At 50.0% G+C, this 57,671-nt stretch carries 53 protein-coding genes and 2 tRNA genes (1 of these 55 only partly in view); 24 read left to right on the top strand and 31 right to left on the bottom strand.

What is annotated here, in order from left to right; all coding sequences use genetic code 11:
* Nucleotides 1–6: 6 nt before the first annotated feature.
* Nucleotides 7–345, bottom strand: coding sequence for a winged helix-turn-helix transcriptional regulator (locus tag BUB30_RS26475; RefSeq protein WP_073140612.1), 339 nt, complete (start codon nt 343–345; stop codon nt 7–9).
* 120 nt (nt 346–465) lie between these two features.
* Between BUB30_RS26475 and BUB30_RS26470 the strand changes: the two genes are divergently transcribed.
* The 11 genes from BUB30_RS26470 to BUB30_RS26420 all read left to right on the top strand — a co-directional run bounded on the left by BUB30_RS26470 (nt 466) and on the right by BUB30_RS26420 (nt 8,258).
* Nucleotides 466–873, top strand: a complete 408-nt coding sequence (locus BUB30_RS26470; protein WP_073140609.1) for a DoxX family protein — start codon at nt 466–468, stop codon at nt 871–873.
* A gap of 140 nt (nt 874–1,013) precedes the next feature.
* Nucleotides 1,014–2,030, top strand: a complete 1,017-nt coding sequence (locus BUB30_RS26465) for an SDR family NAD(P)-dependent oxidoreductase (RefSeq protein WP_073140606.1) — start codon at nt 1,014–1,016, stop codon at nt 2,028–2,030.
* A gap of 82 nt (nt 2,031–2,112) precedes the next feature.
* Entirely contained in the window at nt 2,113–2,922 is an 810-nt protein-coding gene (locus BUB30_RS26460) for an AraC family transcriptional regulator (RefSeq protein ID WP_073140603.1), read from the top strand.
* An 88-nt stretch (nt 2,923–3,010) separates the two neighbouring features.
* Nucleotides 3,011–3,601, top strand: a complete 591-nt coding sequence (locus BUB30_RS26455) for a Crp/Fnr family transcriptional regulator (RefSeq protein WP_245804179.1) — start codon at nt 3,011–3,013, stop codon at nt 3,599–3,601.
* A gap of 133 nt (nt 3,602–3,734) precedes the next feature.
* Nucleotides 3,735–4,271, top strand: coding sequence for a YceI family protein (locus tag BUB30_RS26450; protein ID WP_073140597.1), 537 nt, complete (start codon nt 3,735–3,737; stop codon nt 4,269–4,271).
* Between the two features lie 12 nt (nt 4,272–4,283).
* Entirely contained in the window at nt 4,284–4,502 is a 219-nt protein-coding gene (locus BUB30_RS26445) for a tautomerase family protein (protein ID WP_073140593.1), read from the top strand.
* 4 nt (nt 4,503–4,506) lie between these two features.
* Nucleotides 4,507–5,241 (top strand): SDR family NAD(P)-dependent oxidoreductase, encoded by a 735-nt coding sequence (locus BUB30_RS26440; RefSeq protein ID WP_073140590.1) that lies wholly within the window; start codon nt 4,507–4,509, stop codon nt 5,239–5,241.
* A 4-nt stretch (nt 5,242–5,245) separates the two neighbouring features.
* Nucleotides 5,246–5,698, top strand: coding sequence for a nuclear transport factor 2 family protein (locus BUB30_RS26435; RefSeq protein WP_073140587.1), 453 nt, complete (start codon nt 5,246–5,248; stop codon nt 5,696–5,698).
* An 11-nt stretch (nt 5,699–5,709) separates the two neighbouring features.
* Nucleotides 5,710–6,795: an NAD(P)H-dependent flavin oxidoreductase gene (locus BUB30_RS26430; RefSeq protein ID WP_073140585.1), complete on the top strand. Its 1,086-nt coding sequence runs from the start codon at nt 5,710–5,712 to the stop codon at nt 6,793–6,795.
* Nucleotides 6,796–6,803: 8 nt separating this feature from the next.
* The gene (locus BUB30_RS26425; protein WP_073140582.1) at nt 6,804–7,226 is read left to right on the top strand and encodes an OsmC family protein; all 423 of its coding nucleotides are present in this window, start codon (nt 6,804–6,806) and stop codon (nt 7,224–7,226) included.
* A gap of 192 nt (nt 7,227–7,418) precedes the next feature.
* Nucleotides 7,419–8,258 carry an SDR family NAD(P)-dependent oxidoreductase gene (locus BUB30_RS26420; protein WP_073140580.1) on the top strand — a complete coding sequence of 280 codons (840 nt, stop codon included), beginning with the start codon at nt 7,419–7,421 and terminating at the stop codon, nt 8,256–8,258.
* Nucleotides 8,259–8,321: 63 nt separating this feature from the next.
* Here the strand turns inward: BUB30_RS26420 and BUB30_RS26415 are convergent, their stop codons facing one another.
* The 7 genes from BUB30_RS26415 to BUB30_RS26385 all read right to left on the bottom strand — a co-directional run bounded on the left by BUB30_RS26415 (nt 8,322) and on the right by BUB30_RS26385 (nt 16,935).
* On the bottom strand, nt 8,322–8,762 hold the full coding sequence (locus BUB30_RS26415; protein WP_143165093.1) for a hypothetical protein: 441 nt from the start codon (nt 8,760–8,762) through the stop codon (nt 8,322–8,324).
* Between the two features lie 220 nt (nt 8,763–8,982).
* The gene (locus tag BUB30_RS35310; RefSeq protein WP_245804178.1) at nt 8,983–12,726 is read right to left on the bottom strand and encodes a glycosyltransferase; all 3,744 of its coding nucleotides are present in this window, start codon (nt 12,724–12,726) and stop codon (nt 8,983–8,985) included.
* A 44-nt stretch (nt 12,727–12,770) separates the two neighbouring features.
* Complete coding sequence (locus BUB30_RS26405; RefSeq protein ID WP_084138414.1) at nt 12,771–14,078, bottom strand: glycoside hydrolase family 2 TIM barrel-domain containing protein; 1,308 nt, start codon at nt 14,076–14,078, stop codon at nt 12,771–12,773.
* A gap of 339 nt (nt 14,079–14,417) precedes the next feature.
* Nucleotides 14,418–15,413 (bottom strand): ornithine cyclodeaminase family protein, encoded by a 996-nt coding sequence (locus tag BUB30_RS26400; RefSeq protein WP_073140572.1) that lies wholly within the window; start codon nt 15,411–15,413, stop codon nt 14,418–14,420.
* Nucleotides 15,414–15,523: 110 nt separating this feature from the next.
* On the bottom strand, nt 15,524–15,904 hold the full coding sequence (locus BUB30_RS26395) for a RidA family protein (RefSeq protein WP_073140569.1): 381 nt from the start codon (nt 15,902–15,904) through the stop codon (nt 15,524–15,526).
* 32 nt (nt 15,905–15,936) lie between these two features.
* Complete coding sequence (locus tag BUB30_RS26390; RefSeq protein ID WP_073140567.1) at nt 15,937–16,491, bottom strand: dihydrofolate reductase family protein; 555 nt, start codon at nt 16,489–16,491, stop codon at nt 15,937–15,939.
* A 27-nt stretch (nt 16,492–16,518) separates the two neighbouring features.
* Entirely contained in the window at nt 16,519–16,935 is a 417-nt protein-coding gene (locus BUB30_RS26385; protein WP_073141198.1) for a winged helix-turn-helix transcriptional regulator, read from the bottom strand.
* Between the two features lie 157 nt (nt 16,936–17,092).
* Between BUB30_RS26385 and BUB30_RS26380 the strand changes: the two genes are divergently transcribed.
* The 3 genes from BUB30_RS26380 (at nt 17,093) to BUB30_RS26370 (ending at nt 19,597) form a co-directional block, all read left to right on the top strand.
* Nucleotides 17,093–17,842 carry an SDR family oxidoreductase gene (locus BUB30_RS26380; protein ID WP_221408804.1) on the top strand — a complete coding sequence of 250 codons (750 nt, stop codon included), beginning with the start codon at nt 17,093–17,095 and terminating at the stop codon, nt 17,840–17,842.
* An 11-nt stretch (nt 17,843–17,853) separates the two neighbouring features.
* On the top strand, nt 17,854–18,864 hold the full coding sequence (locus BUB30_RS26375; RefSeq protein ID WP_073140561.1) for an NADP-dependent oxidoreductase: 1,011 nt from the start codon (nt 17,854–17,856) through the stop codon (nt 18,862–18,864).
* 223 nt (nt 18,865–19,087) lie between these two features.
* Nucleotides 19,088–19,597, top strand: a complete 510-nt coding sequence (locus BUB30_RS26370; protein ID WP_073140559.1) for a VOC family protein — start codon at nt 19,088–19,090, stop codon at nt 19,595–19,597.
* A 60-nt stretch (nt 19,598–19,657) separates the two neighbouring features.
* Here the strand turns inward: BUB30_RS26370 and BUB30_RS26365 are convergent, their stop codons facing one another.
* The 3 genes from BUB30_RS26365 to BUB30_RS26355 all read right to left on the bottom strand — a co-directional run bounded on the left by BUB30_RS26365 (nt 19,658) and on the right by BUB30_RS26355 (nt 21,169).
* On the bottom strand, nt 19,658–20,155 hold the full coding sequence (locus BUB30_RS26365; protein ID WP_084138412.1) for an ester cyclase: 498 nt from the start codon (nt 20,153–20,155) through the stop codon (nt 19,658–19,660).
* Between the two features lie 7 nt (nt 20,156–20,162).
* Entirely contained in the window at nt 20,163–20,609 is a 447-nt protein-coding gene (locus BUB30_RS26360; protein WP_073140556.1) for a DoxX family protein, read from the bottom strand.
* Between the two features lie 74 nt (nt 20,610–20,683).
* Nucleotides 20,684–21,169, bottom strand: a complete 486-nt coding sequence (locus BUB30_RS26355) for a Crp/Fnr family transcriptional regulator (RefSeq protein WP_245804177.1) — start codon at nt 21,167–21,169, stop codon at nt 20,684–20,686.
* A gap of 224 nt (nt 21,170–21,393) precedes the next feature.
* On the opposite strand from BUB30_RS26355, the gene map reads away from it, so the two are divergent.
* Nucleotides 21,394–22,158 carry a type I methionyl aminopeptidase gene (map, locus tag BUB30_RS26350; RefSeq protein WP_073140551.1) on the top strand — a complete coding sequence of 255 codons (765 nt, stop codon included), beginning with the start codon at nt 21,394–21,396 and terminating at the stop codon, nt 22,156–22,158.
* A gap of 75 nt (nt 22,159–22,233) precedes the next feature.
* Here map and BUB30_RS26345 read toward each other — a convergent pair whose 3' ends face one another.
* The 3 genes from BUB30_RS26345 to BUB30_RS26335 all read right to left on the bottom strand — a co-directional run bounded on the left by BUB30_RS26345 (nt 22,234) and on the right by BUB30_RS26335 (nt 24,657).
* Nucleotides 22,234–23,130 carry a hypothetical protein gene (locus tag BUB30_RS26345; protein ID WP_073140548.1) on the bottom strand — a complete coding sequence of 299 codons (897 nt, stop codon included), beginning with the start codon at nt 23,128–23,130 and terminating at the stop codon, nt 22,234–22,236.
* A 303-nt stretch (nt 23,131–23,433) separates the two neighbouring features.
* The gene (locus tag BUB30_RS26340; RefSeq protein ID WP_073140546.1) at nt 23,434–23,832 is read right to left on the bottom strand and encodes a hypothetical protein; all 399 of its coding nucleotides are present in this window, start codon (nt 23,830–23,832) and stop codon (nt 23,434–23,436) included.
* Nucleotides 23,833–24,138: 306 nt separating this feature from the next.
* Nucleotides 24,139–24,657: a helix-turn-helix domain-containing protein gene (locus tag BUB30_RS26335; RefSeq protein ID WP_394334007.1), complete on the bottom strand. Its 519-nt coding sequence runs from the start codon at nt 24,655–24,657 to the stop codon at nt 24,139–24,141.
* A 296-nt stretch (nt 24,658–24,953) separates the two neighbouring features.
* Between BUB30_RS26335 and BUB30_RS26330 the strand changes: the two genes are divergently transcribed.
* The 3 genes from BUB30_RS26330 to BUB30_RS26320 all read left to right on the top strand — a co-directional run bounded on the left by BUB30_RS26330 (nt 24,954) and on the right by BUB30_RS26320 (nt 27,526).
* Nucleotides 24,954–25,181 (top strand): BON domain-containing protein, encoded by a 228-nt coding sequence (locus BUB30_RS26330; RefSeq protein ID WP_073140542.1) that lies wholly within the window; start codon nt 24,954–24,956, stop codon nt 25,179–25,181.
* A 112-nt stretch (nt 25,182–25,293) separates the two neighbouring features.
* Nucleotides 25,294–26,754 (top strand): OmpA family protein, encoded by a 1,461-nt coding sequence (locus BUB30_RS26325; protein WP_178377208.1) that lies wholly within the window; start codon nt 25,294–25,296, stop codon nt 26,752–26,754.
* 442 nt (nt 26,755–27,196) lie between these two features.
* Nucleotides 27,197–27,526 (top strand): DUF456 domain-containing protein, encoded by a 330-nt coding sequence (locus tag BUB30_RS26320; protein ID WP_073140538.1) that lies wholly within the window; start codon nt 27,197–27,199, stop codon nt 27,524–27,526.
* A 231-nt stretch (nt 27,527–27,757) separates the two neighbouring features.
* Here the strand turns inward: BUB30_RS26320 and BUB30_RS26315 are convergent, their stop codons facing one another.
* Nucleotides 27,758–27,952 (bottom strand): cold-shock protein, encoded by a 195-nt coding sequence (locus BUB30_RS26315; protein WP_073141194.1) that lies wholly within the window; start codon nt 27,950–27,952, stop codon nt 27,758–27,760.
* A gap of 71 nt (nt 27,953–28,023) precedes the next feature.
* A complete protein-coding gene (locus BUB30_RS26310; protein WP_073140536.1) occupies nt 28,024–28,890 on the bottom strand; it encodes a sigma-70 family RNA polymerase sigma factor in 867 nt (288 codons plus the stop codon).
* An 827-nt stretch (nt 28,891–29,717) separates the two neighbouring features.
* On the opposite strand from BUB30_RS26310, the gene BUB30_RS26305 reads away from it, so the two are divergent.
* Nucleotides 29,718–30,809, top strand: coding sequence for a PAS domain-containing sensor histidine kinase (locus tag BUB30_RS26305; protein ID WP_073140534.1), 1,092 nt, complete (start codon nt 29,718–29,720; stop codon nt 30,807–30,809).
* A gap of 533 nt (nt 30,810–31,342) precedes the next feature.
* Here BUB30_RS26305 and BUB30_RS26300 read toward each other — a convergent pair.
* From BUB30_RS26300 to BUB30_RS26290, 3 genes are read right to left on the bottom strand one after another with little or no spacing between them, the layout of a single operon-like run.
* Nucleotides 31,343–32,788, bottom strand: a complete 1,446-nt coding sequence (locus BUB30_RS26300) for a RagB/SusD family nutrient uptake outer membrane protein (RefSeq protein ID WP_073140532.1) — start codon at nt 32,786–32,788, stop codon at nt 31,343–31,345.
* 25 nt (nt 32,789–32,813) lie between these two features.
* Nucleotides 32,814–36,368, bottom strand: coding sequence for a SusC/RagA family TonB-linked outer membrane protein (locus BUB30_RS26295; RefSeq protein WP_073140529.1), 3,555 nt, complete (start codon nt 36,366–36,368; stop codon nt 32,814–32,816).
* Nucleotides 36,369–36,409: 41 nt separating this feature from the next.
* The gene (locus BUB30_RS26290) at nt 36,410–37,459 is read right to left on the bottom strand and encodes a FecR family protein (RefSeq protein ID WP_073140526.1); all 1,050 of its coding nucleotides are present in this window, start codon (nt 37,457–37,459) and stop codon (nt 36,410–36,412) included.
* Between the two features lie 204 nt (nt 37,460–37,663).
* On the opposite strand from BUB30_RS26290, the gene BUB30_RS26285 reads away from it, so the two are divergent.
* A complete protein-coding gene (locus BUB30_RS26285) occupies nt 37,664–38,275 on the top strand; it encodes an RNA polymerase sigma factor (protein WP_084138410.1) in 612 nt (203 codons plus the stop codon).
* 24 nt (nt 38,276–38,299) lie between these two features.
* Here the strand turns inward: BUB30_RS26285 and BUB30_RS26280 are convergent, their stop codons facing one another.
* The 7 genes from BUB30_RS26280 to BUB30_RS26250 all read right to left on the bottom strand — a co-directional run bounded on the left by BUB30_RS26280 (nt 38,300) and on the right by BUB30_RS26250 (nt 43,551).
* Nucleotides 38,300–41,818 (bottom strand): VCBS repeat-containing protein, encoded by a 3,519-nt coding sequence (locus BUB30_RS26280; RefSeq protein WP_073140523.1) that lies wholly within the window; start codon nt 41,816–41,818, stop codon nt 38,300–38,302.
* 232 nt (nt 41,819–42,050) lie between these two features.
* A complete protein-coding gene (locus tag BUB30_RS36010) occupies nt 42,051–42,233 on the bottom strand; it encodes a phage integrase SAM-like domain-containing protein (protein WP_073140521.1) in 183 nt (60 codons plus the stop codon).
* Nucleotides 42,230–42,544 (bottom strand): hypothetical protein, encoded by a 315-nt coding sequence (locus BUB30_RS26270; protein WP_073140517.1) that lies wholly within the window; start codon nt 42,542–42,544, stop codon nt 42,230–42,232. The genes BUB30_RS36010 and BUB30_RS26270 overlap by 4 nt, the downstream gene beginning before the upstream one ends.
* An 8-nt stretch (nt 42,545–42,552) precedes the next feature.
* Nucleotides 42,553–42,738, bottom strand: a complete 186-nt coding sequence (locus BUB30_RS26265; protein ID WP_073140514.1) for a hypothetical protein — start codon at nt 42,736–42,738, stop codon at nt 42,553–42,555.
* Between the two features lie 247 nt (nt 42,739–42,985).
* Nucleotides 42,986–43,059 (bottom strand) — tRNA-Arg (locus BUB30_RS26260).
* A gap of 7 nt (nt 43,060–43,066) precedes the next feature.
* On the bottom strand, nt 43,067–43,414 hold the full coding sequence (locus BUB30_RS26255) for a four helix bundle protein (RefSeq protein ID WP_073140511.1): 348 nt from the start codon (nt 43,412–43,414) through the stop codon (nt 43,067–43,069).
* 48 nt (nt 43,415–43,462) lie between these two features.
* Nucleotides 43,463–43,551: transfer RNA gene (locus BUB30_RS26250), tRNA-Ser, on the bottom strand.
* Between the two features lie 309 nt (nt 43,552–43,860).
* Here BUB30_RS26250 and BUB30_RS26245 point away from each other — a divergent pair.
* Nucleotides 43,861–44,196: a response regulator gene (locus tag BUB30_RS26245; RefSeq protein WP_073140508.1), complete on the top strand. Its 336-nt coding sequence runs from the start codon at nt 43,861–43,863 to the stop codon at nt 44,194–44,196.
* Between the two features lie 83 nt (nt 44,197–44,279).
* Nucleotides 44,280–53,003: a glycoside hydrolase family 94 protein gene (locus BUB30_RS26240; protein ID WP_073140504.1), complete on the top strand. Its 8,724-nt coding sequence runs from the start codon at nt 44,280–44,282 to the stop codon at nt 53,001–53,003.
* 64 nt (nt 53,004–53,067) lie between these two features.
* On the opposite strand, the gene BUB30_RS26235 is transcribed toward BUB30_RS26240, so the two are convergent.
* Together BUB30_RS26235 and BUB30_RS26230 are read right to left on the bottom strand one after the other, a co-directional pair.
* Nucleotides 53,068–53,919 carry a pirin family protein gene (locus BUB30_RS26235; protein WP_073140501.1) on the bottom strand — a complete coding sequence of 284 codons (852 nt, stop codon included), beginning with the start codon at nt 53,917–53,919 and terminating at the stop codon, nt 53,068–53,070.
* Nucleotides 53,920–53,935: 16 nt separating this feature from the next.
* Nucleotides 53,936–54,193, bottom strand: coding sequence for a hypothetical protein (locus BUB30_RS26230; protein WP_073140498.1), 258 nt, complete (start codon nt 54,191–54,193; stop codon nt 53,936–53,938).
* 81 nt (nt 54,194–54,274) lie between these two features.
* Between BUB30_RS26230 and BUB30_RS26225 the strand changes: the two genes are divergently transcribed.
* Both BUB30_RS26225 and BUB30_RS26220 read left to right on the top strand, forming a co-directional pair.
* Complete coding sequence (locus BUB30_RS26225) at nt 54,275–54,715, top strand: peptidylprolyl isomerase (protein WP_073140495.1); 441 nt, start codon at nt 54,275–54,277, stop codon at nt 54,713–54,715.
* A gap of 200 nt (nt 54,716–54,915) precedes the next feature.
* Entirely contained in the window at nt 54,916–55,512 is a 597-nt protein-coding gene (locus BUB30_RS26220) for a porin family protein (RefSeq protein WP_143165092.1), read from the top strand.
* Between the two features lie 86 nt (nt 55,513–55,598).
* Here BUB30_RS26220 and BUB30_RS26215 read toward each other — a convergent pair whose 3' ends face one another.
* The 3 genes from BUB30_RS26215 to BUB30_RS26205 all read right to left on the bottom strand — a co-directional run.
* Nucleotides 55,599–56,027, bottom strand: a complete 429-nt coding sequence (locus BUB30_RS26215; RefSeq protein ID WP_073140490.1) for a CBS domain-containing protein — start codon at nt 56,025–56,027, stop codon at nt 55,599–55,601.
* Nucleotides 56,028–56,171: 144 nt separating this feature from the next.
* Nucleotides 56,172–57,545 (bottom strand): NADH-quinone oxidoreductase subunit N, encoded by a 1,374-nt coding sequence (locus BUB30_RS26210; protein ID WP_073140487.1) that lies wholly within the window; start codon nt 57,543–57,545, stop codon nt 56,172–56,174.
* A gap of 1 nt (nt 57,546) precedes the next feature.
* Nucleotides 57,547–57,671, bottom strand: the end of a protein-coding gene (locus BUB30_RS26205) for a complex I subunit 4 family protein (protein WP_073140485.1). 1,342 nt of this gene lie beyond the right edge of the window; only the last 125 of its 1,467 coding nucleotides appear in the window; its start codon lies off the right edge, out of view; the stop codon is at nt 57,547–57,549.

Below are 57,671 nucleotides of genomic sequence, written 5' to 3'. Positions count from 1 at the left end.
GACAGCTCATTTTCCCATGATCTCCCTGCGATGTGCCAGGCCCCAATAATGTAATTCTTCCATTACCTTTTCGAGCGATTTTCCGTGCGCCGTGATGGTGTATTCCACTGTTGGAGGGAACGTGTCATAGACCTCCCTTTTCACCAGTTGGTTCATCTCTAAAATTTTCAACTCTTTGGACAGCGTCTTGTCGGTGATGCCGGTCACTTCTTTGGATATTTCTTTAAATCGCTTGGCGCCCGGCTGTAGTGAAAACAGGATCAGTAACTTCCATCTTCCTTCCAGGGCTTCTAAGGCATCCCGGATGGAGAGCATATTCTTCGGACATCCACCTTTGGTCAGCATGGCTTGTTTTTCGTTTTGTGTGCTTCACTATCCCATTGGCAAGATACTATCCAACGGGATAGCGCTTTCCAACGGAAAGCAAATGTACCTACTTTGGCCCATCCTAAAACGGACCACAGTATGACAACAACAAAAAACTCAAAAGCCCTTCACCTTGCCCTTTGGGCAGTCCAACTTCTTCTGGCGGCCACCCTGGTGTGGGCCGGTGCCCTAAAATTGTTTCAGCCTATAAAACAACTGTCTGCGATGTGGCCGTGGACGGGTGAGATCCCTTTGGCATTCGTAAAACTAACCGGCGTGGTGGATGTGCTGGGTGCCGCAGGGTTGACCCTGCCGTCCGCGCTTCGCGTGCAACCTAAACTCACACCTCTGGCTGCCCTTGGGCTTATTGCCCTGATGGTGTGCGCAAGCGTTTTTCATATTGTGAGAGGAGAAGCCTCTGTGATCGGGGTAAATATTGTCTTTGCGGGAATGGCCGCTTTCGTAGCATGGGGCAGGTTTAGGAGGGTGCCGATAGCGTCAAAATAAAACAACCCTGGTCATCCGCTCACCATTAAACCTCCCTAGGTCCTGATATCCAAATTGACGTTTTAAACAAAGCAACATGACGTTCTAAACAAAATGCCTCCGTTATATGGCCTCTACTTTTGTTTAAAATTAATAACAATATGAAAGACCACACTAACGGAACGCTTCAGAAACCGATTCATTCAGGGTTCGATGCAAAATCAACAGTTCACGATGTCATCCAGGGGATCGACCTCAGCGGCAAGACCGCGATCGTTACAGGAGGATATGCCGGCATAGGCCTGGAGACCGTAAAAACTTTTGCCCGGGCAGGCGCAACGATCATCGTACCCGCCCGCGACATCCAAAAGGCCGAGAACAATCTGAAAGGCATCAAAAATGTCACCGTCGAGGCAATAGATTTGATGACGCCCGCTTCGATCGATGCTTTTGCGAAGAAATTTCTTGCATTGGGTAGGGCACTTGACATTCTGGTCAACAATGCCGGCATCATGTGGGTGCCTCTGCAGCGTGACAAACGAGGCTACGAATCTCAGCTTGCCACAAATCACCTGGGCCATTTTCAACTGACGGCACGGCTTTGGCCTGCATTAAAAAAAGCCAAGGGTGCGCGGGTCATTACGGTGTCTTCCTATGGCCACCAGATGGCGCCCTTTAACTTTGATGATCCCAATTTTCTAACCCGGGAATATGAAACCCTGCAAGGCTATGGGCAATCCAAGACCGCCAATAATCTTTTTAGCGTAGCGTTGGATCGTCGCGCGAAGGCGTTTGGCGTAAGGGCTTTTTCGATACACCCCGGCTCCGTCTATGGCACCGACCTCGGACGGGTTGCTCCCATGGCGCTGTTTCAGCAAATGGGCACGCACGATGAGAATGGAAATTTGAAACCGGAAGTGGCCGCCAAACTCAAAACCGTCGAGCAGGGAGCTGCCACGTCGGTGTGGTGCGCGACCAGTCCGCAACTAAACGACATAGGTGGTGTTTATTGCGAAAATACAGACGTTGCCGAGCTCGACCTTGGAAATATCGAACACCACTATGATGACCCCATGTCGTTGCGCGGTGTGCAACCCTATTCGGTGGATGCGGGCAACGCCGAAAAATTATGGGCGTTGACCGAGGAATTAACAGGCGTTTCGTTCGCGGTGGATTGAGCGCTACACCATTCAAAATCGTTATCAAAAGCCGAATGCTTATATTCGGCTTATTTTATTTTGTAGACCGATTGCCGAAGACATGGACTTTGAAACAAAATACATTACGCCGGATATAAAGCTGTCGGAATACACCGGCAAGACCTTCAAAACAGAAGTGATGTTCGAGCACCATATGCTGGTTTGGTTTATCTCGGGGGAGACAAAAATCATACTGGCCGATGCAACGTACACGTTCAATGCACACGATACGTTTCTGATACCCCGTCATCAATTGGCCACGGTGATGAACTACCCGAAAGACGGACTGCCTCACAAAACCGTGGCCATGCATTTGACTACCGAACGATTGAAGGACTTTTATGCCCGGCACAAAGCCGTTGGCAAAAAGGTATCCCATTCAAAAGTATATCGCTTCATCAAACACCCTTTGCTCGAAAGCTGTCTCGCCTCGCTCATCCCCTATTTTGATCTCGGTGCCGACCTGCCCACGGACATCGCGGCCATCAAAATTGAAGAAGCCATCAGCATATTAAGGTCCATCGACAAAAGCGTGGACGGCCTGCTGGCCGACTTTGAAGAGCCGGGCAAAATAAATCTCGCCGACTTTATGGAGCGCCATTTTATGTTCAACATGACCATGGACAAGTTTGGCTATCTCACGGGCCGCAGCCTGGCCACCTTCCGGAGGGACTTTAAAAAGACCTACCACACCACGCCCCAAAAATGGCTGACCGAAAAACGGCTGCAACTGGCGCATTACCAGATCGCGCAGCAAAAGCGAAAACCCATCGACGTCTATTTCGAAGTGGGCTTTGAGAACCTCTCTCATTTTTCGCATGCCTTCAAAAATCACTTTGGGTATCCGCCCAACACGTTGCTCGATCGGTAGCACGCCAGGCAACGCCGTGTATGGACGATTCCCTCCCCCCACATAAGGCGGTCGTTATGAGGTGCAGAGCTTTAAAAATTGTTTACTTTTGTCAGCGACAAGCCTCATGGACGCCAAAGAAATCCTAAAAACACACATTGCCAAAACGGCTCTCCTGACGGATGAGCAGTTTGACTATTTCTTTTCGCATTTCAAAAGGCAGAGTTTTCATAAAGGGCAGGTCATCATTAGCAAAGGCGACATGGTAGACCATGAATACTTCGTGGTCTCGGGTTGTTTAAAGTCCTTTTTTATCAACGATGAACAAAAGATGTTCATCCTGCAGTTTGCCATGTCCACTTGGTGGACCACCGACTTCAACGCACTCTATAATCAAACCAAGGCCACCATCAACCTGGACTGCATTACCGACGCCGAAGTGCTTTCCCTTTCTAACGCCGACAGGGAAAAGGTGTGCAAAGAACTGCATAATGTCGAACACTTCTTTCGCTGGCGAACGAACAGGGGATTTCTCGCTACGCAAAAAAGGTTGCTCTCGGTGATGAACAACAACGTGAAGGAACGGTACGAAGAGCTTTTAAAACAGTATCCCGAACTTTACAATATCGTCCCCAAAAACCTTATTGCCGCATACCTGGGTGTCTCCAGAGAAACCCTGAGCCGTCTTTACCACCCCTGAAATGTGATGTAGATCACACCGGTGATGTGATCTACATCACATACGTGCACGCTTCTTTTGAAAGTGATCTAGGTCACGCGACCCCCGGCGACATCCTACGTTATTTTGAGTGTCACATTTAAGACACCAAAAAATGAAAAATGAAAAATTTGAAATCGTAGGCACTCAAAGCAACATTGATTGGGTGGGCAGAAAAGTAACGGGCACGCACAACGGCACCATCGCCATTAAAAAAGGCGAACTCCTTTTGAACGACGGCAAGCTTGCCGGCGGCAAGATCATCGTCGATACCTCCGCCATTAAAATCCTGGACATCACCGACCCCGCAACCAACGCACAGTTCGCCGGCCACCTGGCTTCGGATGACTTCTTCTCGTCCGAAAAATATCCGGAAGCTGTGTTGGACATCGCCTCTGTTTCGGGAAGCCACGTGAATGGCAACCTCACCATCAAAGGCATTACGCATCCCGTTGGTTTTGATGCCGTGGTGAAGACGAATGGCAATCTGTTGACGGCCACCGGCAAGCTGGCGATCGACCGCACCAAATATGAAATGAAATTCCGCTCCGGCAATTTCTTTCAGAACCTGGGCGACACCCTGATCTATGATCATTTCGAACTGGACGTAACGGTAACCGCGAAAACTGCTAACCAAGCTGTTTTAGCATAAACGAAACAAGCCATGCCCTACATCAAAATAGAAGTAACCCGCGAAGGCGTCAGCAGAGAACAAAAACAAAAGCTGATCAAAGGCGTGACCGATCTGGTCACGAATGTCCTCAACAAAGACCCGCAACTCACCCACGTGGTCATCCAGGAAGTTGAGCTGGACGACTGGGGCTTTGCCGGAGAGCAAGTGTCGGTGCTGAGAGAAAAAGGCATAACGGCGGACAAAAAATAACACCATGAAAAAGCAAACCGTGATCATTACCGGTGCCTCATCAGGCATCGGTAAAGAAGTAGCCCGCCACTTTCTGAAACATGGCGACAATGTGGTGATCAATTCTGCAACAGCCGAAAAGCTGGAGCTGGCTTATAAGGAACTGGGCGGAGGTGAAAACCTCGCCCGGATAGCCGGCAGCGTCGGGGATAAACGCACCGGCGAAAAACTGTTGGCCATCGCCCTTGAAAAATTCGGCTCGGCCGATGTGTTGGTGAACAACGCCGGCATCTATGAAACAAGACCGTTCCTCGAAGTGGACGAGGCTTACCTGGACCGGTTTCTGAACACAAACCTAAAAGGCACTTTTTTCACGACGCAAGCGATCCTTCCTCAAATGCTGAAACAGCATGGCGGCGTGGTGATCAATGTCGGCACGCCGCTTGTAAACCACGCGTTGGGTGGCGCTCCTTCCACGGCACCGGTGGCTTCGAAGGGAGCGATCCATGCCCTCACCTTGCAACTGGCTGCTGAATTCGGCAAACAAAACATCCGGGTCAACACCATTGCACCGGGCGTGATCCGCACCCCCATGCACGGCGAAGGAGCCGATCAAAGCGCAGGGTTGCACCTGCTGAACCGGATCGGTGAAGTGGAAGACATCGCCCAAATGGTCTTTGCCGTGGCCAGAAACAACTTCCTCAACGGAGCCATCATCAACGTCGACGGTGGCATGGGAGCGGGACACCATCTGCATTGAAAATATGAAAACCTTTTTCCTGACCGCTTTTTTGACGGGCGCTTTGCTGGTCTCAAAAGCACAACATTCAAAGAACATGGAAACCACAAAACAAGATTCAGCAGCCATCACCCAGGCCCTGGAAACGTATTACTTCAAAGGCCTCTACGAAGGTGATGTCAATGCCTTGAAAAACATCTTTAACCCCGGCACCTTGTTGTTCGGGGACGTGAAAGGACAACCCTACGCCAAGACACTCGACGTATACCTGGACGGTGTGAAGAACCGCCAAAGCCCGAAAGATTCAGGCAAACCTTTTAAGGGAACGATCTATTCGGTGGAGGTGATCAACTCCATCGCGATGGTCAAGGCAAACGTAAAAATGTATGACTTTAGCTATGATCAGTTCCTCTCCTTTCATAAAATTGACAACCGCTGGATGATCGTCAACAAAATGATCACCGACGTAGCCAAATAAACTGTAACGCCATGTGGTATCAAACAAAAGCATCGAAATTACTGGGCATTCAATATCCCATTCTCCAGGGGCCGTTTGGCGGCAACCTGTCGTCGGTCGAGCTGGTGACCAAGGTGTCAAACGCCGGGGGACTTGGCGGATACGGGGCCTACACGCTCAGTCCGCAAGAGATCCTGGAAGTGGACCGACAGATCAAAGCGGCCACGAACAAACCCTACAACATAAATCTATGGGTCTCGGACACCGACGCCGGGGATGGCAGTGTTTCGGACGAGCAGTTTGGGAAAGCCCGCGACTTGTTCAAGCCTTATTTTGACGAGTTGGGAATAGGCCTGCCCGCCAAGCCCGCGCCGTTCAAGAGCCGCTTTGAGAACCAGGTCGAGGTGATCCTTCACCAGCGGCCACCGGTGTTCAGCTTTATGTTTGGCATCCCTTCGGCCGACATCCTCGAACAATGCCGCAGGCTGGGTATTGTCACTGTTGGGGCGGCCACCACGTTGGATGAAGCGATCGCCCTGGAGGCGGCCGGTGTCGACCTCATCATCGCTTCCGGCTTTGAGGCCGGTGGCCATCGTCCGTCGTTTCTTGCTTCTGCCGAAGCATCGACTACCGGGACGTTTGTATTGCTGCAACTCATAAAGGAAAAAGTAAAGACACCCATCATCGCTGCCGGCGGCATTGCCAACGGAAAAGGTGTCGCTGCTGCCCTGGCGCTTGGCGCAGATGCCGCACAGATCGGCACGGCGTTCCTGGCCACCGACGAGTCCAATGCCACGCCCATGCACAAACAAATGCTGTTTTCGGATGCTGCAAAGTACACGACCCTATCCAGGGCCTTCACCGGCCGATTGGGCAGAGGGCTGACCAGCCGCATCGCCAAAGACCTGTACCAAAAAGAAAAAGGCTTTCTCCCCTTCCCGCTGCAAACCCAGTTCATGTCGCACATCCGGACCGCGGCGACGGAACAAGAGAAATGGGATATGATCTTGTTCTGGGGCGGTCAGATTGCGCCGGTGCTTCAACACACCAAAGCAGAAACCCTGATGAAATCCATATTGGACGAAACCACGGCTTACTTTGATCACCTAAAAATCTGAAACAAAAAATGAAACGTACAGCAAAAGCTCATTGGAATGGCAACCTTAAACAAGGCAAAGGGGAAATTTCTTCACAGAGCACCGTCTTAAACCAAACACCCTATTCGTTCAAGACACGATTCGAGTCTGGTGTTGGTACCAATCCCGAAGAATTGATCGCCGCGGCACACGCGGGTTGCTTTACCATGGCGTTAAGCGCAACACTGGAGCGCGCAGGATTTCTGGCGAACGACTTGAACACCGAAGCCATTCTCGATGTGGACATGGCTAGCCTTAAAATCACCGGCATACATTTGGATTTGAAAGCATCATTGATCGACGGTGTATCCGCCGAGGCTTTTCGCGAAATCGCAGAAAGCGCTAAAGCCAATTGCCTTGTATCCAGGGCGCTGAGTGTGCCCATTACGTTAAGTGTGTCCTACCCGTCATGACGCGGGTTTAATGGCTGCTCATTTTATTTCTTATGAGCGTGTCTCACGCGGAGCATGATGGATGGTGATGTTTGAGATGATGCGCTCATAAGAAATAAACTACCCGGCAGTTTCATTGCCATTAGCCGGTAATGATTGTTAAGAATAGAAATCAGATAACGTCTGAATAAAAAACTAAAAAGTCACTTGATCATGAATACCTCAAAAGTATGGTACGTCACAGGAGCCTCTCAAGGACTGGGACTGACCCTCGTAAAAAAATTGCTGACAAATGGTTACAGGGTAGCCGCAACCTCCCGCGATGCCCATACGCTGAGCCAGGCGGTTGGCGTGATAGACACGGGCCGCTTTTTCCCGTTGGCGGTCGATTTGAACAACCAGGATTGCATTGATGATTCCATACAGCAAACGCTGGCGGCGTTCGGTCGCATCGATGTGGTGGTGAACAATGCGGGCTATGGAATGGCCGGAACCTTAGAAGACGCCACTGAACAAGCCATCCGAAACATTATTAACGTGAATGTCGTGGCCACCATCAATGTCGTAAAAAGTGTTTTGCCCATCCTGCGAAGTCAACGATCGGGCTATATCTTCAACATCGGTTCGGTGGCGGGTTTTGTTGGCGCACCCGGCTGGTCTGTCTATTCCGCAACCAAAGCGGCCGTCGCGGCCTTTTCCGAAGTGCTGGCCCTGGATGTTAAAGAGTTTGGAATCAAGGTCACCGTTGTCGAACCGTCGGGTTTCCGTACCGGCTTTTTGACAAAGAATTCGCTGGAGTTCACCCCCACCAAGATCGATGGCTACGAAGCCGTGAAAAAAACGCAGGAACGCTACCTTGCTATGAATGGCCAGCAACCCGGAGATCCGGAACGCGCCGCGGAAATCTTTATGGAGCTAGCCGAAAGTCCGGAGCCGCCCCTTCACTTGTTTCTTGGGAAAGATGCTTACAACCGGGCTTCGGAAAAATTGGTAGCCATGACCGCTGAGTTAGCGCAATGGAAATCGACAACTATTGGGGCGGATTTTAAATAGATAGCATGGAGGGAAGTGCCAAACTTGCAATAGCAGCGGAATTCATGGCCGAAGGTGGTGATTTTACGCCTCTTTGGTGTCGCTTGCGTAGAGAACTCTTAACCTTGCATCTTTCCGGATTTCGTCAAGTTGGTTGAGGCGGGCCAGTAGGGAAAGGTCGCCCTTCATTTCGTCTACATCTTTCCGCATCAAAACAAAGCCCGTCTTCAATTCGTCAATATCTTTCCGCATCAAAACAAAGCCCGTCTTTAATTCGTCAATATCCTTCCGCATCAAAACAAAGCCCGCCTTCAATTCGTCAATGTCTTTCCGCATCGAAACAAAGCCCGTCTTCAATCCGTCAATGTCTTCCCGCATCGAAACAAAGCCCGTCTTCAATCCGTCCATGTCTTCCTGCATCGAAACAATGTCCGTTTCTATTTTGCCAATGTTTTTCCGGATCGGCTCAAGATGTGATTTCAGAAGCCGATCGATTGAATCCAGGTCTCTCTGTTCTAGTGCCATTTGCATATTCGTTACAGTTATCGGGTATATAAATGTCAGAAAAATTCAACACATAACACAAATTTGAAAACAAAAAAATTGCATGTTTATCCTACACCAGGCAATTATGCGTCTGGACATATCGTTGTGATGCCAACCCGAATTTTGTGTCATGCCCCATTCGCGATCGATCCCTAAATTTTGACGCCAAAAATGACGTTAGCAGGTCGCCTTCCTGGTTTTATAGCGGCATTTTTTTTGACCGGCTGATCAGCGGGGTATTCAATGGGGTGATTGCAGTATGAATATTGCCGTCCTTTTCACCGATCAGGTATAGACGGAAGGTTAGTGGATCCTCCGGGATCTCCAGTGTAATGCTTGCGCCCGTCCCCAGTTTTCTGAGATACGCGTTGTTGCCGAATTCATCCGTTTTGATAAGATACCACTCAAAATTAAGCGGCGTACCTAACGCATCCGCGGTTTTCCACGTCTCGCCCTCTTTGATGATTGCATAGTAGGTAAGCTGATGAGTCGGAATTGTCGCGATCGAAGGCCGAAGAATTCTAATTTGAAACGTATCCGGCGCGTATCCGTCCGTCGCATGCGCCCAAAGCCGGCCCAACTGAAAGTATTCAGGCTTAGGTCGTCCCCAATGATCCTCCAAGCCGTTTAGGGTGACAATGTTCCTCTCCTGCAAATCTTGCCACTCCGTAACATATCCGCCATCGAACCGGTTTTCCAATTGACGCAAGACCGACACCGGTGCCGCACTCAGAAACAACGGACCTTCGACACCCTTCAAGATGTCTATCTGGTCATCCTCTTCACCAAGGGTTACACCAAACGCATCCACGCCGTTGACATTCGCCTGGAGGAGCATGAGATCGTGTTTGATCGTTTCGGAAAATGGCAGATCAAGCGTTACGGGATGATGGGGATCGACTTTCAGGATGGATTGAACGACGTCATTCAGCCAATGCATGTAGCGTGCCTGATGGAAAAAGAGTTCCGGCTTGGGATAGCGCTCTTTTAAGCGCTTCCACAAAAGATTGTCCAGGTTCCATGCGATGATGGCGGGATCATTTTTATACCGGTCAACGGTTTCGATAATTTCCGTTTTGAGGGCATCCAACTTCGCCGTGTCGGCCAATATGTTCAGCCGGTCATCAATCCAGAAATTGTAATGGACTTTCATCCCGGTCTCCGCGGCCATGTGGAGTATATTTTTGTCGTAAACTCCCGGCCCAAACCGTTTGATCGTTGTGATGCCAAGGGATCTCATCCTCTCCATGTCGGCATTCAATTCATTCCGGGTGAGCGCATGGAAATTCTTGAACCAGTTTTTCCCTTTCGAAAAATTCACTCCACGCAGCGCACCCAGAAATGACCTATCGGGTTGACGCGTTTGTTTTGGTTCCCACTGCATCCGCAGTATCCTGTTCACGTCACGTTGGTTCGCTGCCGTTGGCGTTTTTGCCAGCGCATGATGCACGGTCCAATCGAGCTTCTTCAGATCGGCGGTTACACCAGGGACCACATTGTCGTCAAATGCTGAATTGAAAAGGACACATCCTTTGATCTCATTAAAAGCAGTGTCGATCGACATCCGTGCATCCGCGAACCATTTCTTCTGCTCGGGACCATTCAATGTGCCCATCTCCGAAACCATCACTGGCACGCCGGAACGAAATAATTCCAATGCATGGAAGGAAGCATAGAGTGAAGCAAATGGAACAGGGGATTTTCCAGGCAACGAATAGTCAAGACCCGTTATCGAAAGCCAATCAACATATGCTGCACCCGGAAAGAAGGCCATGGCATTCTCGGCCTTCCACGGACTCCACACCCAGATCACATTAGTAGCTCCCGCCGATTGAAACAGGTTGAACACATGGATCCAGGCTTGCCTGAATTCCGCTGCTGTGTTCTGTCCGGTCGCCGACCACGGATAAGCGGGGTTATCAAACTCATGCGCAAACCTGAGAAACACCGGCTGATGAAACGATTTGAGCTGTGACGCGAATTTCAGGACATAATCATCAAACAACCCCATGCTGATATTCGCGAACGCTTTTTGCTCCATTCGCAACTCGTTATGATTTTCCGACACCGGAAAATGACTTACCCAAGGCTCCCACGTGATATACGGTATTGACTGACGATCGTACACGGCCTGCATTGCTACGGCGTCGGGAAAAGAACTTGAATCCACGCCCCATGGGATATAAAAGGAAAGCAAATCAAAATGGACGCTGGCAAACTTTTCAAATGCTGCAACGTCCTTTAAGGAGGTGAGTCCATCATCCTTTGCCGGCTGAAAAATCCCATTGTAAAAAACTTTCGCCGGGGCGGCGTACACAAAAGATACATTGGGCATCTGCTGTCCGCGATACACCACGTACCCGGTAAGCGCCACGGCCAATAGTATTGCCGGCAATGCCACTGCACGCATAAAGAAATAGAGCTCATGCCGGAGAAGCCAGAACAGTCTCTTACCCGCATGAAAATATCCAGCCATGATCCGGACCACCCCTGAAGACGGACGCCGGTGTGCAACCGGTCGCTGCCGCGATGCGGCCACCGTAAACGCCATGAACAAGACGTTAAGACTGGTTACGCCCGCCATAAAAATTGAATACGGATTCCAGTCGTTGTAAAGTCCATACACGATCGCGAACAACGACAACAGTCCCACCACCATGTTGGGAATGCATATCGACCAGCTGTCGCGCGTGGTGGACTCCTTGGGTGTGGGAATATAAGGAACCTTTTTCCTCACGATGGTATAGACCAGGCCCACCAAATGAACCCACCAGGTACCGATCAGCAGAATGCCTCCCACTACGTGAAAGCCTCGCTCCTCTTCCTCCATCACCCAGCGCTGCACGTATTGCCTGATCATCATGACCGAAACCGTAAAGGGAAAACCCATCATGGCAAAGGTGACCAAGTCCACCTTCAATGGAATGATTCCCAGCACGAGCGACACCACCGGCACCACAAAATTGATCAGAAAGATAACACCCGAAAAATAGTGAAAGGGCAATGTGCCATAATGCAGACGCTGTCGCCAGGTAAATTTCCCGAATAACCTGGGATAGGTAACAAACAGCAATTCCAACGTTCCTCGCGCCCACTTCAGTTGCTGTTTGTAGTAGGCCGACAATGTCGCGGGAACCAATCCCCGGGTCAGTACTTCCGGCACATAGACCGACCGCCAACCTTTGGCATGCAATTGCATCGCCGTGTGCATGTCTTCGGCAAGTCCCGCTGCATGACCGCCAATAGAATCGAGGGCACTTCTCCGAAAGGTGCAGTTGGCTCCAATGGCCATCACGGTCCCATACTGGTTCATGGTCATCATCATGGGGCCATAAAACTGAAACGTTTGCTGCGCCGCGCCCTTGGCCACCAGTGACTCATCGCGATTGCTGTAGGCTTGCACGACCTGCACATAGCCGATCTGCCCGTCGCTGAAATAAGGAACGACGCTATCCAAAAATTCCGGAACAGGCACATGATCCGGGTCGAGCACCACGCAGAGGTCGCCCGTCGCCTGTTTCAGGATATTGTTGATATTTCCCGCTTTCGCATTTTCCCGCGTGGCACGGGTCACATGTATTACGCCAAGGGAGGCACACAGCTCCCTGATATACGGATCATTGCCCTCATCTCCCAGATATGTCGTGTGCGAATAACGGATCGCCTGGATGGCGCGAAGCGTTTCCTCGATCATTTCATAGGGCTCGCCGGGGCAGAAAGTGGTGAGGATATCGACCGTAAAATTTTGTTGCGTATCGGGTTTTTCCGGCACGCGAATAAAAAAATAATGATACCACTCGTGCAAAACTTTCAGACAGCCGAACGCGATGGCCAAAATCAACAGCCAGTAAAAAACAACGTGTCCGACATACTCCGGCCGCAAGAGATTGTAAACAAAAAAGAGCATGCTCAACACGCCCATGACAATCATCAGCTGCAGCATTATTCTTTCTATTCGCGAAGGAGCTTTTACGGGCGTATGGTTCTTCATTTCACAACATAAAAAGGTGTATTGGCCGAAGCAAAATTTCCATAGGCGTCATAGATCCAGCAATAGACCCGGTAGGGGCCTTCGGTTTCGGGGGCGCGAAAAGTCGCGGAGAGCCCATCCACGTCCGAAAACAAAGAATCCAATGCAGGTGGTGTTATCTTGTTCTTGTTTGAATCATCCCGTTGTTCTTTATACCAATCTTCCGGAAGAACCTCCCATCGCAGGCGCAGGCCCCCGGCAGGTTGCTTTAATATGATCTCCGCTTTGTGAACCGTGTTCGGCTGATAGAGGAGATTGTCGCGCGCGCCTTTTTGATCGACGAGCATATACTCCAAGGGCGGTCCGGGATGAACAGATGACGGACCATTCCATATTTCAGTGAGCGACCCAATCGAAGCAGACTTCGCCCCGTCATCCGAAAACATACTAAACCACGTCGGTGTTTTCTCGTGCTGAAATCCCCAGTAGAATACCATCGAGCCCAGGTAGCGCGGATTGTCATAGGGCATTTGCGTGGCATAGACCGATTTGTACTGCTCGGCCTTTTTGGTGCTGGTGTCTTCGATCGGCGCACCCCAGGCCGTACTGTCACATTCCCAGTATCCATTGATCCCCCATTCACCCACCACGAAGGGACCATCCCAATACCAGCTGAAGCCTTCAATATCCTCCTTCAAAGAGGAAATTCTTCCATAGGTATTGATGGAAATGAGGTCCAGGTCGGGAACTTTACTTTGAACGTGGTAAATATTTTTTCTGCCGAAGTTCAGCAGTGCCGTGGTCACCGGGTGATCAGGGTCCTTCCGGTGGATCATTTTCAAGAGGGTATTATAGGCGGTGAAAAAGTCCTCCTCTGGCTCATAGAAATAGTGCAACTCATTCCCCAGGCACCACATCAACAAGGCCGGATGATTTTTGTAACGATCCACCACCGCTTCCATTTTTTGTTGCAGGTTCTTCATGGCCAACGGATCGTTGTAGTATTCACTCACGTGATTTGAATTGTACAGCGGAAGACCGGCCATGACGGCGATGTGATAGCGCTCGGCACTGTCGAGGATGTTTTGAAGGTTGGTGGTGTCCCACGTTCGGATGGTGTTGCCGCCGGCGTCGTGGAGTTCTTTCAGGTGGGTAAAGCCAGCAACACCCTTGATGACAAACGGCTTCTGGTCGCGGATCAGTGTAAATCGATCGCCGTCACGCACCACATGGACTCTACCTGTGGCATTGTATTCCTTCCGGTCCGAACAGGCCAGCACAATCAGACCAATAGAAGCAAAAACAAGAAGGGTCTTCAATGGCATAGGGCATTCAAAAAAACTCAAAAACCTAAGTTAAATGAATTTGGTGTAACGCGCTGACCTCACATCAAAAAATGATCCGAAAATCTAGGGATTGGGATTACCCATGGGCTAGCCTAACCGATCCTAGGGTAGGTAACGAAAGCAGTAAAGCCACATGGGGTGGACAGGCCTGATGGTGTGTGGAGACATTTTGGAAATTGGGGGACAATGGGGCGCGTTTTCTACAGGTAGTTTAACTTCTGGAAATGAAATCGGGTTATGATCGTATAGTAGGACAGGCTTTATTCAAGATGTTTAATGCCATGTTTCGGTTTAGCTGTCCTCAAAATCTCTTCATCGTCAGCTCGCTAAGTTCAGGTTCAGCCCAATGCCAGATCGCATCGCTTTTTCATAAACAATAGCCGCAGCCGCTACATCCTGTAAGGCTGTCCCGGTGCTATCAAAGACAATAACCTCATCATCTGACGTTCGCCCTGCTTTGTGATGGGCAATGATCTCACCCAATTCAGCATGAACATGGTCACGCGTCATAATTCCGCATTCAACCGCATGATGAAGTTCGCCGATAGTTGCACTTTGCTCCAGCAGATCAACCACCAATTTACTGGCTGCCACCAAAGTAGGATGCAACTCCTGCTTGTTCTCACTATCGGCCCCCACAGCCGCAATGAATGTTCCCGGTTTAATATCTTCTTTGTACAAGAAAGGCTCTTTAGAGGTAGTGCAGGTCACACAGATGTCGCTCTGCCTTACGGCGGCACGGAGATCATCGACAGGTATGACCGGAACGCTTAATTGTTTAGTCATCGTGTTGGCAAATTTAACTTTCTGTGTTGGGTCGATGTCGTATGCATAAACCCTCTCGACGGAACGCACGGCCACCATGGCCTTCAATGATATCTTACCTTGATTTCCGCATCCACAGATCGTTACAACCCGGGCGTCTTCTCTCGCCAGATATTTTGCGGCTACACCTGTCGCAGCCCCTGTTCTAATGACGGTTATGGCAATCGAATCCATCAAGGCAAGCACCTTTCCATTGGCAGCGTCACAAACGACAATAACACCTTGTATTGTGGGAAGGCCATTGCTTTTCAGGTTGTCCGGGAAGTTTGCATTTGTTTTTGCTACAAAGTAAGACCGCCCAAGATCCAGTACACCAGCTTTGATATGAAAGCCGCCCAGCGGTACATGAAGACCGAGTATTTTGGGCGGCGAAGCTTTTCCTTCCGCCTGTAACTGAAAGGCGCGGGCTACGGCATCCATGCATTCCTGGATGTGTAAAAGCCCCTCCACTTCCCCCTTGGTGATGATCAATGTCGCTTGGCTTTCCATAGCGTCGAAATTCGTTCAGACAAGCTATACAACTCAGATTACCAAGTATAGAAGGAAATTTACTTTTGGGATTTTGTTTACGTATTGTGTGGCTTTTTTTGCGAGACGCACTACAAAAGTGCGATGCACTCCACCGACACTAAAATGCCTCCGGGAAATGGCATTACCTGGGGAGCGCTGCGAGCCGGGGCATTGGCGGGAAAGGTCTCACTATAAACTTTGTTCAGCAAAGCAAAGTCATTCCCGGAAACCATAAAGACCGTCGTCTTCACAATTTTTTCAAGTCCGCTTCCGGCTTCTTCCAGAATGGTTTTTATGTTTAAGAACGCTTGTCTGGTTTGTTCTTCAAAACTTTCGCTAAGTTTTCCCGTCGACGGATTGAGGCCGGGAGTTCCGGATAGAAAGACAAATTTGTCGGCAATGACCGCCTGGGGAAATAGTTCCGACATCCGCGGCACTTTGGGTGTGTTATGATTTTTTCTGTTTTCCATAGGGTAAGCTTTTATCGCATGCGTCGCCGCTATTATTTTTTTATTTCGTACCACAGTTCTACCATCCCATTTTTGTAGGCAGTCACGTCTTTCAGGTGCAAGGCTTGCTCCTGTCCGATGTGATCGAAGAACAGCAGGCCGTCACCCAGAATGATGGGCAGAACCGACAACCTTATGTCATCCGCCAATTTTGCGCGAATGAAATCTTTGGCGAGCATGGCTCCGCCTACGAGCCAGACATTCTTGTACTTTGGTTTTAGTCGTTCATTCACAAGTTTGTTCAGGTCGCCGGAATACGTTTCAATGCTCGATCTGTCGACGGGTAGGTTTCTGTGCGTTACCACAAGGGTCGGTACATCTCCATAAGCCCATCCATAGGACTTTGAAAGTTCCAGGGCGTGTTCGTAGGTGCGGGAGCCCATTACATAGCAATCTATTGTTTTGAGAAATGCTGCTACGTCTGGTTCACCGGCTCCTTTCTCGTAGTGGTCAGGGGTGTCAAACCACGAAACGCTGTTGTCCTTTTTGGCAATGAGCCCGTCGAGGCTGGAGACCATGTGGATGGTTAGTTTAAATGGGGTTGTCATTTAGCACTATCTTTGTTTAGCCGTTGTCTAATCACCTTGTCTTTCCAGTTCCTTGGTCTTGGATTTAATAAATGCAGTCTTATCTTTTTTCACCTCTTTCAACATTTCTTTTCTGTCGGCCGGTATAGGGAAATACTTTTCCGCCCATAAGTTTATCTCGATCATGATGGGCAATAAGTCTATTCCTTTTTTGGTTAGTCTATAGAGTACTTTCGCCCTGCTATCCGGGTGATCTAATTTTTCGATCATCCGGTTTTCCTCCAATACTTCTAATCTCGAGGCCAAAATATTCGTCGCTATGCCTTCCGGGGCTTTTAGAAAATCGCCATAGGTGCATTCTTTTGCAAACATAAGGTCCCTGATGATCAACAGCGACCACTTATCTCCCCAGATATCGAGCGAGGTACTCACCGGGCAGTCTGATCTCTTTTTTGCCTTCTTCATAAAAATAGCATAAATCACTTGCATTTTGCAAGTTAATTTCAATATTTGCACTTGCAATTTGCAAGTAAAATTACAGCATGATGCGAAAAGAAACAACCCCGGCACATTAAATAACATTATATAAATCAAAAACATGGAAATACAAGGAAAAACAATATTGATCACCGGCGGCACGGCAGGCATTGGCCTCGAAGCTGCAAAGCAATTTCTAGCCAAGGGTGCCAAAGTGATCATCACCGGGAGGGATCAGGCAAAATTGGACCAGGCGAAAAAATTATATCCCGCCTTAATTGCTATAAAAAGTGACGTCGCCAACGCCGGCGACGCACAAGGGCTTTTCAATCGGGTCAAGGAACTCGGTGGAATCGATATTCTATACAACAACGCGGGTGTTTTAAGCCTTTCCACCAATTTGGGAGTAGCCAACGAAAGGCATTCAAATGAGGCCGAGCATGAAATGAACGTCAATTATTTCGGGGTTATCCGCCTGAACAATCTCTTTATGGAAATGCTGAAATCCAGAAAGGAAGGTGCCATTATCAACACCACTTCCATTCTTAGTTATGTACCTTCAGCGATTGAAGCCACCTATTCCGCCTCCAAAGTAGCGCTGCGTTTTTATACCGAGTCGCTCAGAAAACATTTAGAGGTTCTAAAGAGCAATGTGAAAGTGTTTGAGCTTTTACCCCCGGTGGTGGCGACAGACATGACAGCCAGCAGAACCGACAAGAAATTAACCCCGGAAGAATTAGTGAGAAAGCTTATTGTAGGACTTCAAAAAAATCAATTTACCATCCGGGTTGGCGACACGAAGTTGCTCTATGTGGTCAACAGGCTTTTTCCTAAAATGGCCTTCGGCCTGGTCAACCCGGAGAAGAATATAAAGCAATTGCTGCCTCAACATTAGAAATTAAGAAAATGAAAGCATTTATTGTTCAACGCTACGGCAAGAAAGAAAAATTGAAACTCATTGAAACAGCGGAACCCGTTGTAAAAGAAACTGACATTTTAGTCCAGGTACATGCAGCGGGTGTGAACCTTTTGGATTCAAAGATCAGAAATGGTGAATTCAAAATGATCTTGCCTTATTCAACTCCGTTTACATTGGGCCATGATGTGTCTGGTGTTGTAACGAAAGTCGGCTCAAAGGCCAGCAAATTCAAAGTTGGCGATGAGGTTTATGCAAGACCTGCCGACTATCGCATCGGGACGTTTGCTGAATTCATTTGTATACATGAAGATGATGTTGCCCTTAAGCCTAAAAATCTTTCCATGGAAGAAGCCGCTTCTATACCCTTGGTGGGTTTAACCGCGTGGCAGGCGCTTGTCGAAAAATCGAATCTAAAAAAAGGGCAGAAAGTTTTCATTCAAGCAGGTTCTGGTGGTGTCGGTACATTTGCCATTCAGTTGGCGAAACATTTGGGAGCAACGGTGGCTACCACTACCAGTACTGCAAATATTGAATTGGTGAAAAGTTTAGGCGCAGACATCATAATCGACTACAAAAAAGAGGACTTCGAAACTCTATTAAAGGATTACGATGTAGTACTGAATAGTCAAGATACAAAGGCACTCGAGAAATCGTTGAGCGTGTTAAAAGCCGGGGGTAAAGTCATTTCTATTTCCGGGCCGCCCGACCCTGATTTTGGGAAAGAAATTCATGCGAATTGGTTCCTGAAAATAGTATTGAAATTCCTGAGTGTCGGAATCAGAAAAAAAGCTAAGCGCCTCGGTGTGAACTTTTCTTTTCTTTTTATGAGAGCACAAGGCGACCAATTGAGTCAAATAACAAAATTAATAGAGTCGGGCGCCATAAAACCAGTTGTGGACAAAGTGTTTCCATTCGAACAAACGAATGAAGCGATGTCTTATGTAGAAACAGGTCGTGCAAAAGGTAAGGTTGTTATTAAGGTCAATTCGTTTGTCTAACGTATAGTGTCTTGCAAGTAGTCGTCATGAGGGTTCAACGACGGCGCGGCTTTTGACGCATGTTAAGCGATGTGAAAGTCCAAATAGCCCCATATAACAATGAGGTCCTCTCTCTGTAAATCCAAATAGTCGCAAACCACCTCTACATTGCCGCAAAATACATCGATTTGACAAACCCTTCCGTCTTAATTTTGTTCAACTACTAGCCTAACAGCAAGCAATCATGAGCAATATCAACAACACCATCGCCGGACTTGAACTCGCACAAATCGGTTGGGTCGTCCCGGACATTCACGCCGCCGTAAAATTCCTGACGAATGCCTTGGGTATCCCTGGCTTCCCTCCACCGGAACACATCCAGGCACAGGATCTGGATATGACCTATCACGGCAAGGTCGTGGCCGGCGACTGGCTGACCACGCAGACCTATAACGGCGGCACGTTCATCGAACTCATCCAGCCGCTTTCCGGCCAAAGCATGTTCCATGACTACCTCGCGAAGTATCCCGGCGGCGGCACACAGCACCTGGCATTCCGTTTGCCGGTGGCCGGTTTCGAGCGGGTCACCAGCGAGCTGCGCGAACAAGGCTATGCCTCCATCAGCGAAGTGGACCATCCCATTGCACGAATGGCTTTCTTCGACACCTATCAAACGCTGGGCGTGGTCACCGAGATCATGGGCATCACGCCGGAAGGATGGAATGCCATCAAACAAATGGAGAAGGCCCGGTAAGTCCTTAATAACTACGTCCAGAAAAACGGGGATGGCCTCAGCAAGGTCTCTTTTTAATCATCACTTTACTATTTGGACAACACCAAGTTGTTGCATCATGGCGAGTTCATCGGTTACCCTCCAATGTTCCACAATTCTACCGTTCTCGATTTTCTCAATATTGATTTGATTCACTTCAATACGCTTGCCGGTTGGGGGGATGCCAAATAACGTGTCGCTTTGAGTTCCAGTCATGACCACACGCGCCACAACTCTGTCGTTGGTGGCAATGATTTCTTTTATCTCATAATGCAGATCAGGGAAGCCTTTACGGATAGCCCGTACAATTGGTTTTAGTCCAACAGCGCCCTTTGGTGGATTGGGCGTCGATGGGGTGTGATTGATATATTCTGTGCTTAACAGCTCGTCGAGGGCATCAACATTACCCTTGTTCCAGACTTCATCGAAATAGGTTTGAACAATTTGTTTGTTTTTGTCCTTCTCCGACATCGCATTTGAAATACAGGAGACAACCGCCAGAAGACCGATAATCATTGAAAAACGTTTCACCTTTTCCATTTGCAGCTTATTTGTTTGTGACCAAAATTCTATCCATCGAGTATTTTCCGCTCCCACGGATGAGCGTGGCGAGCGACAAGCCGATGATCAGCAAATGATATTCATACCCCTCCCCTTTCTGAGTGCCATACCAATTCATAAAAAAACCATGGTCAACATGTTCTGTGAATATGATCCCTATAAAAAGAAAAATCATAGCACCCGCCCAAAGCCTCGACGCAAAGCCAATGATCAGGGAGATGGACCCTAAAAATTCAATGACAATCACGGCGAAGGCCACTAGCCAGGGAATGTGCAAAGTTTCAGTAAAAAACCTCATCTCATTGGCATAACCCGGGCCGCCAAACCAGCCAAATACTTTTTGCATCCCATGTGGGAACATTACCAGTCCGATTGTCAAACGGGTTACAAAGCCCGTAAGGTCGCTATCGGTAGCGAAGATCTTTTGTGTCATTTTTGCTTTGAATTGTTATCAGAGCACAAAAAAAGACAGGATCAGAGTCAAAAAAATTAAAGTAGTTGAAGAAATCACTTCTTACTCAACTTTTTCCGGAGCATACTTAGAAAAACGGGCGTCATGCCGAGATAAGCTGATATTTGCTTTTGAGGAATTCGCTGTGCAAAAGACGGGTACTTTTCAATAAAATTAAGATACCGTTGCTCTGCCGTAAAGGAAAGATTTTGATTGATCCGCAGCTGTTGAGCACTGTAAGCGTTTTGAAGAATTATTCTGAAGAATCGCTCAAACTTGGGAACCCGTTCATAAAGCGCATCGAGGTTTGACTTCGAAATTTGCAGAAGTTCCGTGTCCTCCAACGCGTCGATGTAATAGGTCGTGGGAGAATTGGTCCACAAACTCAAGAGGTCGCTCACCCACCAGCCTTCAATGCCGAACATCACAATATGTTCAAAACCATTTGCGTCAACTGCATAAACTCTTAGACAACCCTTAACGATGAAATTTTCTGTTTTACAAATTTCTCCGTACTTCAATAGAAATTCTTTCTTTTTCATTTTTTTCTTTTCCAACAAGGAAGTAAAAAAACCGATCTCGGTCTGATCGAGTTGCACATGTCGGGCAATATTTTTAAGGAGTAAATCGAATTCCATTATAGTAGTCCATCCATGGGCGGATAGTATGTGTTTAATACTAACGTGTCCCCAGGAAAGAAGTTAGAAAGGCGATGGGACGCTTTTATCGATTAATTGTTAATTTTGACATAGATAAAATTCTAAACATGTCTATCACTACCAAAGACGAAAGAATTGGGATGCAACAGGCCAGTGATGCCGTTGCCCTCACCCTTAAAAAGATGCGTGAATTTGCCAAACCGGGCCTTTCAACAAAGGCGCTTGACGAGTACGGCGGCAAATTGCTGACACAACTAGGCGCCCGTTCGGCACCAAAACTAACCTATGGTTTCCCCGGCTATACCTGTATCAGTATGAATGAGGAAGCTGCGCACGGCATACCCTCCGTGGATAAAATTCTAAAAGAAGGAGATCTGATCAATATTGATGTGTCGGCAGAACTTAATGGCTATTGGGCAGACAATGGCGGCTCGTTTGTATTGGGCGAAGATATCCACGGCCATGGCCGATTGGTAGAAGCATCGAAAGCGATTTTGAGGAAAGCGATCAGCCACATTACGGGCGGTGTCAGAATTTCGGAGATCGGCAGGTTGATCGAGACAGAAGCCAAAAAATCCGGTTACACCGTAATAAAAAACCTGACCGGACACGGCGTCGGTCGTGGGTTACACGAAGAACCCCACGAGATTGCGAACTACTGTGACAAACACAACACTACACGTTTCAAAAAGAATTCAGTGGTAGCGATAGAGACATTCATTTCAACGCGTTCAACCCTTGCCAGTACACAAGCCGATGGCTGGACATTGCGCGGCAATAAAGGCGGTTTTGTGGCGCAGCATGAGCATACCATTTTGGTAACGGGCGGTCACCCAGAGATCTTTACAGCGCTGAACGGCATTTGGGATTAACTAGCATGCAATAAAAAAGGACAAGCCATTTTTATCTGACTTGTCCCAGGCATTGGAATGTTTGTTTAGCGGGCTTCAATTATAAAAAGTCATGGACGTATAAGCTCTTCCGTCGGTGCCCAGTTGCAATCGCGACAGGTCAGTTACGGTGCCTTGGCCGTCGAAGATAACCGTAGCGCCCATGGGATTGGGCATGTGGTCGGCAAATTTGATGGTTTCGCCTGGTTGTATAACCATGGACACGTTCACAATCACGCCGTCGGCATTGTTATCGGCGGGTTCAATAACGAGCAGTGTAAAAGGAACGTTTCCTGTGTTTTTTATTTGTGCTGTAGTCCAGGTCACGTAGTACTCTCGCCTGTAGGTGAGGCCGCTTTCATCGCCCACGTTACCCCATAGGTTGTCGGGGGTTGCCAGATTTTTTTCCTGACCGTCGCTATAGAGGGCGGCATCCATAACTTTGGCGTCCAAGGTCATGACGAAGGTGGACCGCACCGTGATCGAGTCGCCGTTGGATACGATTTTCCCCTCCAGAGTGACGGTGGCATTGTGAGTACCCATATCCATGATGGCTGTAGTTCCTACTCCGTCGAGGCGCCGGCCGTGAATGGCTCCGACCGAAACCAAGGGTATGAGGCTGGTGTTATCGGCGTTGCGGCCCGGCAACTCGCTGATTTGTTTGGGGCTGACGGCAAAGCTTGGGTCGTCGACGCTGAGCTTGACGTTGAAGATCGATTGGTCGGCAGCGTTACCCAGCAGGAAGAGAAATTCTTTGCTGGCCCGCAGATCGCCGAGATTGAAGGCCGTGGCGGGCGCTTCTGCGGTTTGGGCAGAACGTCCACCCGGATTGGGTTTCTTCATCTGCGCCATCGTAAAGTACCGGGAGGGATCGATTTGCATGGCCGATTGTTCGTCGGCGCATGACCACAAAAGGCAGGCCGACAGGACGAAGAAAATGTACTTAACGCGCATCGTTCTTAGAGTTTTAGAATGACCGCAAGAATACCATACGGCATGCCGGTTATCACTACAATTCCTGTGTTTCTGGCACGCACGTAATATTCCTGCCTGAAAGAAAAACGGCCTCTGTCACCCTATTTTCATCCTGTAAGGGCGTACGATAGATACTCCGTTATCTGTCCCATTAGATTAATAAATATCACGAACAACTTCTTTGTAGGTCTTCCAGGCAAGGTCTCGTTTCATTGAGGTTGCGGACAAGCTATTTCATCTGATGTCCTAAGAGGTGATCCCGGGATAGGTGCCCGGGCTTTTCTATTCTGTAACCACCTTAATATTTCCCTTCAGGTCGGACTTCACGGTGATGCTGGATAGAACCTTTTCCCCAGACGCATTCTTGGCCCGGTAAGTCGTGACCACAACCAGGACCTTCCCGAGGTCTTTGTACTCCGTCGTAACGTGCTCGTAGCTATCAGGATCGTTCAGCGTTTCCTTCAAATATTTCGTGAGGACGATGTGGCTGCCATCCACTTTACTAAACAGCTGGTCGATGGAATCTTGCCTTAACATCATCGGCCTCACGACTACTCCCGTGTATCGCGGAATATTTTTGCGATCCCTCTCGTCCATGGAGCGCTGGATATTAAACCACAGCTTCACTACCACTATGAAAGACACACCGATGAGTGTCGGTTTTAGGCGCGACTGGGTCATTGCTTCCTCGGTTTAATTCGGGATGTCTTATGATTCATACTCTTTTCATGTTTAAAGAAAGATAAAATAGTTGAAGCATTTTACTTCCGTCTCGTAATAAAAATGCTCGAAATCGGCTAGATTTAGAGCTTTTGAATGATTTGATTGATGAAGAAGCGATCCGACAGGAATCAAGCACTTATTATAAATATGTAATTATCAATCAATTACAGTCATAAGGGTAAGTTCTTTATTTTCAGATGGGTAATCAGATTTTTTAGTGCTTTGATAGTTTTACCGAAGGAGATAAATAAAGTCCACTCTCATCTAAATGTTTTCCAGGTTTTGGGTACGATTTTCTTTCATCTTTTTATAAAAGGATGGAGAAAGTCCCGTGACCTTTTTGAACTGGTTCGACAAATGCGCCACGCTGCTATAGTGAAGTTTGTAAGCGATCTCGGTCAGGTTCAATTGCTGGTAGAGCAACAGCTCTTTCACCTTTTCGATCTTGTGCAATATGATATACTTCTGCAGTGTGATGCCCTTCACCTCCGAAAACATATTCGATAGGTACTTGTAGTCATAGCCCAGTTTCTCCGCGAGGTAGTCCGAATATTTCATCACAGGCAACTCATCGCGGTAGTGCACCATGTCTATAATAGCGCTTTTTATGCGGCTGATCAGGATGCTCTTCTTGTCATCCAACAATTCAAGTCCGAATTTCAACAGGTTGCGTTTGAGTCTTTCAAGTTGTTCAATGGCGGGCGTTTCAAGGACCTCAACCATTCCGAGTTCGATGGAATACTCCGATAGCCCGAGTTTCTCCAGTTCCGATTTAACGATCATTTTACATCGTAAGCTAACCATATACTTAATGAACAGCTTCATGCTCTCTCCGCTTCAAGATACCTCCTGAAGGTTGACTACAATTTTGCACCCATGTTCTTTTTCGCGGTAAACACACTCCTGTCGATTCCTCCTGTAAAAAGTGAGTCAGTTTTTTCCGTTTATAGGCAACAAAGTACACACTCACGAATATGCGCGTGCTGGAATAGATGCAACATATTGTGCTTCTTGTGTAACCTATAATCTATGCAAATGACTGAGCTTTGTTACAGGATTGAGAACCAAATTAAAGTTTTGTGATCATCAGAGATGAATTTTTTATTGACGAATTGGAGAAACGGGAGATCGAAATCGCCTTGCGACTTAATTCATGTATCGACGAACGCGCGATCCACGTTACTGTTTTTGCGGGTGTAGTGGTGCTGCGAGGCGTGGTCCGCTCAAGTCACGAGAAAGATCAAGCGGGCAGAATTGCCTGGAGCACTCCGGGAGTCTTCAATGTACTTAACAACCTGACGGTTTGAGTGAAGCCGTGGAAATTCATCCCTGACAACAAATTTTAGGTCGTCGTCTCATCCCATCACCTAAAAAAAATATAATATGAAAAAAATCAGACTACTACTAATCCCAATCCTAATGTCTTTATGGCATTGCGGCTATGGGCAAAGCGGCGCTATTGGCTTTCACATGACCGCCTCCGAGTATGACGGCGACCTGAATGGAAACAAACACCATTTCTACAACTTCAAAGATCAAAAATTGGGTGGCGCCCTTTCCTTTCAACAGTATCTGAACCCCTCTTTCAACCTGGTTGAGAAAATATCTTTCAATCAGGTGCGCTATCAAAACGACGAACACTCACAAGGGGTGGACGCAAGCTTTTGGGTAGTCAATTTGAAATTGAAATATAAATTCAACAACGGGTACATCTTCAAAGAAGGCGCAGCCATCGCGCCATTCTTAGTCGCCGGCATTGGTGGCACGTACATTGACTCGAGGCAGTATACCGAGGCCAGCAGCGCAAAGATTACCGATGGTCAAATCAAGGGCAACGTTGCTGCGGGAGTAGGCATCCTTTTTCAATTCAACGATCGTGTAGGACTTGAGGTAGCAAACACCATCAATGCTCCTTTATATGATGGTTGGGATGGTGTCACGAAGGGCGGCAACGATCTCTATATGCAGCATAGCGCAGGACTGATCTTTAACTTCAAAAAACCACGCGATACCGACGGTGACGGCGTGCCCGACAGAAAAGACAAATGCGCCGAAACGCCTAAAGCCGCGTCGGTAAATTCGAATGGATGTCCTATCGACACGGATAAAGATGGTGTTGCCGACTATCTGGACAAATGCCCGACGTTAGAAGGCAATCCCGACCTCAACGGATGTCCTGACAAAGATCATGACAACGTTGCGGACATCGACGACAAATGTCCGGACGTGCCAGGGATCGCTCGTTTTGCCGGTTGCCCCGATAGCGACAACGACGGCATAGAAGACTCCAAAGACAAATGTCCCAACATTGCCGGCCTCGACATCTTTGAAGGTTGTGCCGACGGCGATGGCGACGGTGTACAAGATTCACAAGACAAATGTCCCGATACAGAAAAAGGTATTAAGGTTGACGCCACCGGTTGTCCCGCCGACAGCGATGGCGACGGCGTGACCGATGCGGTCGACAGATGTCCTACCTCTCCCGGTGATGTCGCCAACAACGGATGCCCTGCAGTGAAAGAAGAGGTCGCCAAGCGACTGAATTTTGCTACCCGTGGCATTTCATTTGAAACTGGCAAAGCGATCCTCAAACCATCCTCTTACCCCATGTTGGACGAAGTGGTGAGCATCCTGGCGGAGTACAAGGACTACACGCTCAAAATGGATGGTCATACTGACTCCAACGGGTCAAACGCAGCCAATTTGAAATTGTCGCAATCACGAGTGGACGCAGTAAAAGCCTACTTGGTCAGCAAGGGCGCCGACGAAAATAGAATTGAGGCCAAGGGAGTTGGCGAGGAACAGCCCATCGCCACCAATGCGACCGCAGCCGGAAGAGCGCAAAACAGACGCGTAGCGTTATCGCTCATCTTAAAATAAGTTAGTTTTAGACTGGGAGGGTATGTGATTTCAGGGAGTCCTTTGAAATTACGTACCCTCCTTTTCTTTTAATGAAGCCTAAAGAGAACCTCGTTGTAGGCGATTGCAGAAGAGAGAAATTTGTTGTGGAGGCCGGCTCTTCATAAATGCAAATATTCCTTTCATGGTGCCGGAAATCAGGACTTTTTCACTTTCAATCATCATTTGCAAATGTAGCCGGGTTATCGGAAGAATTCTTGAGTACGAGTTGGCGAAACGTTGAGAAATTTAATGTCCATGATGAAAAACAAATCCCCTTAACATGTCTGATCTGAATCCTGAAATCCCACAAAATTGCTTGTTTAGGCCGCTGTTCGTTTGGCACCGTATTTCCTTAGGGTAAAGCGCTCGACAAAGTTTGTCGGGCTTTTTTGTCTCATTTTAAACTACAATCAAAATATTTATGAAAACAAACGATAATGTGAACAAAAGGATGCTGACGGGTATGTTCAGCGACCGGTCAAGTGCAGAGAATGCTTTCAACGACCTTCAGGACAACGGGTACAGCAATGATGACATCGATTTGATCATGTCTGAAAAAACGAGGAAGTCAAGTTTTTCGGATGAGAACCAAGAAACTGAGATCGGCACGAAGGCATCCGAAGGTGCAGGAAAAGGTTCTGCGATTGGCGGCACCGTCGGCGCCATTGCAGGCGTGATAGCGGCGTTGGGAACGAGCCTGGTTATTCCTGGTCTTGGCCTTATTATAGCCGGACCTATGCGGCAGGCTTAGCACGTGCGGTCTCACCGGTGGCATTATCGGTGCCTTGGTCGGTTCGGGTATTCCTGAAGCGCCGCTCTTGCTCTCGTATGAATAAAAGGATGTTGTCGTCTATCATGTTAACCTGGGCGAAAAAACAATTTTGGACCCCGTCGGCTGCGGGGATAAACATCAAAACGATTGTAAAACCAAAAAGGTCGACCTTCGCAGGGTCGACCTTGTCATGTTATGAAAGAAGAATTCTTAATCCATTATTCTTGTAACATTCACGGCATTCATGCCCTTTCTTCCGGCCTGTTCATCATAGGTAACTTCATCGTTTTCACGGATCTCATCTACGAGACCGGATACGTGGACAAAAATGTCAGTTTGTGAATTCGACGGGGTAATGAATCCAAATCCTTTGGCTTCATTAAAAAATTTTACGATTCCTTGCATAGTATAAAAGTTAAATAAAAAAAATTCTTTTTTCTGATCGTCGGCGATCATTGTAAATATTTCGGGCCTGCTTACTGTCCCAGGTAAGATCTCAAAGTCCTGTTCCTGGAGGTATGCTTTAATCGCCTGGTGGCTTTTTCCTTTATCTGCCTTACCCGCTCGCGCGACAGGGAAAACTTGTCTCCGATCTCCTCCAAGGTCATCGCTTGTTTCCGGTTCAGACCGAAATACAAACTGATTACGTCTGATTCACGTGTTGACAGTGTCGCTAGTGATCGCTGTACCTCCTGAATAAGTGATTCGGCCATCATGGCGGATTCGGGATTGGACTCGTTCGAATCGGACAGGACATCGAGCAGACTGCCTTCTTCGCCCTGCAAAAAGGGTGCGTCAACCGAAACGTGTCGACCGCCTATTCTAAGACTGTCCAGTATCTCTTCGGTGGTAACACCGATAACGTCCGCCAGCTCTTGGGTGGAAGGCTCGCGCTGGTATTTCTGTTCCAGGTCGGCAAAGGTTTTAGAAATCTTGGCGAGCGAACCAATGCGGTTCAAAGGCAACCGCACAATTCTGGATTGTTCTGCCAGCGCTTGCATGATGGATTGACGAATCCACCAAACGGCGTAAGAGATAAATTTAAATCCTCGCTTTTCATCAAACCGGCCGGCTGCTTTGATCAAGCCCAGATTTCCTTCGTTGATCAGGTCGCCGAGCGTGAGACCATTATTCTGATATTGTTTGGCTACGGATACGACAAAGCGAAGATTCGCTTTGGCAAGTTTTTCGAGAGCCACTTGGTCTCCCTCCCTTATTCTCCTGGCTAGTTCTACCTCAACTTCAGCCGTAATCAGATCCACTTTAGATATTTCCTGTAAATACTTGTCCAGAGATTGACTCTCACGGTTTGTAATCTGTTTACTGATCTTAAGTTGTCGCATGTAAAATGGTTTGGTGAATAATAAGAATACACTGCCACGAGTCCCGATAAAGTGGACCGGAACGTGAGAAAAAAAAGAAAATCTTGAGGAGAGGAAATGGACGAGAGTTTCTGGTTCTCTTACAAGGTAGGCATTTAAACTGAGATCATCACGTTTTATTTTCCAACGGGATCGTTACTGCCACCGTAACGGGTCCCAAAACAGGTTATGCCTGTTGGAATACTTGTCTTTCAAAAAGTTTTTCAATGAAGGCACGCGTGTCAGCCAAAACGGCTCACTTTACTACACTCTCATAGACTGGGGACAAATCATTCCCTTTTCGCCTTCACAATTCCATTATTCCCACTGTTTATTATCTCTAACTAATCCATCTTCTCCTTTATGCTTGTTGTGAACAAGACTATCTCGTATTTAAAAAATTCCCATGGTTCAAAAGGTTCAATGCTAAAATCACGTATGAGGTTTAGATAATGGATAGACAGCCGACCAAGTAACTAAATACTGTTTCCATTGAAAGGGAGCTTTCTGTTTTTCATTGTCGGTAGGGAAAAGAAAATCCAGCGGCTTTCCCCAAAAGGCCTCTACAATGCTAAGAAGGCTCTTTTTTTGGGCAGGCTTAGACCTGCATTACGCTCAACCCAATTTGAAAAAAAAGTCACGCGGAGACTGTAAAAAGTATCAAACAGTAAAACGCCTCGTGGAAGCCAGTGAGCAGTGATTTCTCACGTCGCCTTAATGTCATGATCGAAGACTACGCCAAATCAAAAATTCAAAGAAGTCCCGTGAAAAATCGTTATATTCGATAGCCCACCTAATCGTCCATTGCTATGGTAAAAAGATCAGCCGAACTCTTACCTGTGATCGAAGAAATCGCCAATATTGGATGTTATGAAACTGATATGAAAACTGGCACTTGGATCGGTACTGACAACTTCATAAAACTCTTTGGATTGGAGAAGAAGCCAAGATATAGCGTCGAAGAATTTCAAGCCCTTGTCCATCCTGACGACTTTCAATGGGTAATGGAATATTTTTCAGAATGCCTTAAAAACAAAATTGATTTTAATTGCCAATATCGATGCATAAAAAGCAGCGGCGAAATTATCTATGTCAATAGTAGAAGTAGAATCTATTACAATTCTGACGGCTCCCCGGAGAGAGTGATCGGCGTAAAACAGGATATTACGGCAAGCAAGCAAAATGAAATAAAGCTTCATCAGCTCAACGAAAACAACAAAAGAAAAAATGAAGTCCTTAGCATGGTGGCTCACGACTTGAATGCTCCACTGAATAGGTTAAGCGGGCTAGCCAAGATATTCCAAGAAGGTCTTGAGACAAAGTATAGCGAATTGATCGCCTTACACGAACAGATATGTGTGTCAGCCAAAACTATTATTGCGGAATTAATTGAAATTGCCGAATTGGAAGATGAGTCTTACAAATTAGAAAAAGAACACCAAGACATTAACAAAATAATTCTTCAATCAATTAGTACATTTAAACTAAACGCTGAAGAAAAAGGAGTGGATATCGTAACAGATTTCACTGCCCGCTGTGAAGCAACCTTCTGTGCCTCCAAAATCGCAAGAGTAATTAACAACCTTCTTTCAAATGCGCTTAAATTCTCTCCGGAAAATAAAAACATCAACATAGCAACACTTAAAAATGATAAATCGGTATTCATCATCATAAGAGACCAAGGCATTGGAATAAGCCGCGAGCACCTTCCCTTTATTTTTGAAAAGTTCTCAAAAAAACTTCGTAGACCAGGCACAAAAGGTGAACAATCTACAGGTCTAGGTCTAAGCATTGTCAAACAGATTGTCGATTTACACAATGGTGAAATACAAGTGACCAGTCAGGAGAATGAAGGCACCACAATAACAATTGAGCTTCCAATTTTTGGAAACGAGATATAGAAAACCATTCTTCCCTTCCTTGCATCAGTTTTGTCAACAAGGGTGTAGGCATACTCTACTGCATTTTCGTTTGTTCTTTTGCGTGTTGTATGTCATACCACACTGTGTCATCAAATACATCGATTTGGCAGGGCGGCGGGTGAGTAGCGGGTGAGCTCCCGCCAGAAAGGCTGCGGCCCAGACGTGTAGCCTGACCGTCTTTTTAGCTAGAAGAGAATTTTAACGGCTTTGTTCATACGATAACTGTTAAAGGGTTGTAAATGGGAATGAGGACAAGCCGAGCGACACCTTCAAATATGACCAGGGAAAAACTAACTTCAGGAATGAAAAAAGCCAGCGGTTTGCCTACTCAATTCAAAGGGAACGTAATCGGCAAAGTCCTGCTGCCGCTAAAATAAAAAATGTCGCCTTTTGCAGGCGGCACCCTCTCCCCTTAGTGGCGTTCAAATTGCGCGACTAACATGCTTAACCGACAGCCGGTGAAAGGTGCGGATCGTCTACGTAAACGACCCACACGCTTTCAACCCAAACTATCAGTACCCAGTGTTTTGCTCCAGCCCGGGATTGAGGTCGCGCTCGGCCTGCGGGATGGGGAAGTATAAATTTTTGGGTTCGGTATAATTTGCTTTGCCTGCATCGATTCGTACAGCCTCATCGAGCTTGCCGGCACGACGGAGGTCAAAGAAGCGATGGCCTTCGCCAAAAAATTCAATTCTTCTTTCCTGCATGACCGCGTCTCGGAAAGCGTCTTGGTCCAATCCCGTTTTTGGATCGAGCCCAGCGCGCGCGCGAATTTTATTGAGATAGGACTCTGCCGTGGTGGTCTGACCGAGTTCATTGAGGGCTTCGGCATAGGTGAGCAATACCTCGGCATAGCGAATGATGGGCATGTTGCGCTCACCATCAATGGCGCCTTCCGTGGCAACCGGAAGATCACCCACGATATATTTGGCCAGCATCAACCCCGTCTGACTCCACTTGGGATCGAAGGGTGTATTGTTGTACACCGAGCCTTGTTCGAATAGATTTACCGCTCTCCGGTTATCGTCAGCCTCGTAGATGTCTTTGGAAGCTGTCGCTGGAAGAACAATACCCCAGGCGCCGGAAGCAACATAAGCCGTGTTTCCGGGGCCGGTATACGAGGGCACCCAGTTTCCTTCGTTGTTGCCCCAACCGCCTGTGCCGGCAACGTATTGGATCTCGAAGATGGACTCGACGGAATTTTCAAAAGCGGTTTGATAATTCTTGATATACTGATCATGCAGATTGTAGATGCCCAAATCGATAACCTCCTTTGCTTTGTTTGCTGCCTCCTGCCATTTTTTCTCGTACAAATACGTCCGGCTCAGGAATGCCATGGCAGCGCCTTTCGTGGCACGGCCAGCTTCGTTGGGATAGCTCAAGGGAAGACCTTGTGCATCGGTGAAATCTTTTTCAATCTGCGCCCAGATCTCTGCCTGAGGCTGGCGTGTCACCGTGAATACTTTCGACTGCTCCAACTCGTGCACCATCAGCGGAGCGTCGCCCCAAATGGTCACAATGTTGAAGTAGGAAACCGCGCGTAGGAATTTGGCTTCGTTCAAAAGACGTTGCTTCAATGTCTCATCCATCGTGATGGCCGGCACCCGGTCCAGCACAGCGTTCGAACGGGCAACGCCCGCCCACCACGCGCGCCAGGCGGCGAGCACCTGCGGATCGCTGGGATTGACCGTGAAGTTATCTTGTGGCACAAACCAATTCACGTCGAAGCAAGTCATATCGTCGGCTGCCACATCGCCGAACATCAGGCCACCGAGTCGGTAGCCCAAATCGGTTTGCAGGGCATCGTAGATGGCGTTCACGGCCATGGTGGCGTCCTGATCGGTTTTCCAGAAGTTCTCTTCCGTGATCTGGTTCAACGGTGCACGCACCAAAAAATCATCGCCGCATTTTGTGGTCAGCAGCAGAAGCGTGACGGCTATAAAATATATTTTTTTCATATGCTGTTTAGTTAGAGGTCATTGGTCACAACCCGATATTTATACCTCCCAGGAACGTCACACTGTTGGGATATACGGTGTTATCGATTCCATAGCTGGTGTTGTTTTGCGTTTGGGCGCCGATGTCGGGATTGTAGCCGCTGTACTTGGTAATGGTCCACAAATTTTGCGCTGATAGGTACACTTTGATGTTGGAAAGATGCATGCGCTCCGCGACATTGCCGGGCAGCGTGTAGCCCAGCTGAATGTTCTTTAACCGCAAGTAAGCGCCATTCTCGATAAAGCGATCGGAAGCCCGGTCGTTGTTGTTGGGATCGGTGGATATGGCGCGGGGAAAGTTGCTATTCGGATTCGCGTCTGTCCAACGCCCCACCATCGCCGTCCCTTTGTTTTCGCCATCGGTGCTCGACTCCAGGATGTAGCGGTTCACGTTCACGATCTTGTTCCCATGAACCCCCTGGAAGAGCATGTTCAGACTGAATCCTTTGTACTCCAGATTGGTACTGAAGCCATACGCAAAGTTGGGAATGGGACTGCCCAGATAGGTGCGGTCTTTGTCGGTGATCCGGTTGTCGCCGTCAAGGTCTTTGTACTTGATGTCGCCAGGGGCGGTACCGGAACTCTGATAATACAAGGTAGGTTGTCCGTCCAGCGCATTGGCAGCATCGACTTCAGCCTGGTTGTGGAAAATGCCGTCGGTTACGTATCCGTAAAATTCACCGATGGAACGACCTTGCGTGGTGCGGGTCAGAAAACCGGGATCACTATTGCCTGTGCTGCCAGCGATGATGTCATCCGTTAGACTGATTACTTTGTTGGAGAATGTGGTCATGTTTGCTTCAACGCTGTAGGAGAAACCTCCCATCGTGCGGTTCTGATAGTTCAAGGCCAGTTCCAAGCCTTTGTTCTGCACGTTCGCGCTGTTGATGGGTTGACTGATGGGATTGGTATAGTACGCATCGCTCACCATGCCCGCATAGATCGGCATTCTTTTATCGGTGATCATGTCGCCATAATTCTTGATGAAATAATCGGCCGTGAAATTCAATCGATTGTCGAGCAGGCCCAAATCAATGCCGATGTCGGTTTGCGTAACGGTTTCCCACTTCAGGCTGGTGTTCGGCACGCGATTGGCCGTCATGCCATTCACCACTTTGCCGCCGAAATTGTATTTGTATCCGGAGCCGATGGTGGCATATTCGGTGCCGATGCCCAGGCTGCCGTCGATCCCTACTTGTCCCCAACTGGCCCGCAGCTTCAAATTGCTGATGGGCGTTGCTTTCATAAATGTTTCTTCCGAGATCCGCCACCCTGCGGAGAAGGAAGGAAAGATGCCGTACTTATTTTGCGAGGTGAACACCGACGACCCGTCGCGACGGATGTTTGCGGTCAGCAAATATTTGTCAGCGAAAGCGTAGTTCACTCTTCCCAGCAGCGAAACGTAGCTGGTCTGGCTCTTGCTGCCGCTGGCCTGGCGATCGGGGTTTGGCGAACCGGCATCGATGGTGGTGAGATCGTTCGTCAACTGAAAAAACGAAAGCGCAGATACGACATCGCTGGTCGACAATTGTGCGGTGTAGCCTCCCAATACTTCCAGCTTGTGTTTAGCATTGAACGTATTTTTGTAGGCGAGCGTGTTTTCGGCCAGCAGGTTCGACAAGGTGCTCTTGGTTGAGGTGGCCTCCGGTTTATTGTTGCTCAGGGCGCCTTCCACAAACGTTGGCTTGAAGCGGTTGTAGTTGGTGAGCACATAATCCACTCCCAGGTTGGTTTGGAAGGTAAGGTTTTTATGAAGTTTGATCTCGACGTTAAAATTTTCAAGGGCACGAAGGCGCTCGTTTGGTTCGTTGTTCAGCGTTGCCAACATCACGGGGTTGTTGATGACGCCCACGTAGGCCAGGTCGGAATTGTCCGGGCCCACCCAACTGCCGTCGGCATTGCGAATGCCCAGTGTAGGGGATCTTCTCAAGGCCTGGGCTACGATGCCAGCATAGCGATCGCCATTGTTGTTGGTCAGAGATTGGTTAAAGGAGCGGCTTAGGGTAAGGCTGTTTCCAATTTTTAGCCAGCTGGTAACCTTGTTGTCAAGGTTCAGGCGCAACGAATAACGGCTAAACGACGAGCCGGTGATGATACCGTCTTGCTTCATATACCCTGCCGAGATATAATATTGACTGTTGTCGCTACCACCGGAAAGGGAGAGCTGATGGTTTTGGATGGGCGCTGAGCGGAAGATCGCGTCCTGCCAGTCGGTGCCTTTTCCGAGTGACGCCGGATTGGCAAACTTCAGGTTTGTTCCAAGGCCGGCAGCGGTGCGGGCGTCGTTGCTGTAGGAAGCATACTCGCTCGCATCCATGACATCCAACGTTTTGGCTACGGTCTGTACGCCGTAATATCCTTCGTAGGACAACCGTGGCGCGCCGGATTTTCCTCTTTTTGTGGTAATGATCACCACACCGTTGCCGGCGCGGGCTCCGTAGATGGCGGAGGCAGAAGCATCTTTCAAAACACTGATCGATTCAATGTCGGCCATGTTCAGGGTAGCCAGCGGGTTGTTGGCGGTCTCCTTGTATCCATAGCTCGACGAAGCGTTGTAGGTGATGATCACGCCGTCGATGACGTAGAGGGGCTCGCTCACGCCAAGGCCGCCCATACCCCTGACCCGCATAGAAAGTCCACCTCCAGGCTCACCCGAGTTGGTCGTTACGTACACGCCCGACATTCTGCCCTGCAACGCCTGGTCCACACTCGGAACAGCCGACGTAGCGAGCTTCGTGCCGTTGATCGCGCCAACGGCGCCCGTGACATCTTTGTTTTCCTGCGATCCATATCCAACCACGATCACCTCGCTGAGGGTTTTGGTGTCGGCCGTCATTTTTATGTCGATTGTGCTGCGGTTGCCAATGGCTTCCTCCCGGGTAGTGTAACCGATAAACGAAAACACCAATACGCCTTCCGCGTCCGGAAGAATAAGGGTGTAACGTCCATTGGCGTCCGAGGTGGTTCCTTTCGAGGTGCCCTTCAACAGGATGTTCACGCCCGGCAGGGTTTCACCATCGTCGGACGTGATTACGCCGGATACGGTGAAGTCGATCGTGGTGCGCGTGGAGGCCATCGGCTCATTGAGACGCTGGGTTAGGTAGGTCTGTTGAAAGTTGCTTCCTACCGTGGGGCTTACAACCCCTTTGGAACTTTCGGTGCTGTCTTCACCCCGCTTTGACAAAATGAGAAAATTACTTTTGTCGATGCGCTTGTAGCTCATCTGAAAATTGACCAGCAAGCGATCCAGGATCCTTTCAAGTTTTTCGTTTTTGTTCCACACAAAATTCTCCTTGAGATAAGCGTCGCGCAAAACATCGTCGTCGTAGTTGAAACTGACGTGATAAACATTTTCCAGCGAAAACAAGATTTCCTTCAGGGATTTGCTTTCGAAGGTTACGGAAAGATGGCGTGGCCGTCGCTGTGAAGACGAAGCCACCCTGCTGGCGTACTCCTGGCCAAACGCAAGCGGCGGTAACACCGATCCCAAAATTGTTGTCAAAAACAACAACCTGGGCAATGCATGTAAAAAGTTTTTCATACTTTAGGATTAGGTTTATTTAATTAATCCCAGGCAGCTCTTCATGACGGTGAAAGCTGTTTGGGGTTTTCTTTTGTATACTGAATGATCAGTGTATTCGATTCCCTCTGAATGGTCACGTCGAAGACCAGCGACAGTTTCTGAAACAACTCCTCCAGGTTTTCGCTGGATGACGAACCCGTAAATTTTCGTTTCGCGATTTCCTCATTTTCAAATATTACTTTGTAGCCGTAGTTGTCTTCCAGCATCTGGGCGATCTCTATCAGCGATGTGCTGGAAAAGACGAGCCGGTTGTCTTTCCAGGAAAGGTAATTGTCCGGGTCAACCGTCTTTTTGACCGGCGCCTTGTCCGATTTTGCAAACTCTACGAGGTCGCCGGGTTTCATGATCACAGCCGTTTTGCCCTCCGACTCCAGGTCGAGCCTCACTTTTCCCTCCTGCAACACGACGCGCGTTTTGCCACGACGGCTGTTCACGTCGAATTTTGTTCCCAACACCTCGATGTGCAGTTGCCCGGTGTGTACGAGGAAGTTTTGATGATTGCGCTTGTGTAGCACTGCAAAGAAGGCCTCGCCCTGCAGCGATACGGCTCTCTTCCGGTTACTAAAATCGGCGACACTGTAGCGCAGGCGTGAGTTCGAATTCAACGTCACCTTTGTGCTGTCGGGAAGAAATAAAGTGCGCGACTCGCCGTAGGCCGTCACGACGATGATGGTCCGGTGACTATAATAATAGTAGCTCCCGGCGAACAGCGCCACAAACAACAACGACGCGGCTATTCTGTAGGACCAGGTGAGCATAAGATGTTTGCGAATGGCCGGCTCGGTGGGTATCCGGTGCTCGCCCGCACCGGCGGCTTCACGGTTGATGCGTTCCCATATCTCTAAAAACTTTCCATCGGGAGGTGCGTCCTCTTTTATATCGAGAAGCAAAACGATCTGACGCGCTTCTTCCACGCGCGCCCGGGCATCAGGATGCTTTGACAGCCATGCATTCCAAAAGGCATGATGTTCCTCGCCCGGCGATTTTACCCACTTGATAAAAAACGCGTCCGTCACAAAATCCTCGACCTGATACCTTGAATAATCCATGCTGTGTATAAAATGTAAAAACCCCGGAGTATGCTCCAGTCATACCCAAGAGAAATTATCCGGGCACTTTTCCCGGGTCAAGAGGGTTTTTTTTTGAGATACTTTTTTTAATAGGAAATCGAAGAAATCCGTGCCGCCTTAGACGCAACCGTTTGCGAAATTCAATTTGATTTTCAATCTTTGGTTAATTCCTAACCGTCCACGGTGAGCCTCAGCGCACGCGATATCCAACTTTCCAGCAACAGCTTCTCTTCCAAACAAGAAGCCGATATCTGGAATTATTTAAAGGCTGGTGACAAAAAAGCACTCAGCTATTTCTACACTAAATACTTCAACAGCCTTTATAACTACGGATCGAAGATCAGTCGTGATGCGGGTTTGGTTGAGGATTGCATTCAGGATTTGTTCGTGGAGTTCTGGAACAAGCGAGAGGGATTGAGCGAAGTGTCGCAAGTAAAGTATTACCTGTATAAATCCCTGCGAAGAAAAATCCTATACAAGCGCTCCTTGCTTTTGCGACTGCCCCTGGCGGAAGTGGATTCTTTCGAGATCGAACTTTCCCATAAAGCGCATTACCTCAGCCAGCAGATCAATTCCGACATTCGGGAGAAGATCAAGCAAATGGTGAACACGCTCACAGCAAAGCAAAAGGAGGCCATCTTCCTGGTGTATTTCGAAGAACTATCCTATGAAGAGGCCGCCGTGATTATGGAACTAAAGATCAAGACCGTCTACAACCTCATTCACCTGGCCATCGCCAAACTGCGGCAAAATAAAGGCAGGTTTTCTCCGGCTGTCTTTTCTCTGTTTTTTTAGCAAGGCGCGTGATCGCGGGTCGATTTATTTCTGCGTGATGATTCGCCGCTTACTGCCGTTCACTTTTACCATGACAACCTCCACCGACTTGTCCGGCAAATAAAAGCTCCGGCTGCTTTGCGACAGGTAGCCGTCTCCAAAGTAAAACTCGTGTCGTTGCTTCTCGCCGTTGGAGAAAATGATCTCCGCATAAGCGTCATCCGGTTCGGGTCGCAACAGCGTCGTGGAGGCCGGCGGCGTTTGCTCGAACACGCGCAAGCTGTCGCGATTATTCGCGGCTATCCAGAACACTTTGCCCGAACCGTGATGCAACACACTCAACGCTTTTGCATCCTTGTCAACAAAAAATCCGCTGGTCTGGGGCGGACTGGATTTGAAATCACCTGCTCCATTGCCATACAGGCAGACGCCGATACCCGCATCGTAAAAGCCGGTCAAGGTTTCGGATGAATAACAATTTCCTATACCCAGCATGTCCAGGTTGCCATCGCCATTCACATCGGTCAACGCCACCCCTAACATTGGCGACCATTGCGCCTCCACCGGCAAGGCTTCTATTTTGAACGTTCCGTCTCCTGTATTTTCCAGGTACGCCGACGCAAGCCATGTGCCGTGAAAGATCATAGCGTCGTCCAGGTTTTCGCGCGACATCAGGTCGTTGAAGGTCATTTTTCCATACGTCGCGTATCGCGTGAGCTTTCTGCGCAGTCCCACCATTTGTTCGGTCATCGACTCCCGGTAGTGTGTGGGGTATTCCTTTCCCTGTATGTATCGCGTCACGATCGGGTCCATCGAGCCGTTGCCATCGAAGTCCTTGGCGTAGAGGCTCACCGGTTCTTCATCCGACGCCTGGAACAGGGCGTTGCGTCCCAGATTGCCCAGCACGTAGTCGGTGTCCCCATCGTTGTCGACATCACCGCCGGTAATGCTGTTCCACCAGCCCTTGTGTGCAGCAAATATTTTTGTAAATCCTTTGCCTTGGTTGTTCTTATAAAAAGATACCGGCATCCACTCTCCAACCAAGGCCAGGTCGATCCAACCGTCGTTATTGTAATCTGTCCACAGCGCCGCGGTCACCATGCCGGCGCGTTGCAGCGGTAAGCACAATTGCTCCGTCACGTCCTTAAAGTTTCCCTTGCCGTCATTTTGTAAAATGTAGCTTTGGGGGATTTGTGGGTATTGTGTGGGCATTATCCTGCCGCCTACAAAGAGGTCTAGGTCGCCATCTTTGTCAAAGTCACAGGCCGTCACACAACTGCCGCTGCTGGTCGTTTCCGGGAGCGCAGTCGGGTCCAGCGTAAAATTGCCTTTGCCATTATTCCGGTAAAGCCGGTCTTGATAAAGTTTTGTTCTCAGACCGTGTTCCGAACTGCCGCTAACGCAATAGAGATCGAGGTCATGGTCATGGTCCACATCGACCAATAAAATCCCCATGTCCTCCTCCACCTTTGTGATTAGAGAGTCAGCAAGAAAGCCGCCTTTTTTTTGCTGCACAAAAATGGTAGCATGTTGCCTGGCGGCGCCGCCCAAGATCACATCCTCTAGCCCATCTCCGTTCAAGTCGCCAACAGCAAGCGCCGGTCCGTCCTGAGAATGTTTGTGCAACAAAAGCGGTTGGCCTTGTTTGTAATCCACAAAATCGGTTTCCTCATGTCTGAATAAAAGATTGTAGGCCGCATGACACTCTGTGAATGTTGTTTTCGTCTTGGGTTCTTCTGGCGTTTGATCGCCGGGCATCTTCGCATTTACCTCCTTCAAAGTAATGGTCTGATCGGCAGAAATATTCCGGATCACTTCGTTCTTTCCCCCCGGCCATACCACCTTCACCCACTCAATGGTTTGAATTTCTCCAAGACCGAAATGCTCCACGGGATCCACCGTCGATTGATACCCGCGCTGCCCTTCATGTTCCGCATAGAGCGATAGGCCCGAAGCATGCAGGGATAGCTTAGCCCCCAGCCCGGCGGGATTGCCGGCGTTGCCGTTCAACTTCACCCTTAAATAATGACGCCCTTTCTCCCAGGTCTCCAATGTATTTTCATACAAGAATGCCTTGTCGTTAATGTTGTTCATCACCAGGTCAAGATCACCGTCATTATCAAGGTCGGCATAGGCTGCCCCCGTGGAATAGGATGGTGCTTTCATTCCCCATACGGGCGCAAGGTTGGTGAACGTAAGGTTGCCGTTGTTCCTAAAAAGATAGTTCGGCTTCCTCACGCCTTCCAACGCGTTGACAGCCTCTAAGGTCTTCCTGAGCTTGATCTCGGTGGTGCCGAACATCTTGGCTTCTTTGCTGTAGGTCACAAAATCAAGATCGGTGATGTCTTTCCGAAAGCCATTGGTGATAAAGAGATCGCGATAGCCGTCGTTGTCGACATCGGCCAGGAGCGACGACCAGCTCCAGTCGGTGGCATACACGCCGGCCAGGTAGCCGATGTCGCTAAAGGTGCCGTTGCCATTGTTGAGCTGTAGCACATTTCGAACATACTGCGTCTGGTATCCGCGTTGCAGGTTGGTATTAAACCGATCGTAGCCGATGTTGGAGAACATCGCCTTCTGGCGCAGATTATCTTCCGGCATCATGTCCACCACCATCACGTCGTTGAGACCATCGTTGTTGATGTCGGCAATGTCCACGCCCATGCCGTCGTGCTCCTGGTGTTTGAAATACGTTCCGATGGCGTTGGTGAATGTTCCGTTCCGGTTGTTGATGTAGAGATGATCGTTGGCGATAAAGTCATTGGCGACGTAGATGTCGGGATAGCCGTCCTTGTTGATATCGTTCACCAAAACGCCCAGGCCCCAACCTTCGGAAAGTATACCGGCTTCACGCGACACTTCCTTGAACACGGGGAGACCATCCGTGATGCCTTCATTGCGAAATAATTTATCCACACTGTTTCCCCGGCCGTCGTGGTGCTGGCCGTAAGGCGTATTGCGGTTGTAGTTCTCGACAAAGTTGGTGAGCAGGTACACGTCCAGGTCGCCATCGAGGTCATAGTCGAGAAACGCGGATTGAACCGTGTAGTTGGGATCGCCCAATCCAACCCTGGCGGCTACCTCTTCAAACCTTGGTACACCCTCCGGGCCAATGCCCCTGTTCACGTACAAAAGATTGGGAGGGAGCTGACTGCTTTTTGGATGCGTCGTTGAGATGTAAATATCCAAAAGACCGTCCTGGTTTATATCGACCATGGCCACGCCGGTACACCAGGCGGTTGTAGCAAGACCGGCCGGCAGCGTGACGTCTTTGAATTTTAAATTCCCTTGGTTGAGATAGAGTTTGGAGGACACCAGGTTGCCAGTGAAGAACAAGTCTTGCAAGCCATCGTTGTTCACATCGCCCACCCCAACGCCACCGCCGTTGTAAATGTATTCGAACGAAAGGACGTTAAGGCTGTCCGTTTCGACGATGAGATTGTTAAACGTCAGGCCTGTTTCTTCGGAAGATCGCTGGACAAAAAGCGGTTTTTCTTGCGGCGACACACAGGCGCTGAAAGTAAAAACGATGCCCGCACATGCATTCAGAAAAGCCAATTTCATAGATACCTCCCTTTTCCGGGTCCCGCAACAATTCTTTTGTACACGGCACCCATTTCACAGAGGACTAATCGGCCCTTTTTTCCCGGCTAAACTCAAAATATTCCATTTCCTTACGATACAGGAGAGTGTCAACCGGGTGGATTGGAAACATAGTCGGGGAATATAATTGACCATCCGAGCCATTATACATCGTCGGATTTGACTCAGTCGCTCTGAAAGAAACACTTTATTTCTAATTGCAGGCAACTCGTGTTCGGGTAAGGAATCCACGATTAGTCTCGCGCACCTTGATACTATAATTTACGAACGGATTCTTTTCGATCCACCCGTTGGCCAGAGCCAAGTGTATCACTCTTTTCAGTTTCTTAATGATACTCATTACTGTATTGTGCTGAACTTTGCGGACCGACTTCAAAAAGAACTCGAACTCAACAATGAACTGCAAAAAAGGTCTTTCATCGGCAGATCCTTTAGCTTGTACTTAGACACTATGAAGGCCTTTAGTGCTGCATAAGCGGCATTATATCTCCTCAGTGTACCAATTGCATATTCTCGTCCGACGAGCTCCTTAACTTGAGTTATTGTATAATCAAAAGCTTCGCAGGTCGTTCGGTTCTCCTCTTCCCTACCGTAAATGACCTTCTTCAACGCTAAGGCGGTAATTTCTTCACCACGATTCAGAAGCTCTCTTTGTGCTTCGTAAATCTGGTTTCGAAGGGAATCCAAAAAGCTGTTTAGTTGACGCGCATCATTGGTAGTACCTTTTGCGATTTGTCGTACAGCATCCCATCCATTTCGCGCTGCGTCGTTCCTTCCATGCGCTGACTATCAAACGTGACGCGCAAGTAAACCGGTAACGGTCCATTCGTATAGCCAGATCGTTTCTTAAGATAGACGAGGATTTTCAGTGTTTTGTTCATAAGCGATAACTGTTTAATGGTGGTAAATCTCCATTGTTGTTACGCGCGATCAAGATGTTCACCGATCGAACATATTGGTTATCCATATTTTACGATCAATCGAGAGCAGTGCTCACCAGAAATTACGTGGTCTCGATTTGCTCACCAGAGATTTGATAAAATGTGAACAAATTGAACTCTCTGAAAAATAAAAAAGCTCGAAATCAGCAAGATTTCGAGCTTTTGAATGATTTGATTGATGAAGAAGTGATCCGACAGGGACTCGAACCCCGAACCGTCAGCTTAGAAGGCTGATGCTCTATCCAGTTGAGCTATCGGACCAGTTTTATTACTCGTGGCTCCGGTACATGCCCAGGAGCATCTTTGAGATCTTTTCGTAGCGCTCGTAGAGGCCTTGGGCTTCCGTGAGGGGAAGGCCGCCGGTCTCGCCGAGGATTTGCAGGATGGTCACGCATTCGAAGACGGCGCTTCTGGAAATGGTGATGTAGTGCTTTTTGTCCGCATTGGTCATGCGGCCCGTGCCTTCGGCCAGGTTCAGGAGGATGTCCATGCTGGCCTTTTTCCACTGTTCTTTTATATACGTATCCAGCGCCGCGTTGGAGTAAATAATCTTCAGGGAATCGGTAACAACCCCCTTGGCGATCTGGTATACTTCTAACTTCTCAAAATCAAACATAAAATCCAGTGGAAATACAACCTGCCAGGCCCGGCCTTGCAATTCTTGCGGAGAGGGGGGGATTCGAACCCCCGGTACAGAATAACCCGTACGACAGTTTAGCAAACTATTGGTTTCAGCCACTCACCCACCTCTCCAGTGTGTAGTTTCAGCCTTTTTTCAAAAAGGAAGTGCAAATATAGAAGTTGGCCGTAAACTATCGCAAAATCCGCCAAATAAAATTGCGGTTTCCAGGCCCTGCAAAGGCATTCCAGCCTTCCGGCGTCCAAGAAAAGTCACCCCAAGCCTCTCCAATAGCCACCTCTACAAGGGGTTGCGAGGGGCATTAGTTCCACAGTTTTGCCCCTATTCTTCCTCACCTTGTCCGGTCCGGCGCCCGGTGCGGCATTTTTTGCCATCCTTTTTTTGGTAGGATTTTTATATCCCTTCGGCTGGGAGAATGGCTTATGAGAAACAAAAAAGTACTGATCATCGATGATGAAGAGGATCTCGGCATCCTGATGAAACATTTCTTTACTCCGAAAAAATACGATGTGTACGTAGCGCGTACCATTGCCGAAGGCATGAAATTGCTGGAAGAACAAAAGCCGGATTATATTTTTTTAGACAATAACCTGCCTGACGGCCTGGGTTGGGGCAAAACGGAGTTCATCCTGGTGAACTACCCCCAAACGAAGCTGAACCTTATCAGTGCCCTGGACGTTCCCAAAACATCCGCCTCTTCTTTTCGCATCCTGGAGAAGCCCGTTCTCTGGGAAGAGCTCACCAAAATGTTCGGCTAGAACAACTGGCACCGTAATCGATACGATCTTTTTGTCTTATGGTGGCCGTGAATGTCCGTCAAACTTAAACTTTAGATATACGCATGAAAGCGAAAGCAACCCTTGATGAAATTCTTTCCCCCTTATTGCAACGCTTTCAAAAAGACAATTTTGTCCGCGAGGATGTAAACGAAAAACCTCCCCTGCGGTCGGAGCTCTACAGCACCGAGCAGATGGAGCAACACGCTCAGCACCTGGCCGCAACGCATGCCCTGGGCACAAACCAGGGTCCGGAGCTTTTGCTCAAGCGGCTGGCCGAGAACGAGGCCATCCTCTTCCACGTCACCTCCCTCCTGCACGACTCGGTCCACGAAAAAAAGGCCATCACGCCCGCGGGCGAGTGGTTGCTGGACAACTTCTACCTCATCGAAGAACAAATCCGCATCGGCAAACGCTATCTGCCCAAGGGCTACAGCAAGGGCTTGCCGCGGCTCATCAACGGTACGTCTGCGGGTTTCCCGCGCGTCTACGACATCGCCATCCAGATCATCTCCCACAGCGACGGTCGCGTGGATATTCACAGTCTCAGCAGCTTTATCGCCGCCTACCAGAAATTGACTTTCCTCACCATCGGTGAGCTTTGGGCCATCCCCATCATGCTTCGTCTGGCCTTGCTGGAAAACCTCAGCCGCGTTGCCGCCCGCATCGCGCTGGACCGCAACGACGCCGCGCTGGCCACTTTGTGGGGCGACCGTGTCATCCAAACCGCCGAAGAAAATCCGAAAGACCTTGTGCTCATCATCGCCGACATGGCCCGCTCCAACCCTCCTATGGTGAGCGCGTTCGTAGCAGAGTTCACGCGCAAGTTACAATGGAAGGGGCTTGACCTGGCGCTTCCGCTGACGTGGTTAGAGCAACATCTTTCAGAACAGTCCACCAACATCAACCTTATGGTGCTGGCCGAGAACCAGACGCAGGCGGCCGATCAGCTTTCCATGAGCAACAGCATCAACAGCTTGCGCTTTCTCGCCAAGATGGATTGGCGTGAGTTCGTAGAGACCATGAGCGTGGTAGAGCAAACGCTGCGCGAAGACAATGGAGGCATCTATCCTAAAATGGATTTCCTTACCCGCGATCATTACCGGCATGCCGTGGAGAAAATTGCCAAGCGCAGTACTTTGTCGGAATATGAGGTGGCCCGTGCGGCGATCAACCTCGCCAAGCGCAGCGCTTCGAAGGAGCCCGACGAAAAGCGAAAAGGTCATGTGGGCTATTACCTTGTGGGGCCTGGCGTTTTCCTAACGGAAAATGTCTCGAAGGTGAGATCGAGTATAGGACAGACACTGGAGCATTTCTTTGTAAAAAATGCCTATCGCTTCTACGTATTGCTGGCTATCGTATTAACTGGCCTCGTCGCTTTCGGCTTTGTAGGGAAGGCTGCGCTGGATGGTTTGTCCAGGGAGTGGCTTATTTTGACCGCCGTGCTGGCCGTGGTGGGAAGTAGCCACCTGGCGTTGGCGCTGGTCAACTGGTGGGCTACTGTATGGATCACACCAAAGCCGTTGCCACGCATGGATTTCTCCACGGGCATTCCGTCGGAACATGGCACGCTGGTGGTCGTGCCCACACTGCTGGCCAGCCAGGGTCAGGTGGCCAAACTGGTCGAGGAGCTGGAAGTGCGCTTCCTGGCCAATCGCGATCCCAACCTCATCTTTGCCTTGCTCACCGATTTCAAGGACGCTCCTGTGGAAGTGATGCCCGACGACAAGGCGCTGGTGGATTTTGCAGAGAAAAGTATCATTGCGCTCAATCTAAAATACACCGCCTCCAATCCCAACGCCTTCTTCCTCTTTCACCGGCCCCGGAAATGGAACCCGACAGAAAAGACCTGGATGGGCTATGAACGCAAGCGCGGCAAGCTGAGCGAACTCAACCAATTGCTAAAAGGCCAGGGCCGCGAACGCTTTGCCCGCATCGTGGGCGACGAGCGCAATCTCCCCAACATAAAGTACGTCATCACCCTCGACACCGACACGCAACTGCCGCGCGACGCCGCCTGGAAACTGGCCGGTCTGATGGCACACCCGTTGAACGACGCGGTCTACAATGAGAAGAAACGGCGCGTCGTCGAAGGTTATGGCATCATCCAGCCGCGCATCGCCGTCAGCCTCCACGGGGCCACACGGTCTCGTTATACGCGCATGCACGAGAACGATTCGGGCATCGACCCTTACACCCGCGTTACGTCCGATGTTTACCAGGATGTGTTTGAAGAAGGTTCCTTTATCGGGAAAGGCATATACAATGTGGATGCGTTTGAGAAGGTCTTGAGCAATCGCTTCCCGGAAAACCGCATCCTCAGTCACGACTTACTGGAAGGTTCTTATGTCCGCTGCGGGTTTGCCAGCGACGTTCAGTTCTACGAAGAATACCCGTCGCGCTACAGCATGGACGCTACGCGCCGCCACCGGTGGATCCGGGGCGATTGGCAGATCGCCAATTGGTTTTTGCCGTTTGTTCCGGCTGCAAAAAAAGGACTTACAAAAAACTCAATCTCCGCCCTCTCACGGTGGAAGATCTTTGACAATCTCCGCCGCAGTGTTGTGCCCATCGCCTTGGTGGGTTTGCTACTGCTGGGCTGGACCATCATGCCTGACGCCTGGTTTTGGACCATCAGCGTTTTTATGCTGGTCATGCTCCCTCCTATTCTTCAGTCCATCTGGAGCGGCATGCGCAAATCGGAGGAAATAACGTTTGCCCAACACGCCCACAACACCTTGCGTTCCACCTACAAAAATATTCTGCAAGCGCTGTTCACCCTCGCTTGTTTGCCTTACGAAGCATGGATGAGTTTCGACGCGATCGTACGCACGTTGTGGAGAATCAATATCAGCCAGCGGAAACTGTTGGAATGGAATCCTTCGGGGTTTGTCCAGAAAAAGAAAGAAGGCCTGGCCGATGCGTTGCGCCTGATGTGGATCGCCCCTTTGGCAGCTGCGGCGTTGCTGGTTTTCTTGTGGTACTATCATCCCGGAGCCTTATGGATTGCTTCGCCGCTCATCGCGGTGTGGTTTGTGTCGCCGGCGCTGGTGTCGTGGCTGGGCAAGCCCATGCCGTCCAAGCGGTCGTCCATCGAAGAAGCGGAAAAACTTTACCTGCGCGAACTGGCCCGCAAGACGTGGTCGTTCTTTGAAAAATTCGTCAACACCGACGACAACTGGTTGCCACCCGACAACTTCCAGCAATATCCCATACCCGTCGTGGCCCATCGCACATCGCCCACCAACATCGGCATGGCGCTGCTGGCCAACCTCACGGCTTTTGACTTTGGCTACATCACAGCGGGCAATGTGCTCGAGCGCGTCACCAACACATTTCAAACGCTCGACAAACTCGACCGCTATCTCGGTCATTTCTATAACTGGTATGACACGCAATCGCTGCGCACCCTGAACCCGCGCTACATCTCCACCGTCGACAGCGGCAATTTCGCCGGGCATTTGCTCACGCTTCGGCAGGGTTTGCTGGAGCTTCCCCGGAAGCCCATCATCTCGCGCCAGCTCTGGTACGGGCTCTGCGACACGCTGCGCATCATCGCATCCATGGACAAAACGCGGAACGCTGCGCTGGCACAATTGATCAACGAATGGAAACAAACGAACCGCTTCGATACTTCAAATCTGGCGGCCGTAAAAGCCTATTTCGAAGCGTTGACGTTGCAGTTCCAACCGATCCGCACCGCCTTGCTCAAAGACGAAGATCCCGACCTTCAAACCTGGCTGGATGCCTTCCAGGAACAAGTCGACCGGATCCTCCAGGAGATCACACTTCTCGCACCGTGGACGGCGCTTGGGCCGATGCCGGAGAAATTCGGCGCCGACACACCAAAGAAAACGCCTACCCTGTTGCAGGTCGCCGGCTGTCCAAAAGATTGGAAAGAAGCCCTCGACGAGCTCCGCGCCAATGGCAACGCCGAAGAACAGCAATGGGCCAGGGACTGTGAGAAAGTCCTGCTCACCGCCAGCCAACACGCCCGCGAACGCATCGCCATCATCCACGACCTGGCGCGCCAATGCTATGCCTTTGCCGACATGGAGTATGGGTTCCTCTACGACAAGTCGCAACACTTGCTGGCCATCGGCTACAACACCGACGAAAACCACCGTGATGCCAGCTTCTACGACCTGTTGGCCAGTGAGGCGCGGCTTAGCGTGTTCGTCGCCATTGCACAGGGCAAGTTGCCACAGGAAAGCTGGTTTGCTCTTGGCCGCCGCCTCACCAGCGCCGACAACATTCCCGTGCTGCTGTCCTGGAGCGGGTCCATGTTCGAATACCTTATGCCTCTGCTGGTCATGCCCACGTACGATAACACGTTGCTGGACGAGACCTGCAAAGGCACCGTGGCCAAACAGATCGAATACGGCAAACAACAAGACGTGCCCTGGGGCATTTCCGAATCGTGCTACAACATTGTCGATGCCAGCCTCACCTATCAGTACCGCGCCTTTGGTGTTCCTGGATTAGGCTTTAAACGCGGCCTGGGACTTGACCTGGTCATTGCTCCCTACGCGACCGTCATGGCCCTGATGATCGATCCGCTCGCGGCCTACACCAACCTGCGACGACTTCAGGGAGAAGGCTATGAAGGCAAATACGGTTTCTATGAGGCCGTCGACTACACACCGGCCCGGTTGCCGCGCGGCCAATCCCGTGTGGTCATCCAAACATTCATGGCCCATCACCAGGGCATGAGCCTGCTTTCGCTGGCCTACCTGCTCCTGGATCAACCCATGCAAAAAAGATTCGAGGCTGATGCTGAATTTCAGACCGCGCTTTTGTTGCTGCAGGAACAAGTGCCCAAAGCTACAGGCTACTATTCGGCTTCCACCGAAATGGAAGACATCACGCCCATCACGCTGCACTCGCAAATCCGCGTCATCAACACGCCGCATACGCCGACACCCGAAGTGCAGTTGCTTTCCAACGGCCGCTATCACGTCATGATGACCAATGCCGGCGGCGGCTACAGCCGCTGGAAAGAAACGGCCGTGACGCGGTGGCGCGAAGATACCGTCATGGATACTTGGGGATCGTTCTGCTACATCCGCGACCTCAAGACCAACATGTTCTGGTCCAACACGCATCAACCCACCACCAAAGAAGCTGAAGCCTACACCGCCGTGTTCTCGCAAGGGCGGGTCGAATACCGGCGTCGCGACGAAGACATTGAGACCTATACCGAGATCATCGTGTCGCCCGAAGACGACATCGAGATCCGCCGCATCCATCTCACCAACCGCTCCAAAACCGAGCGGCGCCTGGAGCTCACCAGCTATTCCGAAGTGGTGTTGGCCCTTGCGATTGCCGATGCCTCACATCCGGCTTTCAGCAATCTTTTTGTGCAGACGGAAATTCTCTCGCATCAACACGCCATTCTCTGCACGCGTCGTCCGCGATCAAAAGACGAGCGGCCGCCGTGGATGTTCCATCTCATGAAGGTGAATACCGCGCAGTCGCACACGACGTCTTATGAAACCGACCGGCATAAATTCATCGGCCGCGGCCGGAACGTCATGCACCCGCAGATCATGGACAACCCCGAACCATTGTCGGGTTCTCAAGGATCGGTGCTCGATCCCATCGTGTCGGTTCAATACCGCCTCAGCCTCGAACCCGAAGAAACCGTGATGGTCGATATCATCACGGGCATCGCCGACTCGCGCGAGGGCGGGCAGGGATTGATCGACCGCTACCAGGATCGCCACCTCCGCGACCGCGCCTTCGAATTGTCGTGGACGCATAGCCAGGTCGTGCTCCGCCAGATCAATGCCTCCGAAGAAGAGGCCGAGCTCTATGGCCGTCTGGCCAGCTCCGTCATCTACACCAATCCCGCGTTGCGGGCCAGCCCCAGCATGCTGTTAAAAAATCAGCGGGGTCAATCTGCGTTGTGGGCGTATTCCATCTCCGGAGATCTGCCCATCGTGCTGCTCCATGTTTCCGACAGTGCCAACATCACGTTGGTGAAACAACTCATCCAGGCGCAGGCCTATTGGCATCTCAAAGGATTGGCTGCCGATCTCGTCATCCTTAACGAAGATCCGAGCGGTTATCGCCAGTTGTTGCAGGATCAGATCCAGGGCCTCATTGCCGCCGGAGTAGGCACCAACACATCCGACAAACCGGGACGCATTTTCGTGCGTCCTGTCGACCAGGTGTCGGCCGAAGACCGCATCCTGCTGCAGGCTGTGGCCCGCGTCATTCTCTCCGACAGCCGCGGCTCGCTCGAAGAGCAGGTCAACAAACGAATCATCACCAAACAGATCATACCGGTCATCGCGCCCACGCTCCCGTCGCACCAGGTACCCGTCCTCGATAAAACGCCGGCCCGGAGCGACCTGCAGTTCTACAACGGCCGCGGCGGATTCTCGGCCGATGGCAAAGAGTACATCATCTACTCCAGCGCCAACAAGACCACACCCCTTCCGTGGATCAACGTCATTGGCAACCCCAACTTCGGCACGGTGGTCACCGAAAATGGTCCATCCTATACCTGGTCCGAGAACGCCAATGCGTTCCGGCTCACGCCATGGCACAACGACCCGGTGAGCGACCTCAGCGGCGAAGCCTATTATTTGCGCGATGAAGACTCGGGAGCCTTCTGGTCGCCTATGCCTCAGCCTGCTGGCGACGGCGGCGTGTATACCACCCGTCATGGATTTGGATACACGGTGTTCGAGCATGCATATGATGGCATTGCTTCTGAAGCCATCACTTATGTGGCCCAAGAGGCCTCCATAAAATTTATCGTTCTGAAGATCAAAAACACCTCCGGCCGAACGCGCAAGCTCTCGGCCACCGGCTATGCCGAGTGGGTGTTGGGCAGCATGCGACCGCGTACGGCCATGCACATGGTTTCGGAATTGGAGACACGCACCGGAACGCTGCTGATAAAAAATTCCTACAACACCGAGTTCCCCAACCGCGTAGCCTTCTTCGACGTGGACGAAGCGCACTACACCTTCACCGCAGACCGCACAGAATTTATCGGTCGCAATGGCTCCCTGAAAAGACCCGAGGCGATGCGGCGCACAAAACTCTCCGGAAAATACGGAGCTGGCCTCGACCCTTGCACGGCCCTGCAGGTGCCTTTCGACCTCGAACCCGGAGCCTCGCGTGAAGTGATCTTCAGCATGGGTGCAGGCAAAGACCGCATGGAAGTGGAACACCTCATCCGGCGTTTCCGCGCCAGCGACGCAGCCTCTAGCGAATTGAAAAAGGTTAAGGAATTCTGGAATCACACCCTCAGTGCGATTCAAATCGAAACGCCCGACGCATCGCTGAACATCTTGTCAAACGGTTGGTTGGTCTACCAGGTCTTGTCCTGTCGTCTCTGGGGACGCAGTGGATTCTATCAATCGGGTGGTGCCTTCGGCTTCCGCGATCAGCTGCAAGATGTTCTGGCGCTGCTCCATGCCGAACCACACCTCACACGCGACCAGATCCTGCTGGCCGCCTCACGTCAATTCCTTGAAGGCGATGCGCAACATTGGTGGCATCCACCGGTGGGCCGCGGCGTGCGCACACTCTGTTCCGACGACTTTCTCTGGTTGCCGTATGTCACCAGCCGCTATGTGGCCACCACGGGCGACGTCTCCATCCTCCGCGACTCCGTCACGTTCATCGAAGGACGACAGCTCAATGCACAGGAGGAGTCCTATTATGATCTCCCCATCACCTCCGAGCGCCGCGCGTCCATCTACGATCACGGCAAGCGCGCCATCCAGCATGGACTGCGCTATGGCAAACACGGTCTGCCTTTCATGGGATCAGGCGATTGGAACGACGGCATGAACATGGTGGGCATCCACGGAAAAGGCGAAAGCGTGTGGCTCGCATTTTTCCTCTTCGATGTACTGAACCGCTTCATCCCCCTGGCCGAATCGCAAGGCGACCATGACTTCGCAGAGACGTGTCGTCAAAATGCCGAGATGCTGCGCAAGTGTGTTCAGAAAAATGCGTGGGATGGTCAGTGGTACCGCCGCGCCTACTTCGACGATGGCACACCGCTGGGTTCCTCGCAGAACGATGAGTGCAAGATCGACTCCATCGCGCAAAGCTGGTCCATCTTGTCGGGCGCCGGCCAACCGGAGCGTTCGCAGATCGCCATGCGCTCGGTCGATCAATACCTGATCAACAAAAACAAAAAGCTCATCCAATTGCTGGAGCCACCGTTCGACAAGAGCGAGATGGATCCCGGCTATATCAAAGGCTATGTGCCTGGCGTCCGCGAAAACGGTGGCCAGTACACCCACGCCGCCATCTGGATGGTCATGGCCTTCGCCAAAATGGGCGACCGTGCCCACACGTGGGAATTGCTCAACATGATCAACCCCATCCAACACGGCAAATCGGAAGAAGATGTGGCGACCTACAAAGTGGAACCCTATGTCATGGCTGCCGACGTGTATGGCGTCTATCCCCACACCGGCCGCGGCGGATGGACCTGGTACACCGGCTCAGCGGGCTGGATGTATCAACTGATCATCGAATCGTTCCTGGGCCTGAAGCGCGAAGGCGACAGCCTCTCGTTCACGCCCTGTGTTCCCGAAGAATGGAATTCGTTCACGATCCACTACCGGTACGAAGAGACAGACTATAGCATCGAGCTCATCCAGGACGGCAACGACGCAACGGTAACACTGGACGGTGTCTTGCAGCCCAGCCACATCATCACGCTAAAGAATGACAAAATAAAACACGAGGTAAAAGTAAAATGGCACCGCGAAGCACACCCCGAAGAATTAGTATTAACCGAAAGGACTAAATAAAGCGAAAGCAGCCTTAGCCTTATGCTTTGACTCCAAAGGTTTCGCGAAGGTGGGAGGTGAAAAATTATGTCCAACGACCAAACTTTCCATCCCGATAGTCCCGATACGCTTCGGTGATCTCCTGCGCGGTATTCATAACAAAAGGCCCTTCCGCCACCACCGGCTCGTTCAAGGGCATGGCGTGTCCGAACAAAACGATGCTGTCCGCCTGGGCCTCCATCGTCACTCCCATCCCATCGCGTTCGAACTCCACGAGTTGATGCATCCGCGCCGCCGACCCATTTACCAACATTTCGCCCCGGATCACATAGAACAAAACATTTTCTCCATGCGCCACATCCACCGTAAGTTTCCCACCGGGCTCGAAGAAAACCGTGCGCAATGCTAACGGCACCAACGTAGAAAAGGCGGCCGGAATATGTTGCCAGTCACCGGCAATCACGTTCACCGTAACTTTGCCATCGTCCATCACCACGGCAGGGATTTTATCTTTTTGCAGGCCGATGTATTGCGGCTCGGTCATCTTTAGTCGCGCGGGCAGATTGGTCCAGAGTTGCAGGATCTCGAGCGGCCCGCCGTTGCGTTTAAATTCCTCCGACGAAACTTCCGCATGCAGCAGTCCTTTGCCAGCCGTCATCCACTGCACGCCGCCGGCTTCGATCACGCTTTCATGGCCGGTGGAGTCGCGGTGCAAGATGTCGCCCTCCAGGATGATCGTCACCGTCTCCATGCCGCGGTGCGGATGTGGGCCAAAGGGCAGGCCGTGGTTGTGTGGTGAATAGACCTGGTGCCCGTGGTGATTCAAAAACAGGAAGGGGTCGATGTTCTCCAGATGTCCCGAGGGCATCACGGTGTAGGTCACCAGGTCAGCGATGGGATAATACGGCGCCGTATGGATCTCGCGTATGCGTTTCATAAAGATGAAGCCGGGGTTAGCGTTTCTTTAATTTATCGAGCCAGTGGTTGGCCTCTTTTTGCAGGTCGATCTTGCCCGCGGCCAGGTCGCTCGCCAAACGCGGGTTCATGTCGCCCTGGGATGTGAGGTGATAATAGCCACAGTCTTCGCATTTATAAACCGCTACAGGGCCCTGATGTTTCCGGTATTGAAACCGGGTGCGGGCATCGATGAGGGCTTCCTCGGCCAGAGCCTGGGTGAGGTACACTTTCTTATGGGATACGCACTTGATCATGTGGGGACGCCGCTGTCATTTTCAAATTTCGGCTATCAAAATGAATATCTCCTATTAAATTGCGGCCTAAATACAAATCCAATGAAAGTCGCAGAAATCCATACAAACAAGGGCGTCCTGAAGCTCAAGTTCTTTGAGAAAGACGCCCCGAAAACTGTTCAAAACTTCATCAGCCTTGCTGAAAAGGGCTTCTATAACGGCCTCATTTTCCACCGTGTCATCCCCAATTTCATGATCCAGGGCGGCTGCCCCAATGGCATTGGCAACGGTGGTCCGGGCTATAAGATTGACTGTGAACTCACTGGCGATAACCAATACCACGATCGCGGTGTTATCTCCATGGCCCATGCCGGCCGCAACACGGGCGGCTCACAATTCTTCATTTGCCATACCCGCGACACCACCAAGCACCTGGACCGTAACCACACCTTATTCGGCAAGGTATACGAGGGCCTCGATGTGATCGACGCCATCCGCCAGGGCGACGTTATGAATAAAGTGGTGATCCTGGACGAAGCCTAAAAACCTCCCGGCCCCACCGTTGTTAACCAACCGTGGGATTGTTCCCCAAGGTGCGGCAAGTCGAAGCGGTCTGAATATCGGCCAGGACGCCGAAAATGGCTTTGGTTAGCCCTAACCGCTTTTGATTTATTTCCGTTATACAAATACCTTTGGGGTACAAAAATTGCATGAATTTGAACTTAAATAAACTTTACAACCGCATGAAAAAAATAGTCTTTTTGGTTTTGGCTGGAATGTTATCCGCAGGTGCTCTCCAGGCACAAAGTGGTAAGGCTTTCTATAATTCTCCTTACAAAACACGTAACAGTGGGTCGTTCGATGCAAGGTATTCTATTTTATCCTTTGGACTGGGTGCTCCCAATAAAGCCGTGCAGGACACTTACGCTGGCTGGAGTCGCTCCGGCTCGCCCGTGGTTTATGCAAAATACGAACACGGCATCATGGATGAGGTCGGTATTGGGGGCCAAATAGCGCTCTCCGGCGGCTCATACAAGAATGGAGCGAATGAAAAGGTTAAGATTTTTGCTTTTCACATGGCTGTACTGGGATACTACCACTTTAACAAACTCATTCCGGTGAAACAGTTGGATGTCTATGCAGGTGCAGGTCTCGGTCTGAGAGTCAGAAACGCTTCGAGCGACAACAATGGCTACAACGACAATTTTGACGATACTAATATCACGGTGCCTGTTAGAGTAGGTGGCCGCTATTATTTCACAGACAACTTTGGAGCCTACCTGGAAGCGGGTTGGGACGACATGAGCGACGCCGCCATCGGTGTTACTTTCCGTCTCTAATTCATTTTAGCATCCATAAAAAAGGCCGCCTGAAAAAATCAGGCGGCCTTTTTCGTTAAGATGGTTTAGGTGATCAACGCAAACCCTTAACGCGAGATATAACCTTCCAGGTGTTCGATAATATTCTTTTGTTCTTCGATCACAAACTTCACAACGTCACCGATAGAGATCAACCCTACCAATACGCCGTTTTCTTCCACAGGCAAGTGACGAATGTGTTTGGCCGTCATGAGGCTCATACAATCTTCGATACTATTTTCCGGGGTTACCGTAAAGGGCTTGCGGGTCATCAACTCCTTGATGGGCGTGTCCTTGGAGGACTTCCCTTTCAGGATGAGCTTGCGCGCATAATCCCGTTCCGTAAAAATGCCGACGAGGCTTTCGCCCTCGACGATCATGAGGCCACCAATGTTCTTTTCACACATCAGTTCAATGGCTTTATACACCATCGTTTCGGGGTCAACAGAAAACACGTTCCGTCCTTTGTTTTGCAAAATGTCTTTTACTTTTCCCATAGGCTGTTTTAATTCAATCGATTGAATATAAATTTTTTAGGGAAATAATCCAAAGCACACGCGGCTGGCAGCCACACGGTTAGGCAGCGCAAACCATCGAAACCCGACGGGGAAGCCGAAAAAGACCTGAGAAAAATTTTGTTGCTAGGGGATCAAAAGCCCGATCACGCGGTCGGGGAACAAGCCCAGGGCCAGTATCACCAGCGTTAGCACCACCAGCAGTACGCGGGAGTATTGCGTGGGGGTTGTGCCGCTCGTTTCTTTCTTGTACATGGCAACAATCACCTTGAAGTAATAGTAGATCCCGATAAGCGATGTTACAACACCCAAGATCACCAGGACCACATAGTGATGTTCCAGGGCCTTGGCAAACACCAGGTATTTACCAAAGAACCCAGCCAACGGAGGGATACCCGCCAGCGAAAGCATGGCGATGGTCATGACCACGGCCAGGAAAGGATTTTTATAATACAAGCCGTTGAAGCTGTCAACGCCCGTGCTGCCCGACGAAAGTTCGACCGCCTGCAATACGGTGAAAGCCGCAATGGACGCGGCGGAATACGCCACCATGTAATAGAACAGAACGCCCAGCGCACTGCCATCCGAAGCCATCAGGGCCAGCAGGATGTAGCCCACATGTCCGATGCTGGAGTAGGCCAGGATACGCTTCACGCTCACCTGGTACACGGCCGTCACGTTGGCCACCACGAGGGTGAGCACGATGATGGCCTGGACAATGATCAGGAACGCCGGTTGAACCGGGGTGAAGCACGTCTGGAACACTTTCACAAAAGCACCCAGCGCCGCCGTTTTCACCATCGTCGACATAAAGGCCGTGACGGGTGTGGGCGATCCTTCATACACATCCGGTGCCCAGAAATGGAAGGGCACGGCAGAGATCTTGAAGGTGAGACCGATGAGGATCATCACGAGGCCGGCATGGAAAAAGCGCGGCATCGTGTCGCCGTGATCATGGACAAAGACATATATTTTAGTAATGTCGAACGAACCGGTGGCACCATACACCAACGCAATCCCCATCAGCAGGAAGCCGGTGGCAAAAGATCCCATCAGGAAATACTTGAATGCTGCTTCGTTCGAGAACAGGCTGCTCTTGTTGCTTCCCGCCAACACATAAAGCGATATGGATAAGATCTCGATGCCCAAAAACAACATGGCCATGTTGTTGAACGACACCATGATGATGCCGCCGGCCAGCGCAAAGATCATGAGCGCCGAGCGATCGGATTGGTGCGATTGATGTTCGAAATAGCTGCGGGCCATCACATACCACGCCAGGGTGATCGTGCAGAGCAGCGCCGTGAACGCCAATGAAAAATTGTCGAACACCACCATGTCGTGGTAATACGCGCGGGGTGTGCCCCAATCCAGGATTCCCAATACGATGGCCGCCACCAACGCCAGAACAACCAGCGCCGTCAGCAATTTTTTAAAGTTGGCGATCTCCGCGAGGAGCGATACGAAACCCAGACCACAAATGACTAACAGTGCATTCATACTATTTTGCGGAAGCGGAAAAATCTTGAACAATCAACAAAAGATTCGACACGGCAGATTCGGAGATCGACAGCAGCGGATCGGGATAAATACCAATCGCCACAACGAGGATGACGATGGGGAACA

This window comes from Chryseolinea serpens (assembly GCF_900129725.1).
Classification (GTDB): domain Bacteria; phylum Bacteroidota; class Bacteroidia; order Cytophagales; family Cyclobacteriaceae; genus Chryseolinea; species Chryseolinea serpens.
This window is presented reverse-complemented; position numbering and strand designations above follow the sequence as displayed.

What these genes read in the sequence shown, in the direction of transcription:
- BUB30_RS26375 (WP_073140561.1), top strand. Translation starts at nt 17,854, where the DNA reads ATGAAAGCATTTATTGTTCAACGCTACGGCAAGAAAGAAAAATTGAAA.
- BUB30_RS26415 (WP_143165093.1), bottom strand. Translation starts at nt 8,762, where the DNA reads ATGGCACTAGAACAGAGAGACCTGGATTCAATCGATCGGCTTCTGAAA.
- BUB30_RS26465 (WP_073140606.1), top strand. Translation starts at nt 1,014, where the DNA reads ATGAAAGACCACACTAACGGAACGCTTCAGAAACCGATTCATTCAGGG.
- BUB30_RS26450 (WP_073140597.1), top strand. Translation starts at nt 3,735, where the DNA reads ATGAAAAATGAAAAATTTGAAATCGTAGGCACTCAAAGCAACATTGAT.
- BUB30_RS26470 (WP_073140609.1), top strand. Translation starts at nt 466, where the DNA reads ATGACAACAACAAAAAACTCAAAAGCCCTTCACCTTGCCCTTTGGGCA.
- BUB30_RS26215 (WP_073140490.1), bottom strand. Translation starts at nt 56,027, where the DNA reads ATGGGAAAAGTAAAAGACATTTTGCAAAACAAAGGACGGAACGTGTTT.
- BUB30_RS26475 (WP_073140612.1), bottom strand. Translation starts at nt 345, where the DNA reads ATGCTGACCAAAGGTGGATGTCCGAAGAATATGCTCTCCATCCGGGAT.
- BUB30_RS26315 (WP_073141194.1), bottom strand. Translation starts at nt 27,952, where the DNA reads ATGCAAGGAATCGTAAAATTTTTTAATGAAGCCAAAGGATTTGGATTC.
- BUB30_RS26335 (WP_394334007.1), bottom strand. Translation starts at nt 24,657, where the DNA reads ATGATCGTTAAATCGGAACTGGAGAAACTCGGGCTATCGGAGTATTCC.
- BUB30_RS26235 (WP_073140501.1), bottom strand. Translation starts at nt 53,919, where the DNA reads ATGAAACGCATACGCGAGATCCATACGGCGCCGTATTATCCCATCGCT.
- BUB30_RS26265 (WP_073140514.1), bottom strand. Translation starts at nt 42,738, where the DNA reads ATGAACAAAACACTGAAAATCCTCGTCTATCTTAAGAAACGATCTGGC.
- BUB30_RS26300 (WP_073140532.1), bottom strand. Translation starts at nt 32,788, where the DNA reads ATGAAAAAAATATATTTTATAGCCGTCACGCTTCTGCTGCTGACCACA.
- BUB30_RS26445 (WP_073140593.1), top strand. Translation starts at nt 4,284, where the DNA reads ATGCCCTACATCAAAATAGAAGTAACCCGCGAAGGCGTCAGCAGAGAA.
- BUB30_RS26345 (WP_073140548.1), bottom strand. Translation starts at nt 23,130, where the DNA reads ATGCGCGTTAAGTACATTTTCTTCGTCCTGTCGGCCTGCCTTTTGTGG.
- BUB30_RS35310 (WP_245804178.1), bottom strand. Translation starts at nt 12,726, where the DNA reads ATGCTGCAGCTGATGATTGTCATGGGCGTGTTGAGCATGCTCTTTTTT.
- BUB30_RS26355 (WP_245804177.1), bottom strand. Translation starts at nt 21,169, where the DNA reads ATGAAAAAGAAAGAATTTCTATTGAAGTACGGAGAAATTTGTAAAACA.
- BUB30_RS26290 (WP_073140526.1), bottom strand. Translation starts at nt 37,459, where the DNA reads ATGGATTATTCAAGGTATCAGGTCGAGGATTTTGTGACGGACGCGTTT.
- BUB30_RS26365 (WP_084138412.1), bottom strand. Translation starts at nt 20,155, where the DNA reads ATGGAAAAGGTGAAACGTTTTTCAATGATTATCGGTCTTCTGGCGGTT.
- BUB30_RS26370 (WP_073140559.1), top strand. Translation starts at nt 19,088, where the DNA reads ATGAGCAATATCAACAACACCATCGCCGGACTTGAACTCGCACAAATC.
- BUB30_RS26340 (WP_073140546.1), bottom strand. Translation starts at nt 23,832, where the DNA reads ATGACCCAGTCGCGCCTAAAACCGACACTCATCGGTGTGTCTTTCATA.
- BUB30_RS26245 (WP_073140508.1), top strand. Translation starts at nt 43,861, where the DNA reads ATGAGAAACAAAAAAGTACTGATCATCGATGATGAAGAGGATCTCGGC.
- BUB30_RS26295 (WP_073140529.1), bottom strand. Translation starts at nt 36,368, where the DNA reads ATGAAAAACTTTTTACATGCATTGCCCAGGTTGTTGTTTTTGACAACA.
- BUB30_RS26395 (WP_073140569.1), bottom strand. Translation starts at nt 15,904, where the DNA reads ATGGAAAACAGAAAAAATCATAACACACCCAAAGTGCCGCGGATGTCG.
- BUB30_RS26360 (WP_073140556.1), bottom strand. Translation starts at nt 20,609, where the DNA reads ATGACACAAAAGATCTTCGCTACCGATAGCGACCTTACGGGCTTTGTA.
- BUB30_RS26425 (WP_073140582.1), top strand. Translation starts at nt 6,804, where the DNA reads ATGAAACGTACAGCAAAAGCTCATTGGAATGGCAACCTTAAACAAGGC.
- BUB30_RS26405 (WP_084138414.1), bottom strand. Translation starts at nt 14,078, where the DNA reads ATGCCATTGAAGACCCTTCTTGTTTTTGCTTCTATTGGTCTGATTGTG.
- BUB30_RS26320 (WP_073140538.1), top strand. Translation starts at nt 27,197, where the DNA reads ATGAAAACAAACGATAATGTGAACAAAAGGATGCTGACGGGTATGTTC.
- BUB30_RS26430 (WP_073140585.1), top strand. Translation starts at nt 5,710, where the DNA reads ATGTGGTATCAAACAAAAGCATCGAAATTACTGGGCATTCAATATCCC.
- BUB30_RS26240 (WP_073140504.1), top strand. Translation starts at nt 44,280, where the DNA reads ATGAAAGCGAAAGCAACCCTTGATGAAATTCTTTCCCCCTTATTGCAA.
- BUB30_RS26390 (WP_073140567.1), bottom strand. Translation starts at nt 16,491, where the DNA reads ATGACAACCCCATTTAAACTAACCATCCACATGGTCTCCAGCCTCGAC.
- BUB30_RS26255 (WP_073140511.1), bottom strand. Translation starts at nt 43,414, where the DNA reads ATGTTTGATTTTGAGAAGTTAGAAGTATACCAGATCGCCAAGGGGGTT.
- map (WP_073140551.1), top strand. Translation starts at nt 21,394, where the DNA reads ATGTCTATCACTACCAAAGACGAAAGAATTGGGATGCAACAGGCCAGT.
- BUB30_RS26420 (WP_073140580.1), top strand. Translation starts at nt 7,419, where the DNA reads ATGAATACCTCAAAAGTATGGTACGTCACAGGAGCCTCTCAAGGACTG.
- BUB30_RS26325 (WP_178377208.1), top strand. Translation starts at nt 25,294, where the DNA reads ATGTCTTTATGGCATTGCGGCTATGGGCAAAGCGGCGCTATTGGCTTT.
- BUB30_RS26220 (WP_143165092.1), top strand. Translation starts at nt 54,916, where the DNA reads ATGAAAAAAATAGTCTTTTTGGTTTTGGCTGGAATGTTATCCGCAGGT.
- BUB30_RS26385 (WP_073141198.1), bottom strand. Translation starts at nt 16,935, where the DNA reads ATGAAGAAGGCAAAAAAGAGATCAGACTGCCCGGTGAGTACCTCGCTC.
- BUB30_RS26230 (WP_073140498.1), bottom strand. Translation starts at nt 54,193, where the DNA reads ATGATCAAGTGCGTATCCCATAAGAAAGTGTACCTCACCCAGGCTCTG.
- BUB30_RS26225 (WP_073140495.1), top strand. Translation starts at nt 54,275, where the DNA reads ATGAAAGTCGCAGAAATCCATACAAACAAGGGCGTCCTGAAGCTCAAG.
- BUB30_RS26310 (WP_073140536.1), bottom strand. Translation starts at nt 28,890, where the DNA reads ATGCGACAACTTAAGATCAGTAAACAGATTACAAACCGTGAGAGTCAA.
- BUB30_RS26460 (WP_073140603.1), top strand. Translation starts at nt 2,113, where the DNA reads ATGGACTTTGAAACAAAATACATTACGCCGGATATAAAGCTGTCGGAA.
- BUB30_RS26400 (WP_073140572.1), bottom strand. Translation starts at nt 15,413, where the DNA reads ATGGAAAGCCAAGCGACATTGATCATCACCAAGGGGGAAGTGGAGGGG.
- BUB30_RS26305 (WP_073140534.1), top strand. Translation starts at nt 29,718, where the DNA reads ATGGTAAAAAGATCAGCCGAACTCTTACCTGTGATCGAAGAAATCGCC.
- BUB30_RS26440 (WP_073140590.1), top strand. Translation starts at nt 4,507, where the DNA reads ATGAAAAAGCAAACCGTGATCATTACCGGTGCCTCATCAGGCATCGGT.
- BUB30_RS26435 (WP_073140587.1), top strand. Translation starts at nt 5,246, where the DNA reads ATGAAAACCTTTTTCCTGACCGCTTTTTTGACGGGCGCTTTGCTGGTC.
- BUB30_RS26280 (WP_073140523.1), bottom strand. Translation starts at nt 41,818, where the DNA reads ATGAAATTGGCTTTTCTGAATGCATGTGCGGGCATCGTTTTTACTTTC.
- BUB30_RS26210 (WP_073140487.1), bottom strand. Translation starts at nt 57,545, where the DNA reads ATGAATGCACTGTTAGTCATTTGTGGTCTGGGTTTCGTATCGCTCCTC.